General features: G+C 47.1%; 53 protein-coding genes (2 of these 53 only partly in view). 25 read left to right on the forward strand and 28 right to left on the reverse strand.

The window, feature by feature from the left end; translation table 11 throughout:
• Both ACT6NV_RS00630 and ACT6NV_RS00635 read left to right on the forward strand, forming a co-directional pair.
• Positions 1 to 380 carry the 3' portion of a superoxide dismutase family protein gene (locus tag ACT6NV_RS00630; protein ID WP_445385354.1) on the forward strand. It extends 208 nt beyond the left edge of the window, so 380 of the gene's 588 nt are visible here — the last part of the coding sequence; its start codon lies off the left edge, out of view; the stop codon is at positions 378 to 380.
• Positions 381 to 823: 443 nt separating this feature from the next.
• Positions 824 to 2,029, forward strand: coding sequence for an LETM1-related biofilm-associated protein (locus ACT6NV_RS00635; protein ID WP_445385355.1), 1,206 nt, complete (start codon positions 824 to 826; stop codon positions 2,027 to 2,029).
• Between the two features lie 52 nt (positions 2,030 to 2,081).
• Here the strand turns inward: ACT6NV_RS00635 and ACT6NV_RS00640 are convergent, their stop codons facing one another.
• From ACT6NV_RS00640 to ACT6NV_RS00665, 6 genes are all read right to left on the reverse strand, one after another.
• Positions 2,082 to 2,837, reverse strand: coding sequence for a LytR/AlgR family response regulator transcription factor (locus ACT6NV_RS00640; RefSeq protein ID WP_445385356.1), 756 nt, complete (start codon positions 2,835 to 2,837; stop codon positions 2,082 to 2,084).
• Between the two features lie 19 nt (positions 2,838 to 2,856).
• Positions 2,857 to 3,195, reverse strand: coding sequence for a 2TM domain-containing protein (locus ACT6NV_RS00645; RefSeq protein ID WP_445385357.1), 339 nt, complete (start codon positions 3,193 to 3,195; stop codon positions 2,857 to 2,859).
• Positions 3,195 to 3,500, reverse strand: a complete 306-nt coding sequence (locus ACT6NV_RS00650; RefSeq protein ID WP_445385358.1) for a 2TM domain-containing protein — start codon at positions 3,498 to 3,500, stop codon at positions 3,195 to 3,197. The genes ACT6NV_RS00645 and ACT6NV_RS00650 overlap by 1 nt, the downstream gene beginning before the upstream one ends.
• A gap of 40 nt (positions 3,501 to 3,540) precedes the next feature.
• Positions 3,541 to 3,846: a 2TM domain-containing protein gene (locus ACT6NV_RS00655; RefSeq protein WP_445385359.1), complete on the reverse strand. Its 306-nt coding sequence runs from the start codon at positions 3,844 to 3,846 to the stop codon at positions 3,541 to 3,543.
• A gap of 26 nt (positions 3,847 to 3,872) precedes the next feature.
• The gene (locus ACT6NV_RS00660) at positions 3,873 to 4,154 is read right to left on the reverse strand and encodes a 2TM domain-containing protein (protein WP_445385360.1); all 282 of its coding nucleotides are present in this window, start codon (positions 4,152 to 4,154) and stop codon (positions 3,873 to 3,875) included.
• A gap of 115 nt (positions 4,155 to 4,269) precedes the next feature.
• Positions 4,270 to 5,601 (reverse strand): 2TM domain-containing protein, encoded by a 1,332-nt coding sequence (locus ACT6NV_RS00665; protein WP_445385361.1) that lies wholly within the window; start codon positions 5,599 to 5,601, stop codon positions 4,270 to 4,272.
• A gap of 249 nt (positions 5,602 to 5,850) precedes the next feature.
• Here ACT6NV_RS00665 and ACT6NV_RS00670 point away from each other — a divergent pair, with 249 nt between their 5' ends.
• The 5 genes from ACT6NV_RS00670 to ACT6NV_RS00690 all read left to right on the forward strand — a co-directional run bounded on the left by ACT6NV_RS00670 (position 5,851) and on the right by ACT6NV_RS00690 (position 8,557).
• The gene (locus tag ACT6NV_RS00670) at positions 5,851 to 6,468 is read left to right on the forward strand and encodes an FMN-binding negative transcriptional regulator (protein ID WP_445385362.1); all 618 of its coding nucleotides are present in this window, start codon (positions 5,851 to 5,853) and stop codon (positions 6,466 to 6,468) included.
• A gap of 40 nt (positions 6,469 to 6,508) precedes the next feature.
• Positions 6,509 to 6,895, forward strand: coding sequence for a hypothetical protein (locus ACT6NV_RS00675; RefSeq protein ID WP_445385363.1), 387 nt, complete (start codon positions 6,509 to 6,511; stop codon positions 6,893 to 6,895).
• 13 nt (positions 6,896 to 6,908) lie between these two features.
• Positions 6,909 to 7,400 carry a GNAT family N-acetyltransferase gene (locus ACT6NV_RS00680; RefSeq protein WP_445385364.1) on the forward strand — a complete coding sequence of 164 codons (492 nt, stop codon included), beginning with the start codon at positions 6,909 to 6,911 and terminating at the stop codon, positions 7,398 to 7,400.
• Positions 7,401 to 7,544: 144 nt separating this feature from the next.
• Entirely contained in the window at positions 7,545 to 7,757 is a 213-nt protein-coding gene (locus ACT6NV_RS00685) for a hypothetical protein (protein ID WP_445385365.1), read from the forward strand.
• 44 nt (positions 7,758 to 7,801) lie between these two features.
• A complete protein-coding gene (locus ACT6NV_RS00690; RefSeq protein ID WP_445385366.1) occupies positions 7,802 to 8,557 on the forward strand; it encodes a DUF2268 domain-containing putative Zn-dependent protease in 756 nt (251 codons plus the stop codon).
• 147 nt (positions 8,558 to 8,704) lie between these two features.
• Here the strand turns inward: ACT6NV_RS00690 and ACT6NV_RS00695 are convergent, their stop codons facing one another.
• Positions 8,705 to 8,941, reverse strand: coding sequence for a hypothetical protein (locus tag ACT6NV_RS00695; protein ID WP_445385367.1), 237 nt, complete (start codon positions 8,939 to 8,941; stop codon positions 8,705 to 8,707).
• Between the two features lie 99 nt (positions 8,942 to 9,040).
• On the opposite strand from ACT6NV_RS00695, the gene ACT6NV_RS00700 reads away from it, so the two are divergent.
• A complete protein-coding gene (locus ACT6NV_RS00700) occupies positions 9,041 to 9,988 on the forward strand; it encodes a LysR substrate-binding domain-containing protein (RefSeq protein ID WP_445386650.1) in 948 nt (315 codons plus the stop codon).
• A 61-nt stretch (positions 9,989 to 10,049) separates the two neighbouring features.
• Here the strand turns inward: ACT6NV_RS00700 and ACT6NV_RS00705 are convergent, their stop codons facing one another.
• Positions 10,050 to 10,247, reverse strand: a complete 198-nt coding sequence (locus ACT6NV_RS00705) for a hypothetical protein (RefSeq protein WP_445385368.1) — start codon at positions 10,245 to 10,247, stop codon at positions 10,050 to 10,052.
• Between the two features lie 126 nt (positions 10,248 to 10,373).
• Here ACT6NV_RS00705 and ACT6NV_RS00710 point away from each other — a divergent pair, with 126 nt between their 5' ends.
• Positions 10,374 to 11,666, forward strand: coding sequence for a D-alanyl-D-alanine carboxypeptidase/D-alanyl-D-alanine-endopeptidase (locus tag ACT6NV_RS00710; protein ID WP_445385369.1), 1,293 nt, complete (start codon positions 10,374 to 10,376; stop codon positions 11,664 to 11,666).
• On the opposite strand, the gene ACT6NV_RS00715 is transcribed toward ACT6NV_RS00710, so the two are convergent.
• The 5 genes from ACT6NV_RS00715 to ACT6NV_RS00735 all read right to left on the reverse strand — a co-directional run bounded on the left by ACT6NV_RS00715 (position 11,663) and on the right by ACT6NV_RS00735 (position 14,991).
• Positions 11,663 to 12,268 (reverse strand): NUDIX domain-containing protein, encoded by a 606-nt coding sequence (locus ACT6NV_RS00715; RefSeq protein ID WP_445385370.1) that lies wholly within the window; start codon positions 12,266 to 12,268, stop codon positions 11,663 to 11,665. The genes ACT6NV_RS00710 and ACT6NV_RS00715 overlap by 4 nt on opposite strands.
• 19 nt (positions 12,269 to 12,287) lie before the next feature.
• Positions 12,288 to 12,947, reverse strand: coding sequence for a DUF2461 domain-containing protein (locus ACT6NV_RS00720; protein WP_445385371.1), 660 nt, complete (start codon positions 12,945 to 12,947; stop codon positions 12,288 to 12,290).
• 147 nt (positions 12,948 to 13,094) lie between these two features.
• A complete protein-coding gene (locus tag ACT6NV_RS00725) occupies positions 13,095 to 13,895 on the reverse strand; it encodes a TIGR00266 family protein (protein ID WP_445385372.1) in 801 nt (266 codons plus the stop codon).
• Between the two features lie 159 nt (positions 13,896 to 14,054).
• A complete protein-coding gene (locus tag ACT6NV_RS00730; RefSeq protein WP_445385373.1) occupies positions 14,055 to 14,432 on the reverse strand; it encodes a hypothetical protein in 378 nt (125 codons plus the stop codon).
• 106 nt (positions 14,433 to 14,538) lie between these two features.
• Positions 14,539 to 14,991: a DUF4442 domain-containing protein gene (locus ACT6NV_RS00735; protein ID WP_445385374.1), complete on the reverse strand. Its 453-nt coding sequence runs from the start codon at positions 14,989 to 14,991 to the stop codon at positions 14,539 to 14,541.
• 134 nt (positions 14,992 to 15,125) lie between these two features.
• On the opposite strand from ACT6NV_RS00735, the gene ACT6NV_RS00740 reads away from it, so the two are divergent.
• The 7 genes from ACT6NV_RS00740 (at position 15,126) to ACT6NV_RS00770 (ending at position 20,921) form a co-directional block, all read left to right on the forward strand.
• A complete protein-coding gene (locus ACT6NV_RS00740) occupies positions 15,126 to 15,608 on the forward strand; it encodes a DUF4870 domain-containing protein (RefSeq protein ID WP_445385375.1) in 483 nt (160 codons plus the stop codon).
• Complete coding sequence (locus ACT6NV_RS00745) at positions 15,605 to 16,057, forward strand: nuclear transport factor 2 family protein (RefSeq protein WP_445385376.1); 453 nt, start codon at positions 15,605 to 15,607, stop codon at positions 16,055 to 16,057. The genes ACT6NV_RS00740 and ACT6NV_RS00745 overlap by 4 nt, the downstream gene beginning before the upstream one ends.
• A 102-nt stretch (positions 16,058 to 16,159) precedes the next feature.
• Positions 16,160 to 16,495, forward strand: a complete 336-nt coding sequence (locus tag ACT6NV_RS00750; protein ID WP_445385377.1) for a PadR family transcriptional regulator — start codon at positions 16,160 to 16,162, stop codon at positions 16,493 to 16,495.
• A 1-nt stretch (position 16,496) separates the two neighbouring features.
• Positions 16,497 to 18,215 (forward strand): PspC domain-containing protein, encoded by a 1,719-nt coding sequence (locus ACT6NV_RS00755; RefSeq protein WP_445385378.1) that lies wholly within the window; start codon positions 16,497 to 16,499, stop codon positions 18,213 to 18,215.
• Positions 18,216 to 18,350: 135 nt separating this feature from the next.
• The gene (locus ACT6NV_RS00760; RefSeq protein ID WP_445385379.1) at positions 18,351 to 19,073 is read left to right on the forward strand and encodes a head GIN domain-containing protein; all 723 of its coding nucleotides are present in this window, start codon (positions 18,351 to 18,353) and stop codon (positions 19,071 to 19,073) included.
• A 125-nt stretch (positions 19,074 to 19,198) separates the two neighbouring features.
• Positions 19,199 to 20,212, forward strand: coding sequence for a dipeptide epimerase (locus ACT6NV_RS00765; protein WP_445385380.1), 1,014 nt, complete (start codon positions 19,199 to 19,201; stop codon positions 20,210 to 20,212).
• Between the two features lie 262 nt (positions 20,213 to 20,474).
• Positions 20,475 to 20,921, forward strand: a complete 447-nt coding sequence (locus ACT6NV_RS00770; protein ID WP_445385381.1) for a hypothetical protein — start codon at positions 20,475 to 20,477, stop codon at positions 20,919 to 20,921.
• Positions 20,922 to 21,001: 80 nt separating this feature from the next.
• Here ACT6NV_RS00770 and trxB read toward each other — a convergent pair whose 3' ends face one another.
• From trxB to ACT6NV_RS00840, 14 genes are all read right to left on the reverse strand, one after another.
• The gene (gene trxB, locus ACT6NV_RS00775) at positions 21,002 to 21,970 is read right to left on the reverse strand and encodes a thioredoxin-disulfide reductase (protein WP_445385382.1); all 969 of its coding nucleotides are present in this window, start codon (positions 21,968 to 21,970) and stop codon (positions 21,002 to 21,004) included.
• Positions 21,971 to 22,124: 154 nt separating this feature from the next.
• On the reverse strand, positions 22,125 to 23,894 hold the full coding sequence (locus ACT6NV_RS00780) for an efflux RND transporter periplasmic adaptor subunit (RefSeq protein WP_445385383.1): 1,770 nt from the start codon (positions 23,892 to 23,894) through the stop codon (positions 22,125 to 22,127).
• Positions 23,891 to 24,607, reverse strand: coding sequence for a PepSY domain-containing protein (locus ACT6NV_RS00785; protein ID WP_445385384.1), 717 nt, complete (start codon positions 24,605 to 24,607; stop codon positions 23,891 to 23,893). The genes ACT6NV_RS00780 and ACT6NV_RS00785 overlap by 4 nt, the downstream gene beginning before the upstream one ends.
• A 3-nt stretch (positions 24,608 to 24,610) precedes the next feature.
• Positions 24,611 to 25,189, reverse strand: a complete 579-nt coding sequence (locus ACT6NV_RS00790; RefSeq protein WP_445385385.1) for a DUF2911 domain-containing protein — start codon at positions 25,187 to 25,189, stop codon at positions 24,611 to 24,613.
• Between the two features lie 11 nt (positions 25,190 to 25,200).
• Positions 25,201 to 27,705: a heavy metal translocating P-type ATPase gene (locus ACT6NV_RS00795; RefSeq protein WP_445385386.1), complete on the reverse strand. Its 2,505-nt coding sequence runs from the start codon at positions 27,703 to 27,705 to the stop codon at positions 25,201 to 25,203.
• A 75-nt stretch (positions 27,706 to 27,780) separates the two neighbouring features.
• Positions 27,781 to 28,338: a helix-turn-helix domain-containing protein gene (locus tag ACT6NV_RS00800; protein WP_445385387.1), complete on the reverse strand. Its 558-nt coding sequence runs from the start codon at positions 28,336 to 28,338 to the stop codon at positions 27,781 to 27,783.
• A gap of 155 nt (positions 28,339 to 28,493) precedes the next feature.
• Positions 28,494 to 29,039: a DUF3347 domain-containing protein gene (locus tag ACT6NV_RS00805; protein ID WP_445385388.1), complete on the reverse strand. Its 546-nt coding sequence runs from the start codon at positions 29,037 to 29,039 to the stop codon at positions 28,494 to 28,496.
• A gap of 10 nt (positions 29,040 to 29,049) precedes the next feature.
• Positions 29,050 to 30,264, reverse strand: a complete 1,215-nt coding sequence (locus tag ACT6NV_RS00810) for a TolC family protein (protein WP_445385389.1) — start codon at positions 30,262 to 30,264, stop codon at positions 29,050 to 29,052.
• Positions 30,261 to 34,052: an efflux RND transporter permease subunit gene (locus tag ACT6NV_RS00815; RefSeq protein WP_445385390.1), complete on the reverse strand. Its 3,792-nt coding sequence runs from the start codon at positions 34,050 to 34,052 to the stop codon at positions 30,261 to 30,263. The genes ACT6NV_RS00810 and ACT6NV_RS00815 overlap by 4 nt, the downstream gene beginning before the upstream one ends.
• A 103-nt stretch (positions 34,053 to 34,155) precedes the next feature.
• Entirely contained in the window at positions 34,156 to 34,578 is a 423-nt protein-coding gene (locus ACT6NV_RS00820; RefSeq protein ID WP_445385391.1) for an HYC_CC_PP family protein, read from the reverse strand.
• Positions 34,579 to 34,658: 80 nt separating this feature from the next.
• Positions 34,659 to 35,666, reverse strand: coding sequence for a 4-hydroxyproline epimerase (locus ACT6NV_RS00825; protein ID WP_445385392.1), 1,008 nt, complete (start codon positions 35,664 to 35,666; stop codon positions 34,659 to 34,661).
• A 4-nt stretch (positions 35,667 to 35,670) separates the two neighbouring features.
• Complete coding sequence (locus tag ACT6NV_RS00830; protein ID WP_445385393.1) at positions 35,671 to 37,395, reverse strand: DUF885 domain-containing protein; 1,725 nt, start codon at positions 37,393 to 37,395, stop codon at positions 35,671 to 35,673.
• Positions 37,392 to 38,987 (reverse strand): aldehyde dehydrogenase (NADP(+)), encoded by a 1,596-nt coding sequence (locus ACT6NV_RS00835; protein ID WP_445385394.1) that lies wholly within the window; start codon positions 38,985 to 38,987, stop codon positions 37,392 to 37,394. Before ACT6NV_RS00835 ends, ACT6NV_RS00830 begins: the two co-directional genes overlap by 4 nt.
• Positions 38,988 to 39,058: 71 nt before the next feature.
• Positions 39,059 to 39,982 (reverse strand): dihydrodipicolinate synthase family protein, encoded by a 924-nt coding sequence (locus ACT6NV_RS00840; protein WP_445385395.1) that lies wholly within the window; start codon positions 39,980 to 39,982, stop codon positions 39,059 to 39,061.
• A gap of 140 nt (positions 39,983 to 40,122) precedes the next feature.
• Here ACT6NV_RS00840 and ACT6NV_RS00845 point away from each other — a divergent pair, with 140 nt between their 5' ends.
• The 9 genes from ACT6NV_RS00845 (at position 40,123) to ACT6NV_RS00885 (ending at position 57,219) form a co-directional block, all read left to right on the forward strand.
• On the forward strand, positions 40,123 to 41,367 hold the full coding sequence (locus tag ACT6NV_RS00845) for a cation:proton antiporter (protein WP_445385396.1): 1,245 nt from the start codon (positions 40,123 to 40,125) through the stop codon (positions 41,365 to 41,367).
• Between the two features lie 19 nt (positions 41,368 to 41,386).
• Positions 41,387 to 42,559 (forward strand): galactokinase, encoded by a 1,173-nt coding sequence (gene galK / locus ACT6NV_RS00850; RefSeq protein ID WP_445385397.1) that lies wholly within the window; start codon positions 41,387 to 41,389, stop codon positions 42,557 to 42,559.
• A 103-nt stretch (positions 42,560 to 42,662) separates the two neighbouring features.
• Entirely contained in the window at positions 42,663 to 43,157 is a 495-nt protein-coding gene (locus ACT6NV_RS00855; RefSeq protein ID WP_445385398.1) for a (2Fe-2S)-binding protein, read from the forward strand.
• A complete protein-coding gene (locus ACT6NV_RS00860; protein ID WP_445385399.1) occupies positions 43,158 to 45,311 on the forward strand; it encodes a molybdopterin cofactor-binding domain-containing protein in 2,154 nt (717 codons plus the stop codon).
• A 391-nt stretch (positions 45,312 to 45,702) separates the two neighbouring features.
• Positions 45,703 to 48,687, forward strand: coding sequence for a SusC/RagA family TonB-linked outer membrane protein (locus ACT6NV_RS00865; protein ID WP_445385400.1), 2,985 nt, complete (start codon positions 45,703 to 45,705; stop codon positions 48,685 to 48,687).
• A 10-nt stretch (positions 48,688 to 48,697) separates the two neighbouring features.
• Positions 48,698 to 50,041: a RagB/SusD family nutrient uptake outer membrane protein gene (locus tag ACT6NV_RS00870; RefSeq protein WP_445385401.1), complete on the forward strand. Its 1,344-nt coding sequence runs from the start codon at positions 48,698 to 48,700 to the stop codon at positions 50,039 to 50,041.
• 242 nt (positions 50,042 to 50,283) lie between these two features.
• Entirely contained in the window at positions 50,284 to 52,518 is a 2,235-nt protein-coding gene (locus tag ACT6NV_RS00875; RefSeq protein WP_445385402.1) for a tetratricopeptide repeat protein, read from the forward strand.
• Positions 52,519 to 52,729: 211 nt separating this feature from the next.
• A complete protein-coding gene (locus ACT6NV_RS00880; RefSeq protein ID WP_445385403.1) occupies positions 52,730 to 54,967 on the forward strand; it encodes a hypothetical protein in 2,238 nt (745 codons plus the stop codon).
• 179 nt (positions 54,968 to 55,146) lie between these two features.
• Positions 55,147 to 57,219 (forward strand): tetratricopeptide repeat protein, encoded by a 2,073-nt coding sequence (locus tag ACT6NV_RS00885; protein ID WP_445385404.1) that lies wholly within the window; start codon positions 55,147 to 55,149, stop codon positions 57,217 to 57,219.
• A 43-nt stretch (positions 57,220 to 57,262) separates the two neighbouring features.
• Here the strand turns inward: ACT6NV_RS00885 and ACT6NV_RS00890 are convergent, their stop codons facing one another.
• Positions 57,263 to 57,671, reverse strand: the final stretch of a protein-coding gene (locus ACT6NV_RS00890) for a pyruvate kinase (RefSeq protein WP_445385405.1). It continues 1,448 nt past the right edge of the window; 409 of the gene's 1,857 nt are visible here — the last part of the coding sequence; its start codon lies off the right edge, out of view — the gene reads right to left on this strand; its stop codon occupies positions 57,263 to 57,265.

Consider the following 57,671-nt stretch of genomic DNA (forward strand, 5'->3'; position numbering starts at 1 on the left):
ATGACGGGATGGTATCCATGTCTGCCACTTTCTCAGGCCTTACCCCAGGAGAACACGCCATCCATATACACGAAAAGGCAGATTGTTCTGCTGCGGACGGGACCTCAACCGGGGGGCACTGGAACCCGACTGCAGAGCCGCATGGCAAATGGGGAGATGAAGGCGGATACCATAAAGGAGATATCGGAAACTTTACGGCAGATGCAGATGGCAATGCCACTGTCAGTTTTGAAACGGATCAATGGTGTATAGGCTGTGAAGATCCAAATAAAAACATTGTGGGTAAGGCTGTAATTGTACACCAGGGTGTGGATGATTTCGTGTCACAACCAAGTGGTGCAGCCGGGGCTCGCATAAGCTGTACCGGAATTATTGAGTAGCTAAAATATATTTATTAAGTTCATTTTCTGAATAACAATACTGAATGGTTACAAACCCCCGGACGGAAACATATCGTTTTTGCCCGGGGTTCCTTTTTTTTTTGATCCCCCAGTTTAACCAAAATCAGGTCCTGTAATTCATTTTTTTAAAGACTGATGGGCTGCGTATACCTTAAGGGCAATTATTACCATTGCCGCCGCCCAGATGCAAAACAAAAATATTTCCATAACATATAGTTTAAGGTTTGGTTCAAGCTTTAACAGTACGGCTCTCCCGGTACAGTAAGCATTTGTGTTCTGTAGCGTTTCGATTTGGACCCATAAAGATAGTCTATTCGGTTTCTTACAGACTATTAATAATTAATAGCTTTTGAGAAGCTGCCCTCCTTAACACAGGGGTCATACCTTTTTTTAATTACTTTTGAATTTGAAAATTTACGGACATGAACCCGTCAGCATCCGGTTGGATCGATAAATTCGGTCACCTTACTGAAAAAACGATATCGCCCTATCCGGACCTCCCCTCGCTGGACAGGGATCTAAAATCCTGTGGCTTTACTTATGGGATCAATATCGGAATCCCTACCTATGTTGAGCCTACCCACCCTTTATCGCAGGACGAAAATGCCAAGGTCAACTTACTGGCCGGACTTTACTTCAGTTACAGGATTATCACCGGGGACAACAAGTACAAGGAGTTTTTAAGAAGTGTACTGTCCTTCTATAAAGGTCTGGAACTCGGTCAGCCCAATTTATTGCAAAAGATTTTCAGCGGAGGAAAACCTTCTTCCCAGTTGGAGAAATTACTGGATTCCAGGGTTTATTTGGGGGAATCCATTTTAAGCAGAACTTTTAATAGCTTGATTACCAATTCCCTGCTGGCGGTTGACCTGCTTACCTACCGGTCCTATTTAAAAGGCACCCATGATTTGAAATCCACTGCGCACCAGATGGAAGCTATGGTGATTAATCTGGTTTACCACTCCCTGGAATATCGCAAGCCGGGTAAAAGCACCCAAAAGCTAAGGGAGGTTTTTGAGGCATCACGCTCCTTTCTCGATGCCCAGAAACCATGTAATACAGAGGATTTTAAAAAGCTGCTTGCGGCTTACAGGAATACGGATGTGGCCCAGTATTTTCTGGACATCATTTGTTTGACCGTTTGGGAAGACGAATCTATTGAGTTGGTGGAACACAGCTTTGCAATTCGGCAGGGGAACATTCTTGGTTTTGAGGAATCGCAGGTGGTTTCTGCACTGAAAGATGTACAGACATTTTTTAAGTTGCATGCCAACCAGGCTTTTTACCTTAAACAGTCCAATACTGGCGGGCAACTTTATGAAAGCATGTCCAGACTGGTGGATAAACTGATCAGCAGGAATAGCAAGCGACTTAGAAAAGAATTACAACAAAGTGGTGAATTGATGCTATTGTTATCCAAATCGACCCTTCGGGAACTGAGCGCTGAGGAGAAAAAAAAGGTGCAGAATCAATTGCTGGATATCTTTAAAAGCATTCCTTCCCTGGCCATCTTTTTGTTGCCAGGAGGAGCCGTGCTACTTCCTATTTTTATAAAACTGATCCCAAAGCTCCTTCCCTCCTCTTTTGATGAAAATCGGGTTGAAAATAAAGAGAAAAATAAACTATAAGAAAATTCTATAGTAGCAATTAGTTTACTACAATCCAGTGTTTTAAACCTCTTTACTCTAACCAAAGCTTAAAATCTTTTACGCGTTCCCGACTTACAATGATTTCCTGTTCACTGTACCGATTTAATTTGATTTTTAGACGGGAATTGGAGTAAGAAATGATATCGCTGATATGATTGATATGGATGTAGAATTTTCGACTGACCCTGAAAAAGGTGTCCGGGGATAATTCGCTTTCGAGTTGCTCCAGGGTAGTGTCCAGCAGGTAATTTCTCCCGTCTGCGGTGGCCGCATAGGTTCCCTTGTTTTCACTGTAGAAACACTCAATATCCTCGGCGTTGATGATCTTAATATGCTGCCCTACTTTGGCTGTAAATCGTTTTTTAAACTCCCGCTCCAATGGATTTACCAACATGTTTCGAATATCCTCAAAGTCTATCTTCAGGCCTTCTTTTGAAGGAGTGTGTTTTCTGTATTGTTCAATGGCAGACTGAAGCTCTTCTTCATCTATTGGTTTTAGCAGATAATCAATACTATTAAGTTTGAATGCCTGCAGGGCGTATTCGTCATATGCGGTTGTGAAAATGATGGGACTCCGTATTTCCACTGCATCAAATATTTCAAAAGAAAGGCCGTCCGATAATTGAATATCCAGAAAGATCAGGTCGGGGTGCGAATGTGAATTAAACCAATTGATAGATTCTTCCACGGAATGCAACATATGCGAAACGCTAACCCCGCATACTTCCAGTAAACGTGCCAACCTCCTTGCTGCCGGCTTTTCGTCTTCAATAATCAATACTTCCATGGGCGAACACTCAAACGTATTATCGGTTTTTAAACTTTTCTGCCTCCCGCTTGTCCTCTTCTATAAATTTCTGGATCTGACGCTGCTCCCACTCCTTTCCAAAAAAAGGATTGAACCGAAATACCCGGATCCCATGTATGGCCAGGCCAATTCCCCAGAAAAAGCCCGTTCCGAGGTTGGGCCAGGTAAGTACGAAGCGGTCTTCGCCTCCCTGTACATATCCCAGAAGGACAATAATAAAGATATTGATTATAAGGTAAATGGTCAGGTGGATATAGAATCCCTTGATCTCCTCTACCCGCTTTTTGGCGCGCTGCAGTTTACTCTGCTGCTCAACCTGTGTGCCTTTGTATTCCATTATTTCCATTTTTTCTCATAGGAATCTTCTTCCCGCATTAGTTCTTGCATTTTACGAGCCTCCCAGCCGGGTCCCAGAAAGGGCAGGAGGTTAAAAACACGAAGGGCCTGGAAAACCAATACGATCCCCCAAATGGCTATTACGAATAATACCCACATCTCGCGCCACATATTATCGTAATAATTGATGACCAATAAAATACCATTTACAATAATGTAGGCAGCCAGGTTATTGTAGAACTTTTTTAATTCCTCCAGGCGCTCTTTTGCCCTGAGATATTTTTGGTGTTGTTGTGAATCTTCCATGATCTTTTTATTTATTGCTGGCAGCTTATGCCTTGTAACTTTATTCCCAGCGATTGGCAGGTTTATCATCTTCATTCAGGAATTCCTTGATCTTGCGCTCCTCCCATTCCTTTCCGAAAAAAGGATTGAGGTTAAAGGTCCTCAAGGCATGGAAAAACAAGCCGATACCCCATCCAAAAGCAGCCCAAAGGAACCACATGTAGCGCCATTCATTGGTAAGGTAATTTATGACGGCCAGCAAAATCATCACCATAATGTAAGAGGTGAGATTTCCGTAGAATTTCTTCAATTCTTCCACTCGCTCCTTGGCTCGTAAGTATTTGTTTTCTTTACTAAAATCTTCCATGGTTATGTTTTAATAATGATCAGTGTTTAAAAATCATCCTGGGACATCAATTCCCTTATTTTGCGTTGTTCCCAGTTCTTCCCCAGAAAAGGGCTGTATCCGTAGGCACACATCCCATTGATGATAAGACCCAGCCCCCAAGCGACGGCCGGAATTAGAGCCCAAAGAAAACTTGAGGTACGGGAGTTAAGCCAGAATAAAAAAGGGATGACAATCAGGTAGGCCAGTAAATTGGAGTAAAATCCCTTAATACAAGCTACTCTTTTTCTGGCCCTTTCGTATTTTTCCTGTTCTTCAAAAGTTTTCATGACTATTCGTTTATTGATTTGAATCAAAAGTCGGAACTGTTGTTTGCAAATTGAATTATTGTTTTCCGAATTGTCATAAAAGGGACCTGAATTGTAAAATCAGCACAGAGTGGGATCAGAAGTCTTCCCGGTCCATCAACTCCTGTATCTTGCGCTCCTCCCATCTCTTGCCCCAAAGCGGGTTGTATCCATAGGCCTTCATCCCATGCATTACCAGGCCAAAACCCCACCCCAGGGCCGGGAAAACTGCCCAGAGAAAGTCTGTAGTTCTGAAATTCAACCAGAATAAAAACGGGATAACAAGTAAATAGGATCCGAGATTGCTGTAAAATTCCTTAATGGCCTCTACCCGCTCCCTGGCTTTTTCATAGCGCTTGTCAGAAATATAATCTTCCTGTGTTTGCTGAACGCTTACCTGCCGCGTAAGCATAGGAATTGCAACACTAAAGGTATCTGCCGTTTTATGGATAAGGGGCTGCCGCTCGGACAAGAGGGAATAACGCTGCAGAATATTTTGCAGGCCCACCCCACTGGATTTACGGACCACCTGCTTTTCCTGTAAATTATTGGAAACTACAATAAAGCCATCGTCCTCCCTGACCACGATTCGCAAGGGATTACCAGCATTTACAACATTGTGTTTTACGGCATTTTCGAGCAATAATTGCAGGGACAAGGGTACTATTTTGGCCTGCGGATCCGAACATTGCTGGGGGATTTCAAAAACAATGCTGTCTTCAAAACGCATCTTGAGCAGTTTTATATACGTGTTCGCAAAGGCGTATTCCTCATCTACCGGAACCAATTCTTTGTTTTTTTGTTCCAGGACATATCGGTATACCTTGGATAGGGCCGTAGTAAACCGCTGAGCCTGCTCCGGGTCTTCCTCTATCAGGCTGGTGAGTACATTCAGGCTGTTAAAGAGGAAATGCGGATCGAGCTGGTTTTTTAAGGCATCAAACTGGGCCGAGGCTGTTCCGGCAATGATCTTTTGTTCCTTTACACGGTGTTCCTGCCGGTGTTTGTAGTAAAAAAAGGCATAAAAGATGCCGGCAATGATCAGTGCCAGAAATATAGAATTATAGTAATACTCCGGCACTTCCTGCGCAATGAATTCCTGGAATCCAATCCCGAGGCTCACAGATATAATTAAATACCGGGCAATAAAAACAGCAACCAGAGACACCAGGGTATGGATTGAAATGGCATAGGCCAGGCGTTTCCAATGGAACATGGCAGGGCCCCATTTGATAAACTGAAACCTGAAAACGTAGAAATTAGCCATGTAAATGATCCAGTTAAAGACCATATGCCTGGAGAAGTCCTTCCAGAGCTCAGCATCAAATGCAATCTGATATCCGTTAAAAAAACGTATTCCGGTGAAAAGCAGAAAGAGGATTACTCCTATAAGGGTAGCTCTTACAAATTCTTTAATGACGGTCTTCATGTAGTACGTGCCTTCTTTCTGTGGGCGGAATTGCACTGAAAGAACAATTGTCTTTCCGGTGCCCTGCCATAAAGTTATAAAAAATACGCCCAGCTCTTTGTTAGAAACCAGCCGGGCCCGGGTTTAAAGATAGCTCACCGGGGCGCGCTGCGCAGGATATTATTTACCGAATTGCCAAATATGGCGGACCAACTGTAACAGATGGGGTATAATATGTATTTTCGTTTAGGTCTGCGAAAATTAGTTAGTATGTACATCCCACCCGTTTATAAGAACACCAATGCGGAACAGGTAAGAACCTTTATCCGGGAAAATGCTTTTGGAATTTTGATATCCGCTGAAAAGGAAGGAGCCGCCCCCCTGGCAACTCATCTGCCGCTGGAACTGGAAAAAGAATCAGGCCCTGAATTGTACCTTTACGGGCATTTTGCACGGGCCAACCCGCATTGGAAAAACCTGAAGGAGGGTCAGGAGGTATTGTGCATCTTTAATGGTCCTCATTCCTACGTTTCCTCTTCCTGGTATCAGGATGAAGAAGTACCCACCTGGAATTATATTTCGGTTCAGGTGCGCGGGGTGTACCAACAACTCGATGAAGAAGCCCTTCTGGCTTCATTACACCGCATGGTTGACAAATACGAAAAAGGGTCTGCCGAACCTGTTTCCCTTCATGACATGTCTGAAAAGACCATGAGACAGATACGCGGTATTGTTGGGTTTCGAATCCGCATAACTCAAATTGAAGCAGCGTATAAGCTATCCCAGGGACGCGAAGCAGACCACCCGCGAATTGTGGAAGAACTGAACAAAAGGGGGTCAAATTCCCGGGCAATCGCCAGAGCAATGGGCAAAAAAAATCTTGATTGAATCCGTTAATATGGGTATCTTTATAAGAAAGACCTAACCCATGCTCAACAATAAATTCTGGCAGGGCTTTTTTGCCCTGGCCCCGCTAATAAGCGTATTCCTTTTACTCATTACCTATTTGTCCTTTATTTTTGAAATTATCCGGCGGGAAGGCGATTTTGGCCACTATTCATCCGAACCCCCTATGGCCATCCTCGGAGGCCTGGGTATCTTCTTTATCGTTATTTTCCTGGTTATCCTGATTTCACTGGGGTCCCTGGTTTTTTATATAGTACATGCAGCCAAAAACCCGGATTTGCAGCAAAACAACCTGTTATTAGTCTGGATATTGTTATTTGTTTTTGCCAACGGCATTGGGCAATTAATTTACTGGATTGTGGAAATTTTGGGCAAACCGGATAAATCAGTGCCTGCTAGCGGTAGCTGATATTCACGCAACCATGTCTGTATCTGCTGGCAAAGAACTTGTGCTTGAACCTTTCAGGGAGGAGCATGCCAGCGCCTTTCGCTCTTTAAATGAGGCCTGGATCCGCACCTATTTCAAAATGGAACAGCCCGATTACCTTTCTCTGGGCAATCCAAAAGGGTACATTCTGGATAAAGGGGGACATATCCTCGTAGGAGTGCTTGGCAAAGAAGTAGTGGCCGTTGGTGCGCTTTTGATAAGCCCCTACCCTCAATACTCTTATGAACTTGCAAAAATGGCCGTTGCTCCCGATTTCCAGGGAAAGGGCTTTGGACAACAACTACTCTCCGGACTTCTCGATTTGGCAAGGAAGAAAGGGGCTCAGCGAATTTATCTGGAAAGCAGTACGCTGTTGGTTCCTGCCCTGTCCCTGTATCGAAAATTAGGGTTCCGCGAAGTAAATTTACCCACTTCTCCCTACGAGCGCAGTGATATCCGAATGGAGTTTGACCTGCGGGAGCCCTAAGGGTTACCTATTAGGCCCTATCGCCGGTCCCCAGAAAGAAGCTCCCGACAATTCAGCAGCCTTTTTTACAGTTGGGTTGATCGGATTACGATTGGCAAAGAGGATCCCGCAACTTTGATCCGTATTAATCAAAAAACAACAACCATGAGATCATTATTGCTTATTAGTATTTACATTGTGATTTACATTGTGGGTATCTTTACTTCCAATGCACAGCAAAACACAGGTGCAACCATAAGAGTTGTACTTGAAAACCTCCTGAACGAAAAAGGGGAAATTAAATTATCCTACCAATCCTGGGAAGGACAATCTCTGAAGCCTGGTGTTTGTACTTTCCAAGGTCTTGTTTTGTTGTAACATTAGATTAATTACCTCGTCTTGTTTTCTAAAAGCAATAAGAGATGAAGAAATTACTCAGAAGCCTCCTTTTGATTATTCCGGTCTCATGGATTTTTTCCTGTAATCCTGATTCGAAGCACACCACTACAGCGAATGTGGAGGTTATTTTCCAGGAAGACTCCTTGAAATTTTCGACACAAAAAAAAGCATTTATCCAAAAGGCTGTATCCCATGCAGAAAAAGAAGTAAGAGAGCTGATACCAAACCTTCCGGACAGCATACGGGTTATAATTGAACAGGTAGACTGGAATTTGGACTTAGTGGATGGTGTTACCGGCAGGACGGAGCGCAACTCACCTCCCCTTGTGCTGATTCAAGTATCCAACAATTTCCAGGGAGGCATTGCTGATTCACTGGCAACCGGGTTGCGATCCACAATTTTCCACGAATTCCACCATTTATACCGCGGCTGGGCCATACAGGATAACAAGTTTGGACCGGGGATTCCCAACGCCATGGTCAATGAAGGATTGGCCGTTGTTTTTTCAGAGGTATACACAGGAGATATAAATACAGTAAATGCATACACCGATGAGACCGATACCTGGGTAAAGGAAATTTTGGATCTTCCACTTAATGCAAGTTACTCAGATTGGGTAATGGGGGAACACCCTGATGGTAGAACCTACATAGGATATCGGGCGGGGAATTACCTTATCAGGCGGGCTATGGAAAAGTCAGGAAAAAATGTCCTGGAGCTGAGTAAGCTAGCGCCAGGTGAAATACTTAACCTGGCTGGATACAAGGATCTCAGGTAGTTGACAAAAATCCGGTAGCAGCTCATTTAAACACAGAGGATCTGCCAGGGGTTTCGTAACTATTACAAAAAGTACGCTTCGATTCCTGATACAGGCTGTGATTCGAACAGAGGAAACACCAGCACCGGCGAGTAGTTTTAATTCCGGCTAAACTTTCTCGGCCAGCCGGGCCTTCAACACTCTGACGGTTTTTTCCGGTTTGGTGATATAATCACTCATCATGGCATTGGCACCTTCGTCATCTGCTTTTACAGAGGCCGGTAGATTCCAATGTATCCCCCTGAGGTTCTGATAATTGGTCTGAAAATTAGCCAGCCTCGTATTCAGATCTGCTGGAAGGGCCTTAGCCTGCCCAGTAGGTAACCATATACGGTTTATTTCCATAATGCTTAAGGCTTTGCATAAAAAAATTGAATATTGAATAGCTTAACAATCAGTTTTTTCAATACATTTTTTAATTTTAATGTAGAAAAGGATCCGTCTATGACCATCACCCAGCTTCAATACGTACTTGCGGTAGCCGAATACCGGAATTTTACGGTTGCAGCTGAGAAGAGCTTTGTAACCCAGCCTACCCTCAGCATGCAGGTCCAAAAATTAGAGGACGAACTGGATATACAAATTTTTGACCGCAGCAAGAAACCCATTTCCATAACCGAAGCCGGGCAGAAAATTGTGGATCAGGCACGTAACATTGTAAATGAGGCAGCCCGCATAAAGGATATCGTCGATCAGGAAAAAGGATTTATTGGCGGAACCTATACCCTGGGTATTATTCCAACAGTAATGCCTACACTACTGCCCATGTTCCTGAAAACATTTATCAATACCTATCCAAAGGTGCAGTTGATGATCAAAGAACAAAGCACGGAAAGCCTGATTAAAAATCTCAGAGAAGGGCACCTGGATGCGGCCATCGCAGCAACCCCTCTGGGAGTTGATGATTTGGTAGAGCGACCATTGTATTACGAACCCTTTGTGGCCTATGTTCCGGATTCACACAGGCTTTCGCAGTCGGGCAAATTAAAGCCGGAAGACCTGGATATTAACGATATCCTGCTGCTGGAAGACGGGCATTGCTTCCGGGACGGGGTGATCAATCTCTGTAAAGCGGGATTTAATCCCAGTCAGGACCATTTTCAACTGCAAAGCGGCAGTTTTGAAACCTTGCTGAACCTTGCTGATGAGCAAATGGGAATGACGCTACTCCCCTATTTGCACACTTTGGGGCTGGACGATAAGCGCAGGAACCGGCTGAAATATTTTCAGGAGCCGCCCCCCGCCCGGGAAGTTAGCCTGATTTATCATAAAAAAGAACTCAAGCAGCAAATAACCGCTGCAATCAGGGAAACCATTGCCGCTGTAGTCAGGGGGGCAATAGTCTTTCAGGACGTACGCATCATCAATCCGTCCAAAAAGATGAATACCTGAATTTTACCCGATCGGTTTCTCCAAAAAAGAAAAAGTCCCCACAGCTGAGGGGACCTTATTTTTAAACCGGTAGATAAACCAGGCTTTGCTGTAATTCTGGCTTATCTGTTGTAAACTGCAAAAGCCATTTTTTTAACTCTTCTAATTCTTTTGGTAAGAGCCGATCGATTGCTTTTTTCAGTTCTCTACTAAATAAGCGTGCATCAAAACTTACCTTCTGGAGTACCATTTTGGTATACTCCAACATCGCTTGAGCCATGTTTCAGAATGTTTAGTTAGACTGTTGTTACTTCAAAATTAACCAAAAAAATGATTTTATTATTGTTCGGCTCCCGTTAAAAATTAAATAATTTCTTGTTAATTTCGTTGAATAGCATCAAACCCCTTGCAAATTCACCCTCTCTCTAAAAACTTCTTTCTCCCGTTTTTACTGGGCCTTTCAATTGTTGTAAGCAGTTGTTCCACCAATCGGAAAATTAACCGTTTCGTAAGCAATCAGGTGGGTGATCAGGTAGTGGCCGATCAGTTTACCGGGCTCTTAATAATAGATGCCAGCAACCGGGATACCATTTACTCCCAAAACGCAAAAAGACTTTTCACTCCGGCCAGCAATCAGAAGCTATTTACCCTGTATGCTGCGCTCAAAACACTCCCCGAAAAGCTGCCGGCACTGAAATACCAATACGAAGGAGATTTGCTGTATATACTGGGAACCGGTTATCCTGCCACCCTTCATCCCTTCTTTCAGGACAGTACGGCAATACATTTTTTAAAGGAACAAAGCGGCACCATCCTGACCCGGCAAAACCTGGAGGAACCCTACTGGGCCCCGGGATGGGCCTGGGAGGACTTTGACCGTGGGTATATGCCCGAAAAAACCGCCTTACCCATTTATGGCAATGTGCTGCGGCTACAGCAAAGCAGTCAGGGGCTTGAGATCCTCCCCCGAATTTTCAAAGACAGCATCGTAGTAACTGAAGGCAAAAGACGCCGGGATTTGACCCGGAACCGTTTTTACATCAAGGGAAACATCCCCGATACCCTGCACGTCCCATTGCGACTGGACTTTGACCTGCAATTGAGCCTCTGGGGTGAAGCCACAGGGAAGGAATTGAATCAGGGGGCTGATCCCTCAGGCGAAGATTTCCTTGTGCTTGAGGGTATCCCTACCGATAGCCTTTTGCGGCGCATGATGCAGCAAAGCGATAACTTCCTGGCCGAACAGACTTTCCTTATGGTGTCTTCCACCCTTGGGGATGAACTGAGTTTTGAAATCGCCAGGGATTATATTTTGAAAGAGCATTTAGCCAGCTTACCTCAGAAAGGGCGCTGGGTGGATGCTTCCGGCCTCTCCCGCTATAACCTCACTTCCCCGGAATCCCTGGTTTACCTCTTAAACAGGATGTACCGGGAGGTACCACGGCAACGGCTGTTTGGTTTATTGGCACAGGGAGGAGCAGATGGCACACTGAAAGATTACTTCAGGGACGAAGCCGGCCCCTATATTTTTGGAAAAACAGGAACCCTCAGCAATAACCATAGCCTCAGCGGATATCTGCTCTGTAAATCCGGCAAGACTGTGATCTTCAGTTTTATGAACAACCACTACATCCAACCTACCCGTCTGATCCGTGATCGAATGCAGCGAGTACTGAATTGGGTACGGGAACACTACTAGAATTTTTCAAACGTCGCTTTTAGGGGGCCGTAGAGCGCTGCATATTGCAGTAGTAAGAGGGTTTTGGCATCCCTGATTTGGTTATTTTCCATTGCCTGTAATGCCTCTTTATAAGTCCACTCCAAAAGTTCAATGTCTTCTGATTCGGCAGCAAGCCCTCCCCCTTCGTTCTGTTTCATTGCTGCATTATACCGTGCAACAAAAAGGAACATCCTCTCCGTCACGGCTCCCGGGGAGGTATATACCTCCATCACTTGTTCCACACCCGCGACGCTGTATCCGGTTTCCTCAAGGATTTCCCTTTGAATACAAATCTCCGGTTCTGCCTGATCAAGTACCCCAGCGCAGGCCTCAGTAAGGAAACCCGTCGGATTCCCGTTAATATAAGTTGGCATCCGGAACTGTGAAGTTAGCAGGATGGTCTCCGCCTGCGGATTATACAATAATACGGCTGCCCCGTTTCCTCTGTCATAGGCTTCGCGCTGCTGTCGGTCCCAACTACCGTCGCTCCGCAAATAGTCAAAGGTATAACGGTACAGTTTGTACCAGGCATCCGATAAGATTTCCTTTTGAATGTTTCGCAGTCTCTGGTTTAAGGGCATCTGTGTTTTTCTTTGGTTTTTAGGTTGCCACAGACAGGGCTTTATTGAGATAACGTCTGAAAGGGAGCATTTCAAAATAGGTTTCAAAGATCTTTTTCTCAAAATCGGGACTAAATATCGCCTCTTCGGGCAAATTCCGCACCACTGCAAATGTTTTCTGTTTTAACAGGTCTGCCTGCGGATGATTGGCAGGATAGCCTTTGGGCATGCCCTGCAGCATTTCATCCTTATAGAGGCTTCCAAACATTTTATTAAAGGATGGCTTTTGCAAAATAGCTTGCAAGACTTCCCCGTCATAGTCGATTGCAGCCCTGACCCTGTTGAGTCGTTCAGGATCCGGGCGCCAGAGGCCACCCGCCAGAAAAGATCCTTTCAATCCTATTTCAATGTAGAAATCAGCAGTTTTTGGAGCCTTATCCAGACCGGCTCCGAAATGGTCCTTGTAAACAGGCTTGTTCGGGTGAAACATCAGGTTATTGTTTATCCTGTTGATCCCCCTTTTACCAGGTGTCGGGTAATAATCAGGATCCATTTGTGCCAGTTCAGAATCCAGCCCGTCCAGCCACCGGATAAATTCATGGCGCAAAGCCTTATAGCGGCTACGGTGGCGATCCATCCAATCCTTGGAATTGTTTTGGTTGAGTTCTTCTAAAAACGCAAGTAATGCTTTAAAATCCATAAATCTTTTCGGGAAAATGAAACATTGCGGGGACAGGGCCCTCCCCTCCCCGGTTTAAATATAAACAAAGCCCCTGAATTGAATTTTCAGGGGCTTTGCATCCCTTATTTCGATATCAGATGGCGTTTTTCTAATGCCATCGGGGAATTAAAACCGGTTATCCCCGTCAATAAGGTCTCCCAGTCCGCCCAGAATACTGCCTTCGCCTTTGTCCTTTCCCCCACCTTTGGGAGCCGCCGCCCAGATACGGTCGGCCAGTCTGCTGAAGGGAAGGGATTGGATATAGACCACACCCGGTCCCGTTAAGGTCGCAAAAAACAGGCCTTCTCCCCCGAAAAGGGTATTGCGGATCCCGCCTATAAATTCAATATCGTAATCCACTGTCTGGGAAAAACCTACCAGGCAACCGGTATCTACGCGAAGTTTCTCTCCGGGCTGCAACTCCCTTCGGGCCATGGTCCCCCCTGCATGTACAAAAGCCATTCCGTCACCTTCCAGTTTTTGCATGATAAAACCTTCCCCGCCAAAAAAACCACGCCCCAGGCGCTTTGAAAATTCTATCCCTACAGATACCCCTTTGGCGGCGCAGAGGAAAGCGTCTTTCTGGCAGATAAACTTTCCTCCTTTTTCTGAAAGGTCTATAGGAACAATTTTTCCCGGGTAAGGCGAAGCAAAACTAACAGACCTTTTGGCCTGCCCGTCGTTGTAAAAAGCCGTCATAAAAAGGCTCTCCCCTGTCAAAATCCGCTTTCCGGCAGAAAAGATTTTGCCCAGGACCCCCGTATCCTTCTTGGAGCCGTCCCCGAAAATGGTTTCCATCCGGATGTTGGGATCCATCATCATAAAGGATCCGGCCTCGGCGACTACAGCTTCCATAGGATCGAGTTCAACCGATACATACTGCATCTCTTCGCCGTGGATTTCAAAGTCTATTTCGTGTGCATTCATAGGTTTTTTGTCTTAAGGTTAGTTGTGTTTTTATGTTATCGATAGCTGTCTTCCGGATATATCCGTGAAACCAGCCTTTTAAAATTACAGCTATTTGGCGTTGCCAGCCATCTCGTGGCTGATCAGTAGCTTTAGTTTGGTTTTTGTTACACCTGTGCGTTAGCCCAGCAACCACTTGCGACCTTTGCGCGGGTTTTTGAACAACTTCATTTGATATCCCATGTTGTCCATAGCTGTTTGCGTAAACAGCATCTCAGCATACTGTTGGTCATTTTGGACTACTACAGCCAATCGATAGCCGGGATCCCATCCAAAGCCCGAAGCCTTTTTTACCAGGTTGAACTTGGTTTCTGCTCCGTAGAAGCCATCGAATTCCATAATGGCCAGGATCTTATCCAATTGGTGCTCCTTGCATAATTCGGATATTTTCGTCCATCGTGCTACGGCTTCTTTCAGTTCTTTTCCCTTCTCTATCTGTATTTGGATGACTACCTCAAGATGCTGTGGATTTACTTTAAATTCCATAGAGTAGCCCATACCCAAACTATTTGAATTTAAAATAACTAAAATTTCAGATTCCGGGAAATACTTGCAGAAATACCTCTGTTAACCGATGGCCCACCCTGAGTGCCCTATTCCAAATTCATTTCAACTTGAGGGTCCATTCAAAGGAAAAAGTACTCACTACCTGCCCGTCCCTGTCCGTGCCAACGGCTTCCAGCCAAACGGTCTGCCCCTCCCCTGTGGATAGGGTACGGGTAACGGCATCACTAACCTTGTCACCACCATTACAGACAAACTGAATCCGTCCGGTGGCCTTCTTGCTAAAGTTTGCTTTGTTATTTAAGACGAGCATGGAGACCGGCTTGCCACTTTTACGAATTTCCTGGATGACCAGGGCCCCAGTACTGAATTCAGCTGCCATCCCCTGTACCGCCCAGAACATGGACTTAAATGGGTTCTGGTTCACCCAGCGGTGTTTTACAGAAGTAATGGCCTTTTGAGTGTCGATTTCTTTTAACCGTACCCCACACCACCAGGCCGAGGGGAGTTTAAAAAACATAAAACGATTGAACTGAGCGGGTGAAAGGGCCATTAACAGATTTATTAGAACATAAATGTATCAAAAAAAGTGGATCACTAAATTGTTAATTATATGTTAAATTATAGTACTATGTTTTGCATAATACCTTCTTTAGTATATATATTTGCATAAGAAATAACTATGCCATGACAGAAACATTGTCAAAACACGAACGAAATCTGGCCGCGATCATTCACGGTTCCACCTTTAGCAGGTTCTTTATTCCCTTTGGAAACTTCCTGGTACCCCTGGTATTGTGGATGGCTAACCGCAAGCAATACGAATTTGTAGACTACCACGGGAAACAGGCACTTAATTTTCAAATCAGCCTGCTGCTTTACAGTGTTATCCTGGGAATGATTTCCATCCCGTTTTTTCTTGGCTTTCTCCCCAATATTTTTGACGGGGGCTTCCTGGAATGGAATGATTTTGATCACGCCTGGCCCTTCAGTTTCCATTTTGATGGTAACTTTTTTGATTTTCCAGGTTTGTGGGTTCCGGCAGGAATCGGCGGCATCCTGAGTCTGGGGATTTTTGTAGTCAATATCACCTACACCATTCTGGCTACTATCCGAACCAATGAAGGGGAATACTTCAGGTATCCCATTACCATAAAATTCATCAAATGAAAAAGCTGCTGAACTATTTGTCCGTAATCACTTTGCTCTGTGCCGGTACGCTGTCAGCCCAGCTTGAAAGGGATTCGGATCTATTCCAGACCATCCTGAAACAGGACCAGGTGTATTTCGATGCTTACAACGATTGTGATCTGGACACCCAGGCTGCCTTACTTAGCGATGACCTCGAGTTTTATCACGATCAGGGAGGGCTGAGCCTTTCAAAATCAGATATTCTCAGCAGTATTAAAACCAACATTTGTGGCAAGGTAAGGCGGGAACTGATTGCGGCAAGTGTTGAAGTCCATGAGATCAAAGGCTTTGGGGCCGTCGAAATCGGCCTGCATAAGTTTTATAACAGGGAAGAACCCGATGCCATATCCAAACCCAGTCGCTTTATTACCCTTTGGAAAAACGAGGGGGACAGCTGGAAGATGCATCGAATTGTCAGCCTGCATTGAAGTAGTTAAAGTTTATTCATCAATCATCATAATCATGAACCCACAAAAAACGAACAGTTAACAAGCTTCGGACCCCAGGCCCGAAGGAAAAGAAAACAAATTATGAACATCGAAAATACAAAAGCACAAATGCGAAAGGGCGTCCTGGAGTATTGCATTCTTTCGATCCTCAGTGGAGAGGACAAGTATGCGTCCGAGATCCTGGAGACCCTTAAAGATGCAAAAATGCTCGTAGTGGAGGGGACCATTTACCCACTGCTGACCCGGCTAAAAAATGCCGGCCTGCTCAATTACCGCTGGGAAGAATCCAGCTCTGGCCCCCCAAGGAAATATTACGCACTAACAGAGACCGGCAAGGTTTTTCTGAAGGAATTGAACACCACCTGGGATGAACTTCGCTCAGCCGTGAATGTAGTAACCAAGGTAAAAAACAAGTAAAATGAACAAGACTGTAAATATAAATCTAGCTAATATGCTTTTTCATATTGATGAAAATGCATACCAGAAGCTCCAGCGCTACCTTGAGGCCATTAAACGCTCCTTTGCCGGAACCACAGGAAGCGATGAGATCATAGCGGACATTGAAGCCCGGATCGCGGAGCTGTTCTTTGAAAAAATGGAAAATGAACGGCAGGTCATCACCCAGAAAGAAGTGGATGAGGTTATCACCATCATGGGGCAGCCGGAAGACTACCATATAGACGAAGAGATCTTTGAAGACCAGCCCTCCTCAGGTACTAGGAGGACTTCCTCCTCCCGCGCCAAAAAATTATACCGCGATATCGATCGCAAGTATATTGGAGGAGTTTGTGCCGGCCTGGAACATTACCTGGGCATAGATGCCCTGTGGATCAGGCTGATCTTTTTATTCCTGGCCATCTTTGCAGGAGGCTTTGGCTTTATAGCTTACCTGATCCTGTGGATACTGGTCCCGGAAGCGGCCACGACCTCTCAAAAGCTTGATATGACCGGGGAGCCGGTCAATATCAGCAATATTGAACGCAAGGTAAAAGAGGGGTTCGACGATGTGGCCGATAAAGTAAGAAGCGTTGATTATGAAAAAGTAGGTTCCAAGGTAAAGGAAACCGGGAAGACTTTTTTCGATACCCTGGGAGATATCATCATGTTTCTCTTTAAGGTAATCGGGAAGTTTATCGGGATCCTGCTGATCATCATAGGGGCCAGCACCCTCATTGGCCTGTTTGTTGGGCTCTTTACCGTGGGGATAGTAGATATAGTACACATCCCGGGAGTCGATTTTATAGGAATGGTCAATTCCACCGATGCGCCGGTCTGGGTGGTTTCCCTCTTATTGTTTTTTGCAGTGGGAATCCCATTTTTCTTCCTGATGTACCTCGGGATCCGCATCCTGGTTACTAACCTGAAGTCCATAGGGAATATTGCGAAATTCTCCCTGCTGGGGCTTTGGCTGATGTCGATTATTACTCTGGCAGTCCTGGGGATCAAACAAGCCTCGGCCCATGCCTTCACCGGTAGCGTAACCGAGCGGGACACCCTTGCCATACAGGAGCCCGACACCTTACGGATTCAGTTCCGGGAGGGGGACTTCTCCGATTATCGCACGGCAACTATTGGGGGCATGAAAATCAGGTATGATGACAATGACAACCCCATGCTTTATTCGGATGACCTGCTGGTGGATATCCGCAAGGCGGAAGATTCTGTTTCCTATATCAGGATAAGAAAGGATGCCGACGGGAACTCCTATGAAAATGCTCGGGAGCGGGCCGGTAATATCATCTATTCCTATGCCCTGTCGGGTAAAACCCTGATGCTGGACAATTACTTCAGCACGGAAGCGGAAAACAAGCTGCGGGACCAGGAAATGCGCATCGCGGTCTACGTCCCTGCGGGAACCATCCTGGAATTTGACTCCAATGCCCGGAATTATATCGGGCGCCGAACCCGCACCGACCGGGACCTGTACCGGAGGGAAATAGTGAAATACCAGTGGCAGATGGATGAAAACGGCGAGCTCGTTTGCCTGGACTGCCCCGATGAAGTTGAATACGAGAGGGGAAACGGCAGAATCATCCTGGATGAGAACGGCCTGGATGTAGACCTGAAAGACGAACAGGATTCCTTTAAGATGAAGATCGATGAGGATGGCATTCAGATAAAAGCGGAAGAAAACTAATAGAAATTGCAATTCAGTAGGCGAATTGCACAGTTCAGCAGGAATTACTGCCGCAAGGCAGCGCCAATTGAGATATTTGAAAATAAATTAAACAATTAGACAAGCGTAACACTGATCAATCAAAAAACGACGAAAATGGCAACACTAGCAAGATTTACAATCGCAATTATTTTAGCCCTGCTCAGCACTTCCTGCATGCTGGACGTAAACTGGGGCTCCGGAATAAAAGGAAACGGGGTGGTAGAAGAGGAAACCAGGGATATTACCGAAGATTTCTCAGCCATCAGCGCCTCAGAAGGCATAGATGTCTTTGTGACCCAGGGGTCCCGCCATAGCATTCGGGTTGAAGCCGATGAGAATGTAATCGAACTGATCGGCACGGATATTAGAGATGGTAAATTAAAGGTGCATGCCATTGAAAATATCGGAAGGGCAACCAAAAAAGTATATGTTACCCTGCCGGAAGTTAGCAGCCTTTCCGCCTCCAGCGGAGCAGATCTGGTGGTGAATGGCACCCTGGAAGCCGGGAAATTAAGACTGCATTCCAGCAGTGGGGCAGAACTGGAATTAGAGGTACTTGCCGATGAAATAGAGGCCGACGCCAGCAGCGGGGCGGACATTCGTCTTACAGGACGGGCAAACCTGTTCTACGCAGATGCCAGCAGTGGCTCTGATATCAAGGCCCGGGACCTGGAAGTTAAGGTTTGCCACGCCGACGCGAGCAGCGGAGCCGGTATCAAGATACAGGTATCCGAATCCCTGACCGCCGATGCAAGCAGTGGGGGGGACATTTCCTATAGCGGGAACCCCAATGTACAGAGCAACAAATCAGTGTCCGGAAGCGTACACAAGTATTGAAGCATTTCTTTGTTATTATCAGTCAAAAAAAGAAGCAGTCATCTAAACCAGCCCCCGGGAAGTTCCCGGGGGTTTTGTTTTATAAAAGCCTGAATTCCTTACTTTAGGGATGTAAAACTATAAACGTGGAGCTTCAAATACGCGCTTACGACCTGAAACTCAAACACTCTTTTGGTATTTCCCGTGAACGATATGACCATCAGGAATGTCTGATTGTTTCGCTCGCACAAGACGGCAAAACCGGTTATGGTGAAGCAGCCGCCAAACCTTATTACGGAATTACCATTGCCGGGATGAAAAGGGAAATCGAAGCTGTGCGCGCGCATATAAGCACTTATAAGCTACAGAGCCCGGAAGCATTTTACCAGTGGATGGACCAGCAGGAACTTTCGAATTTCAGCAAATGCGCCCTGGACCAGGCCGCCCATGACCTTTACGGGAAATTAATGGGCAAGCCGCTTTATGAAATATGGGGGACTGAGCCCTTAAATTACCCGGTCACCAATTACACTATTGGTTTGGATTCCATCGAAAAAATGCGATCTAAAATGCTGGAAAAACCCTGGCCGGTTTACAAAATTAAATTGGGGACCACAGAAGACGTTTCGATTATAAGAGAATTGCGAAACCATACAGATGCCGTTTTCAGGGTGGATGCAAATTGTGCCTGGACAGCCCGGGAAACAATCGAAAATGCCATCGCTCTTAAACCTCTGGGGGTGGAATTTATTGAACAACCCCTGGCCGCAGACAACTGGCAAGGGATGGAACAGGTGATTCATCAGAGTGTATTGCCTGTAATAGCGGACGAAAGTTGTATCCGGGAAGAAGATGTGGACAAATGTGCACTGCATTTTAACGGTATCAACATAAAACTCACCAAGTGCGGCGGGCTGATCCCCGCCCGCCGGATGATCTCCAGGGCCCGAGAACTGGGCCTGAAGGTGATGGTTGGCTGCATGACTGAATCTTCCGTTGGGATATCAGCCATTGCACAGCTGCTTCCCGAACTGGATTATGTGGATATGGATGGAGCCATGCTTTTAAGGGAAGATATTGCCAGGGGAGTTGAAATAGGGCAGGACGGAAAAGTCTTTTTCCCTGCAACTGGCGGAAGCGGCGTTTCCCTGCTCCTGTGAACAGGTGTTTAATTTCCAAGGAAACCGCTGCAACTTACTCGTGAGGATCCTGTCGTTTCCCTTGTTTTTTATTTTACAGCCTCCCGGAGGCTATCCAATCTGCACAGGGCAATGCACAACTACATACAGGGTAGTACCGTATTTCAGTATGTTTAAACGGACAGCTGTATTGCTGTAAATACGTCGTAATTTTAGGATATTATTTGTTGGAATACCAAATAATATTGTATCTTATTAACATAATTTTAATACAACACCTACCATGAAAAAAATTCTCGGACTAGTCGTATTGGCGCTCATTCTAATTACCGCAACAGCCCTTACCTCAGCGAGACCGGACAACATGCATTCCATTGAGGGCACCTGGGAACTTCAAAGCTTCTATAATTACAATGGACAGCAGGTGGTCGATACCACAGCTTTGGTTGAAGGATACCGGCAAATAAAAATGTTTTACAACGGGAAAGTGATGTGGTCCCGAACGGATCCCAATGATACCGTTGGCCGTTTTGGATATGGAAGTTATTATATCACCGACACTGAATTGGTGGAAACCATCGAATTCGGGGATTACCAAATGTTACAGGCCCTGGATACCATGCGGCAGTTCACATTTGAATTAATCATTGACGGTGATACCTACAGTCAGATTAATTTTGATGAAGACGGTAACCGCTCATTTTCAGAAAACTACAAAAAAATTAAGTAGTACATCTCCTTACATCAACGCAAAAAACCGCAAAGGCTACCCCTTGCGGTTTTTTATTTTTCATTTAGGTGCAGGTCCTTTCAGGTAGTGGTTTCTTCTGGCGTTTCAACCTCAGCCAGGTAGCGTTCCGCATCCAGGGCCGCCATACAGCCCGTACCCGCTGCCGTAACCGCCTGACGGTATTCCTTATCCTGAACATCCCCGCTGGCAAAGACTCCGGGCTTATTGGTTTTGGTGGATTTCCCCCTGGTAATAATATATCCGGTCTGGTCCATCTCCAGTTGTCCCTTAAAAATTTCTGTATTGGGCTTGTGCCCGATGGCTACAAAAAATCCGGTTATCTCAATTTCCTCCTTTTCGCCCGTCTGGTTATTCACCATCCGCAGGCCTTCCACCACCTGCTCTCCCAAAAGCTCATCCACTTCTGTATTAAAGCGGATGTCAAGGTTGGGTATGTTCATAATACGGTTTTGCATAGCCTTTGAGGCCCGAAGGTAATCCTTGCGGACCAGCATGGTAACCTTGTTGCATATCTTGGACAGATAGGATGCCTCTTCCGCAGCGGTATCCCCTCCTCCAACGATGGCTACGTCCTGGCCCTTGTAAAAGAAGCCGTCACAAACGGCACAGGCAGAAACACCACCTCCGCGCAGGCGCTGTTCACTGGGAATATTCAGATATTTTGCTGTGGCCCCGGTGGAGATGATCACAGACTCGGCTTCCACCACTTTATTATTGTCTATTGTAACCTCGTGGATACCCCCGGGCTCGTCTGAAAAATTAACGGCCGTTGCCATCCCGATGCGTACATCCGTTCCAAAACGCTCAGCCTGTTTTTGCAAATCCACCATCATGGCAGGTCCGTCAATGCCTTCCGGATAACCGGGAAAATTCTCCACTTCTGTAGTTGTAGTCAACTGGCCGCCGGGCTCCATCCCTGTATAGATTACAGGTTTCAGGTCTGCCCGTGCTGCATAAATAGCAGCTGTATATCCGGCCGGACCGGAACCCAGTATCAAAGTTTTTATTCTTTCTTTTGTTTCCGACATAATGCTCTCATTTAAAAAAATCCGATGTAAAAGTAGGATTTTAGTGCTTTTTCTTACACCGAAAGTTATTAAAAGTTATTGGACCTGTTAAAAAGCGATTCCCGGGAGCGATTGGTGGTACTTACACCCGGGAATCTACAAGAGGAGTACTGCCCTAACTGCCCAATTCTTCAAGGATTTCTCCACAACTCATCATTTTATCCCCGTAATAGGGATTCCTGATCTCTTTTTCTGTACTCAACCAAACCGCTCCCTTGTTATTATTAGCCATGGGACAACGCTGTACGTAAAGGGTATTTTCCAAGGAGCTAAGGCTTTCGGCCACAGCGACCATATGCTCATTAAGGGAAACAAAATGTTCCCGTTGTGCTTCCAAATTCTCCGTTGCCGATATTGCCTCGAGCTTTTCCCGAATTTGTGCAAGGTGAATTTTTCCCTTTTGCTGCTGCTCGCTGACATCCGCTTTATTCAGGGCTTCCATTGATGCTTTTGCATACTGCGCTGTCTGATTGGCATCGCTGGCCACCAAAGCATTTTTCATTCTGAGATAGGAGGCTATCACCGCGCCGAATTGCCTTTGAAAGGCTTCCGTAAATTCCATTTTCCCAGCCTGGCCCATGTCCTTGCTATCCGGTCCTGGTTCTGACCCCAAATGCCCTTCATGCCCGGTCATGGATGGTCCTCCCGAGCGGTTCATCATACTTTTCTTGCCCTGTAACTGGGCAGCGGCATCTACCGTAAAGGTGCCATGGGTAACAATTTCCTCCCCGGCCTTCAACCCGGAGACTATTTCAACCTCTTCCCCCTTTCGGGCACCCAGGACTACTTCCCGCATTTCAAAAACGGCTTCATCCGGTTTTACTTTAACGTAAACCAGGGAACGTTCGCCTGTCCACATTACGGCTGAGGAGGGAATCCAGAATGTTGAATCTGCTTCCCCTTCTGCATCCAGGGCTATGCTCCCGTTTATAAACATCCCGGGTTTAAACAGGCCGTCCGCATTGTTCAGGGTAGCCCGGACCGTGACGGTCCGGGTGGTCGTATTCAGAACAGGATCTATATAGGAAATAGTACCTTCAAATGTTTTGCCCGGGTAGGCGTTGGTGGTAATACGGACCACTTGTCCCCTTTTGAATAAGGCCAGCTGGCTCTCATAGGCATCAAACGCAGCCCAAACGGTATTCAAGTTGCTTACCTTTACAATAGGTTGCCCTTTTTTTACGTAATCCCCCTCCGCACTCATTACTTCTGAGACAGTACCGGAGACAGTGGCGTACACCGGGAAGTTTTCAGTGATTTCTCCGCTACTCTCAATTTTGTCAATCTGATTTTCAGAAAGCTTCCAGAGCTTCATTTTGTTCCGGACGGCCCCATACAGTTGCGGCTGTGACTCCTTGAGGGAAACAGCAGTCAGCAATTCCTGCTGGGCTGCCACCAGCTCGGGCGAATAGATAGTAGCCAGCATTTGCCCCTTCCGTACCTGCTGCCCTTCATAGTTAACATTTAACCGCTCTATTCTGCCATCGAAATAACTGGCCTGTACGGCAATGGATTCCTCATTAACGGCAATTTTTCCGGATACGGTTACATCAGAAACATCCCCTGCCCTACCGGACCCCGCCAGGGTTGTTTGCACATTAGCCAGTGCCAGGGCATTCTCGGTCATCGCGAACTGCTCGGGCGACAAGCCCTGCTCCCCGGACTCAGCCGGTATCAGGTCCATCCCACAAATAGGGCAATCCCCCGGCTCGGGTTGCATAATCTGAGGATGCATGGAACAGGTCCACATCTGGTTCTCAACAGCCGTGGAATGATCATGGGTGGTGTTATCCCCATTGCTGGTACCGGCATCCCCAAAGAGCAGGTAACCAATACCCAACCCGGCAATTGCTGCAATTGCGATATAAATAATGCGCTGTTTCATTTTTTTATGTTTAATCGTTTTTTCAGTTTAATGATGGATGGGGAGCTGATATACCAAAGCAGGAACCCACTTAAGACGGTTATCAATCCCATTAAAGAAAATGCCCGGAGTACCGTGGTATTAAAATCGTCCCGGCCCTCATAATCCATGGTATGCGTCATCCAGAGGAAATCAAAGATGCGCCAATCCCTGTGGCGTACCGTCTGGAATTTTCCGTCCACTGCAGAAACATAAGCCTTCAGATTATCCGCCCCCTCATAGGTAATAACAAAGGCGGGCAGGAGTTTCTCCCGATACTCATGGTGGGAGTCAGTTTTCTCAATAAGCCTTACGTCAGTTACTTCCAGCCCTTCCTTCATATACTGCCTGGCTACGTATAAGGCTTCGTCCTGGTTGATGGATTGTTTTGGTGTTCCATCGGTGGCGTTGTACAAATAGCTGTTATTTATCCAGTAATACGGGGCATTTGCGATATCCCTGATTTCAATGGAATGTATGCCACCGACTACATCCAGCTCCGAAGGAGCAATTAAGCCAACAAATTCAGGCGGTTGATATTCCATATTCCTAAAATGGTCCCCGTGGATTTCATCAATGTCAGTCCAGCTGAAGTAAATGCCGCTGAGGGTCCACATCAGGAACTGCAACCCCAGGAAAATCCCGAGGTACCGATGCGATTTTCGAATCCATTTTGCCGTACGCCTTTTTACCATATTTTACTGTTTAACTGTAAACGGAATCTCGATTTTTACCTGCTCCCATGACATTGAAATGATTCCTGAGGAAGGTCCGGTTTCCCGTACCTGGTAGGTCAATTGCTCGGTTATATTATCTGTTTTCTCAGGTAAAACATCTATTCTGATAACATCATCGGTTTCGGAATATTCATCCTTCCCATGCTGGTCCCAATTTTTATTGAATATCCATGTCCACTTTTCCCGGGAGGGAATGGCAAACATTCCGTACTTCCCAGCTTCAAGGGTTTCGCCTTTAATTATCAAATCTTTGTTGGTCTCTATCCAGGTAGCCATGTGTGCACCTGCCTGCCAGACCTCGTCATAGGCCAATAACCCACCAAATATTATTCGGTTGCGCACGCCGGGGGAAGAGTAATCGATATGCACATGTGCACCTCCCACCATGGCCATGGCAGAAGTATGCGGACTTAAAGCCTTAGCGCCGCCTGTTACCGGCTTCTCGCTAGTATGTTGGTGTTCTTCGGCGCTTTCTTTCTTTTCTTCCTTGCAGCCCGAGAATACGAGGAAAAAGATTAGTAAATAGGGTATTGGTCTCATATACGTAGCATTTAAATTTTAGAATTCCTTAAGCGGAGGGCATTGGCAATTACTGAAACCGAGCTAAAGCTCATGGCTGCAGCCGCAATCATAGGGGAGAGCAGGATACCGAAAAATGGATAGAGCACCCCCGCCGCGACCGGCACTCCCAACGTATTGTATATCAATGCGAAAAACAGGTTTTGCCTTATATTCCTCATTACTGATTCGCTCAGCTTCCGGGCCCTTACAATGCCCTGAAGGTCCCCTTTGACCAGGGTAATGGCAGCGCTCTCAATAGCCACGTCCGTGCCCGTACCCATGGCGATACCCACGTCGCTTTTGGCAAGTGCAGGAGCGTCATTGATGCCATCGCCGGCCATCGCTACAGCTTTCCCCTCAGATTTAAGCCGTTCAACTTCCTTTAGTTTGTCTTCCGGAAGCATTCCCGCCCTGAAATCGGCGAGGTTTAACTCATCTGCCACCGCCTGTGCTGTATCCTTGTTATCCCCGGTGAGCATCATTACCGATACCCCTTTGTTTTGTAAGGCTTTAATTGCACGGGCACTGCTTTCTTTGATTTTATCGCCTATAACAACATAGCCCGCAACCTGGCCATCAACCGTTAAATAGGAGACGGTTTTACCCTTTTTTTGAAATTCCTTTGCCGTGGTCTTGTGATGATCCAACAGCTTAGCCCCAGCATATTCCATCATTTTTGGGTTGCCCAGTGCCAGCTGCTTCCCGTTAAGGTTTCCCTCCACTCCTTTTCCGGTAACCGCATTGAAGTTTTCAGCCTTATCTGCCGATACTGATTGTTCTTTGGCATATTCGAGGGTAGCTTCTGCCAGCGGGTGCTCACTATGGGTATTCAAGGATACTATATATTCAAGGATTTGCTTTTGATCCAAACCATCGTCAAAAGAACCAACTTTTTCAACAGTTGGTTTTCCTTCCGTAAGGGTTCCCGTTTTATCGACAATTAGGATGTCTATCCCGGCCATCTTTTCAAGGGCCTCCGCATTTTTGATCAGCACCCCGCTTTGCGCCCCTTTTCCCACGCCCACCATTACGGACATGGGCGTTGCCAGCCCCAGGGCACAGGGGCAGGCGATAATCAGGACGGCAATGGCATTGACCAGGGCATAGACGTAGGCAGGTTCCGGACCCCACACAGCCCAAACAATGAACGTTATAATGGCTATAAACACCACTGCGGGAACGAAATAGGCCGAAACCGTATCGGCCAGGTTTTGAATGGGTGCGCGGCTGCGGCTGGCCTCATTGACCATGGTAATAATCTGTGAAAGCAAGGTATCGCTTCCCACTTTTTCGGCCTTCATCAGGAAGGATTGATTTCCATTGATGGTCCCGCTGCTCACCTTATCACCTTCTTTTTTATCCACGGGGATAGGCTCCCCGGTGATCATGGACTCATCTATAGCACTGTGTCCTTCTGTAATGATACCATCCACAGGAATTTTATCGCCTGGTTTTACCTTTAAGATATCCCCGATTTCGATTTCATCAATACGCACTTCCACTTCTTCTCCCCCTACCACTTTGATGGCCTTATTCGGGGCTAGTTTCAGCAGCTCTTTTACGGCGGAATTGGTTTTGCTGTGTGCCCGGGCTTCCAGGACCTGGCCTAACAAGACCAGGGTTAAAATAACGGTGGCAGCCTCGAAATAAACATGAACCGCTCCTGATTCAGTTTTGAACTGCTCAGGGAAGAAATCCGGAACCAGCAAGCCAAAAACACTGAATAGCCAGGCCACCCCGGCTCCAATCCCGATAAGGGTGAACATATTGAGGTTCCAGGTCTTTATACTGCGATACGCCCTTTCAAAGAACATCCAGGTAGCGTAAAAAACAACCGGAATGGAAAGTACAAATTGCACCCAGTTCCAATATTTCTGAGCCAACAGATCATACAGCGGGTTATTTGGTATCATCTCGCTCATGGCGATCAGGAAAATGGGCAGGGTAAAGGCCGCTGCAATCCACAGTTTTTTAAGTAATTTTTTATACGTCTTCGCCTCTGCCGATTCTTCGGGCTCCATAGGAACTAAATCCATCCCGCAAATGGGGCAGCTGCCCGGCTCATCCTTGACCACCTCAGGATGCATGGGGCAGGTCCATTGACCAGCCGAGGCAGCAGAAGCTGTGTTTTGCTCTTCTACCAGGTCCATCCCGCATACCGGGCAATCCCCGGGCTTATCATACGTCTTGTCTCCCTCACAATGCATCGGGCAATAAAAGGTTCCGCTACCTTTTCCTTTCGCTTTCCGCGGCTCCGCTTTTTTGGATGGATGCGGATGATCCCCGGGTGAATGGATACTATAATGGCCTCCAGCTTGTTCCAGGGCCTTTTGAAATGTCTTTAGTTCAATGTGATGCTCCATTTCAATAACGGCTTCCTCCTTTTCCAAACTGACCGAGGCACTATTCACTCCATCGACCGAATTGAGCACTTCTTCAACATGCTTTTTGCATCCGGTGCAGGTCATCCCGTGTATGTGGTAGGTGTGTTTCATTTTTTTGCCTTTTATGGTTTTATAGCAAAATTAGGCAGCGTAAATCCCTTCGGCTTTAAAAATTGTGGTTCAGGCTTATAAAATTTTGTCGTAATTCTTCCGGTTCCATTGCTGTAATTTTTTATACTCCGTCATAGACATGCCTGTAATACTTTTAAATTGTTTCGCAAGATGGCTGCCTGCGCTGAATCCCAAAGTGTAAGCGATTTCAGAAAAGCTCTGGCGGTCCATTTGCAATAATTCTTTGGCTTTTTCAACCTTCAAACGAAGGAGGTACTTCTCTATGGTCATGCCCGTTGAAAGGCTGAAGGATTTACTAATTATCGAATAATCCGTATGGAGCTCGCCGGAAAGGTATTCAGAGATCTTTTCCTTATTTAGATCCTGGTCTTCTACCTTCCTTATTAAAAGTGACTTTACTTTTTCAACTAATATTGTGGTTTGGTCATCTATGATTTCAAAGCCATTTCGTTCAATAATTTCTCTAATGATTCCTGCATCAGCAGAGACCTCATCCGGGACAACCAATTCGCCTAATTCCAGGGATATCACTTTTATTCCGGCCCGCTGCAATTCCTGGTACAGGACTTTTCGGCATCGCTCGCATACCATATTTTTAATCTTAACCTTCACCCTATAGTTCTATTATAATTATTCTATTTACAAGCTGTCATACCCAATTGTACATAAAATTGATCCATTGTTTGAGATTTAGGCTCCCATAGATCAGTGGCCCGGATACAACTAGATCCCTAAGGTGTATCCCGGCCAAAGACCTTGCAACCTACTTATTTTGAAATCTCTTCTGCAACCTTCCCGCACTTCAGCATTTTATCTCCGAAATACGGATTGCGGATTTCCCCGGCATCGCTTAGCCAATAACCGCCTTCATTGTTGAATGCCATGGGACAAAATTGTTTGTATATGGTCCCTCCACTCAGGTTTTCCCTAAGTAATGTTTCTACCTGCTCACCCAGGGCAGAAAACAATTGTCGTTGTTTTTCGATGTCAGTGGCCCGTGAAATTTCCGTCGCCATTTCATTAATAGTCTTGTTCCCTTCTGCCGTGCTCCCGGCCAGTTTATCGGCGGCTGCCTGAGCTTCATTTACATTGCTGTTCACCAGTGCAGTTTTCAGCTCGAGGTAGTTACTCCATACAGATTCAGTTGCTTCATCCATAAAGGAAGCCATGGCCATCTCACTGTTATTAGCTTCTTCCTGCTTTTCTAATTTAACCTCAGGCGCCGGGACTTCCTCCGCTTTCTTGTTTTCCTTGCAGCCAACAACGAATAATATTCCAATGGCTGCGATTACGGTTTTCATGTTTCTGTTCATAGTCTTGATTTTAATTAATTAAATAGTTGATAATTGCTGCTTGTTCATAATATAGCTGGACGGCCTGGATAGAATTTAATTGAAATTTTAACTGCAGTTCCTGTATGTCCAGTACATCATTGAAGTCTATAGTTCCCGTTTCATAGCTTTTTACCAGGATTTCCGATGCTTCTTCCGCCTGTTTTAAGTTCCTGGTCTGGGTATTAAAAGCTATTCGGGCTTCGTTACGCCTGGACAGGGCATTTGAGAATGCCGTTTCCAGTATATTTAACCGCTCCTGCTTTTGAAAGTTTATTTCCTGTTTGCGCAGTTCGTTTTGCCGGGTCCTTGAATTGTATTGCGAATTGAAAATTGGGATAGAAAGGGAAACCATGGGCATCACTATATCTTTCCCGTTATCGTCAAAACTCATGTTGGGCCGTTCGGCTACCGGAATATAATCCAGCCCGACCCCGAACATGGGGGCGCTTTCTTTTTGGTTGAGCAACTCGGCCTGTACCACGGACTCGTACATTTTATCGAAGCGTATGAGTTCTGGGTTCAGCCTGATGCTATCAGCCGGAACCGGATCTGCCTCGGGCAATGGTATTTCCCCAGGAAGTTTGATGGCTATTCCCGGGTCACGGTTCAACAATGCATTGAATGTTGCCTGTTCTGCCCGGAATTGCTGCTGCAGTATTTCCTTTTGTTGCTGCAGATCATTCTGGCGTATCTGCAGTTTCAGTACATCAACGGCACTTGCCTTTCCCACCTCCACTGATGTAAGTGCCAGTTCTTCATAGGTTCTGAGCAATTCCAGGTTTTCCTCCAAAACTGCCTCCCTTGCCTGTAGCGCATTCAGGCGGTAATAGGATTGGGCCACCGAAAGGGTCAGTTTTCGCGTGGCAACCAGATAATCCAAATAGTCCGTTTCCGCCATGGCAGAGGCATAGCCCTCCCGGGTAGAAACCGTTCCGAACCAGGGGAGCATCTGCCGGGCTGAAAACCTTGCTTTCTGGGCTCCGGTACGTGTTTCTGGCTCACTTACAAAATAACCCGCACTAATTTCTGTGCCGGGAAACCAATTTGCTTCATTTATCTTTTCCTCCGATATGTTGTACCGCAATTTATAGGCCTGCACGCCGGGGTTATTCTCAAGTGCCTGTTGTATATAAGATTGCAGCTCCTGGGCTCTGGGAACAGCGGAAACAAATACTATTAGCAGTAAAAGCAGTCTATTTTTCATTTATGTACTCTTTTGAGTTGATATTCTTCACGCCAGCAATACAAAACCGGCAAGAGAAAATAAGAGGTAACATCGATAAGCATCCCACCAATAATCGGTATTGCCATAGGAACCATAATATCGCTTCCTTTTCCTGTGGAGGTTAGAACGGGCAGCAATGCCAATACCGTGGTTACCGTTGTCATCAGGCAGGGGCGGATCCGCTTTCCGGCCGCTTCACGGGTAGCCTGACGTACACCGATCTTATCAGCCGGGCGATCCTTTTCAAAGGTCTGGCCCAGATATGTGGCCATGACCACCCCGTCATCTGTGGCGATTCCAAAAAGGGCTATAAAACCAACCCAGACCGCTACACTGAGATTGATTGTTTTCATGTTAAACAAGTCTCGCAGGTTTTCACCAAAGAGATTGAAGTTTAAAAACCAATCCTGGCCGTAGAGCCAGATCATTACAAAGCCTCCGGAAAAAGCAATAGCGATTCCTGTAAATACCATTAATGAGGTAGATACGGACTTAAACTGGAAATACAGGATCAGGAAAATAATGAACAGGCATAAAGGAACCACTATAGACAAAGTTTTCTCTGCGCGTAACTGGTTCTCATAGGTGCCCGTAAACCGATAACTGATCCCCTCGGGTACGATCAACTCTCCACTTTCAATTCTTTCTTTGATGAGCGCCTGGGCATTTTCAACTACATCCACCTCTGCGAAACCATCGCGTTTATCAAAGAGGACGTAGCCCACTAAAAAGGTATCCTCGCTTTTGATAACCTGCGGTCCCTGTTCATATCGGATATCGACCAGTTCCCCCAGAGGAACAGGTTTGCCCTTCTCCACCGGCACATAGATGTTTTTAAGGTCCGAAGGGTTCTCCCGAAGTTCACGGGGGTAGCGAACGCGCACGGCATAGCGCTCCCGGCCCTCAACCGTTTGGGTTAAAGGCATACCTCCAACGGCAACGGATAGTACTTGCTGCACATCTGCTATGGTAATTCCGTAACGGACAAGGCGATCGCGTTTAATATCGATCAGCAGATAGGGTTTCCCTACAATCCGGTCTGCAAATACGGCCTGCTCTTTAACTCCTTCTGTCTGCCTGAGAATTTCTTCCAGCCGCAATCCGAAGGCTTCAATTTCCTTCAGGTCCGGGCCTTTTACCTTGATGCCCATAGGCGCCCGCATGCCTGTTTGCAGCATTACCAGACGGGTCTCTATCGGTTGTAACTTGGGTGCCGATGTGACCCCGGGCAGTTTGGTAACCCGTACTATTTCATTCCAGATATCATCAGGCGATTGTATTTCCGGCCGCCAGTTCCGGAAATATTCCCCGTCAGTATCTTCAATTAGCAGGTTTCGGTCAAAGCGGAAAGGATTTGAAAGTACACCACCACTTGTATTGGTAGCTTTCCCGGCATCTGTATTTGGGTTGGCCAGCAACTGGCCGTTTTTCAGTTCGAAGAATCCGTCTGTATTGACCCGGTAGCGCTGGCGCTTGCCTTCAGCATTGGTCTGGTATTCAGCCCTGTATTGGATTACGTTCTCATACATGGACAAAGGTGCCGGATCCAATGCAGATTCCGTTCGGCCTGCCTTGCCAACTACCGTTTCTACTTCAGGTATACTGGCTACGGCCATATCCAGCTGTTGCAGTACCCGCTTGTTTTCTTCCACGCCCGCATGCGGTAAAGAGGTAGGCATCAGCAGAAAAGAACCTTCGTTCAGCGCGGGCATAAATTCCTTGCCGGTATTGCGCATAATTACAATTCCGAGAAGGAGTAAGGTGGCTGGGATGGACAAAAACAATACTCTGTTCTCAAGAGCCCAGCGTAAAATACGATCGTAATAACGCTTGAGTAATGAAAACAAGCCCAGTACCCCAAAGCAAGTGATAAGAACAAAAAGCAGGTTCATCAGCAAGCTCCTGTCAAACCCCAGGGGTCGCCAGTACTCGGCCAGCAGAAAAACGATTGTAACCACCGTAATGATCAGGTTAACCAATGCCGTGGATAGGACATAGTGGTATGAGGCAAAAGAGAGTTGATATTCCTTCTTACCGAAATAAGTGCTAACCAGCCCATTTATAGCAAATGCAAGCAATACGAGCCCCAGCCAATATCCGAAAGCAATGGCGACAAGGCCAAAAAGCAGCAGCATTGCATTCAGACCCAGGGCCGTCTGCTTGCGCAAATTCCTGTTTTTAAAGATCTGAGCTGCTAAAGGAGGGATAATGAATAATGCTATGACCAGAGATGCGGCCAGCGCCATCGTTTTTGTAAAAGCCAGGGGACGAAACAACTTCCCCTCTGCTCCAATCATCGTAAAGACTGGTAAAAAACTGATAATCGTAGTGAGTACTGCGGTAAGGATGGCGCCAGAAACTTCAGCAGTTGCATTGTATATCAATTCGTTTACCGAATAGGGCGTTCCGTCTTCACGAAACCGCAATTGCTCATCTTCCAGGTGTCGGATCATGTTTTCAGCCAGGATGACCCCCACATCCACCATCGTACCTATGGCAATGGCTATTCCTGATAGTGCCACAATGTTTGCATCTACATTGAACAGTTTCATGGTTATAAAAACCATCAAAACCGCCACTGGCAATAGTCCTGTAATCAAAATGGAGGCCCTCAGGTTGAATACCATTACCACAATTACCAGGATGGTTATCAATATTTCCAGGGTCAGGGCCTCGTTAAGGGTCCCCAGGGTTTCCTGAATCAATTCGGTACGGTCGTAAAAGGGCACTATGGTCAGCTGGGAACTCCGGCCATCTGCCAACACTTTTGAAGGTAAACCGGCACTTAATTCTGCAATTTGTTCTTTTACATTATTGATGACCTGCAGGGGGTTGGCGCCATAACGGGCAACCACAACACCTCCAACAACCTCAGCACCTTCCTTGTCCAGGATCCCACGCCGTACAGCAGGCCCCAAATGCACCCGGCCCACGTCTTTGACACGGATAGCCGTATAGTTTTCAGAAGAAACGACGGCGTTTTCAATATCCGCAACGGATTTTACAAAGCCCAGGCCGCGAACCAGGTACTCGGCCTTATTCAATTCCAGCGTTTGTGCACCAATTTCCTGATTGCTTTCCTTAACCGCTTTTACAATATCGGCCAGGCTTATATTGTATTGCCGCATCTTTTCCGGATCAACATCAACCTGGTATTCCTGAACGTAGCCCCCGATAGAGGCTACTTCCGATACCCCACTGGCAGCGGAAAGCCCATACCTTACGTAATAATCCTGAATGCTGCGGAGCTCCTGCAGATCCCATCCACCCGTTACATTTCCATCCTTGTCGCGTCCTTCCAGGGTATACCAGAAAATTTGTCCAAGAGCTGTGGCATCCGGTCCCAGGGTTGGGCTTACCCCATCCGGCAACAGGCCCGAGGGAAGGGAATTCAGTTTTTCAAGAATACGGCTGCGCGACCAGTAGAATTCGATATCCTCTTCAAAAATGATGTAGATACTTGAGAACCCGAACATAGAGGAGCTGCGTATAGTCTTTACCCCGGGGATCCCTAAAAGTGAAGAGGTAAGCGGATAGCTGATTTGGTCCTCAATATCCTGCGGACTGCGTCCAGGCCATTTGGTAAAGACGATCTGCTGATTTTCCCCAATATCCGGGATGGCATCAACCGCCACGGGATCGCTTGGCAAAAAGCCAGTATCCCATTTGAAGGGGGCATGAACAATACCCCAGCCTACAAAGAGGATCAGCAGCAATATGGCCACCAATTTATTTTCGATAAGGTATTTTATGACTTTATTTAGCATAAAACTTTGATTATTAGCAAACTAAATTATGTTTAAGAAAAGGGTATAAACAACTTCTGCCCATTACAGCAAACTGCAGGGCAAATTTGTATTCGCTAATAAATCAAATCAGGAAAGTCTCGTTGAGCAGATAGAGGTCTTCAACGAGTTTGGGAGGTGGATGCCTGAGCGCATCTATGGGCTGTTCTTTTGAAAGCTCCGGTTGCAACACAAATGTGTAAGCAAATGAAATCAGGAAAACCTGTTGCTGGAGGCTAAGCGACTCAAAGGAGGCATTCAGGTCCTCCTGCCCTTCAACGACCAGTTGTATTTCCGAGCAGCAGTCCATCATCTCTTCTTCTGTTGAAGAGATGCCATCCACATGCGGCATGTTATCCTGCATCATACAGGTGCTGGCTTTTCGAAAAATACCAAGGTCTACGAGATGATCCCCGCAATAATGCATTTCCACCGCAAAGGACAGGGTGGAAAATAGCAGCAAAAGGGCAAGTGAAACGGCCCCTGTTTTTTGTTTAACGGATCTCATTTGTTTACCAAAACTACAAATTATTCCTGTTTATTGTACTCTTTAAGAGAATATTAGCAGACAAAACAGCTATGAAGCAATCAGATTACCTGAAACCCTTCGAAATACGGGCTATCTGTATCCAGGGTAATGGAATTATGCCCGAAGACCCAGGCAGACCCCTTTATTTCGGGGATTATGGTGTTGAGCGTACCGTATTGGCCATGGCCTACAATCCGGCCTTCGAACAGGGATCCGATAAAACTTTCATGAATGAATACCTCCCTATCCGACAACAACCCTTTGGCATGCCATTGTGCCATGCGGGCAGATGTACCCGTACCGCATGGCGACCGGTCTATGGCTTTGTCCCCGTAAAAAACCGCATTCCGTGCCGTGGCCTCTGGAGCAAGGGTTTTGCCCGTCCAGAGCAGGTGGGACACATCCCGGATATTGGGGTCTAACGGATGTATAAAAGAATCCGGATATGCCCTGTTGATTCTCGGGCGCAGGTCCTGACTGAATCGGATCAGGTCCGAGGCATTATAGTGTTCGAGACCCTTAAAATTCTCCTGAGGATCTACAATGGCGTAGTAATTGCCCCCAAAGGCTACATCTATTTTCAGGGTTCCCAGGAACTCACTTTCGACTTTCAGCCCTTCTGCAGCCAGGAAGGAAGGAACATTGGTAATGGCAACCCACTCCACTTTGGGCCCTTGCTGTTTATACCGAACCAGGACCAGCCCGGCCGGGGTTTCCAGGCGTACTTGCCCCGGAACCTTGGGCTGAATGATGCCTTCTTCTATGCCTATAGTGATGCTGCCAATGGTTCCGTGCCCGCACATGGGGAGGCAACCACTGGTTTCAATAAAGAGGATCCCCAGGTCATTTTCGGGATTTGCCGGAGGATACAGGATACTCCCGCTCATCATATCGTGTCCCCGGGGCTCAAACATCAGCCCTTTACGGATCCAGTCAAACTCCCTCAGAAAATGCAGCCGCTTCTCCGCCATGGTATTCCCTTGCAGATCCGGACCGCCGCTGGCTACCAAACGAACCGGATTCCCGGCCGTATGCCCGTCAATACATCTAAAAACGTGTTTCCCCATAGGATTAATCAGCTGGTTGGTTTTCAGAAATATACTGTTCCACCCTCCTTTTCAGGATAGGCAGGGTTACTGTACCCTCCCCGAGGATACACTCGTGGAAACTCCGGATATCAAATGCTTCTCCAAGCGCTTTCTCGGCCGTTCCACGCAATTCCCGGATCGCGATTTCCCCCATCTTATAGGAGAGGGCCTGGCCGGGCCAGGCAATATAGCGGTCTGTTTCCGTATTGATTTCGTGCAGGGAAAGGGCCGTATTGTCGCGCATAAAGGCGACTGCCTCGTCACGCGTCCATCCCTTGGCATGAATGCCGGTATCCACCACCAGGCGGCAGGCGCGCCACATTTCATAGGTAAGTTGCCCGAATTTTTCATAAGGGGTACGGTAGATGCCCATTTCAGCCGCCAGGTATTCCGAGTACAGGCCCCAGCCCTCACCAAAAGCCGACAGGTATAACCTGCGCCTGAAAGCTGGGATTTCCTCTGAGAGTTCACGGTTCAGGGAACCCTGAAGGTGGTGGCCGGGTACCGCTTCATGGGCCGTAAGGGCCGGCAGGGTATACAGGGGGCGACTATCCAGTTTATAGGTATTGACCAGATAGGTGCCGGAGGTTGTCTCCCCCCGGGGTCCGGAATAACGACCCCCTGTATACTTGGGGGCAATCGCATCCGGCACGGGTTCTACCCCATAGGGCCTTCGCGGCAGGATTTTGAAAAATCGTGGCAGTTCCCCATCTATGCGCTTGGCAATATCCCTGGCATGCATCAGCAGGGCATCAGGGGTATCCACATAAAATTGGGGGTCGGTCCTTAAAAAATCCAGGAATGCCTTAAAATCCCCCTTAAAACCCAGGTTTTCGATAATTTCCTGCATTTCCCCTCGGATACGGGCCACTTCTTCCAGGCCTATCTGATGGATTTTATCTGCCGTATAGGCTTTTGAAGTGGTGAAGTAATCAATTCGGTTCTGATAAAATTCAGGTCCGTTGGATATATTTGAAACCCCTATGGCGTTTCGGGTAGCCGGCAGGTATTCCTGCTCAAAGAACGCTTTGATTTTCTCAAAGCTGGGAACGACACTTTGCTGAATAGCCTGGCGGGCAGCCTCCAAAACGGAGTCCTTCTGTGGTTGTGGGATACCATCCTGCAGCTCCTTGAAAGGCCCGTAAAAAGCGCTTTCCGTATAATCTTCGACAATATGGTCGTTGTAGGTGGCTTCATAGCCTTTAAAAATCACCTTGGGTTGGGAGATGCCCAGTTCAAGGCCTTCCCGCATCAGCGCTAAATGCTGGTCCACAAAGGCGGGGATGGCCTTTAGCACCTGCAGGTACCTCCGGGCATCTGCGTAATTCCGGATAGGCCGGATACGGTAATTCAGATTCAGATGAAAGCCCTGATCCGCCTGAATGGGGTTCAGATACGTTTTAAAACGCAGGCGGTCTATGGGCTCCTGCAAGGTAAACTTTAGCAGTTCCCAGGAAATCTGGTCCCTTTCCGACAGGTTTTGGGGCTGAATCTGTGCAAGGGCCTTTAGTTGCTCCCGGGCAAAACGGGCCTCCTCTTCGTATCGCGATTTTGTATACAGCCCAAGCGGATACTGATCCCGGTCTACGGGTTCAAAATCATCGAGTCGCTGCATCAGCTGTTGCAGGAGGAGCGAATCGCTTTTCTGCTCCTGGGCGATCACCCCACCCGAGAGGGTAATCAATAACAGGAATACGATTTTTTTCATGAGCTGATCTTTTTACGGGAATACTCCCCATCCACAAACCTGAGGATCCCGCGGGGGTTTCCGTTTTTCAATTCCTCCGGGAGCAGCGCCTCCGGACAGTCCTGAAAGGCCAGCGGGCGTACCCAGCGCCGAATGGCGTCCAGGCCAACCGATGTAAAACGGCTGTCTGTGGTAGCCGGAAACGGGCCGCCATGCTGCATGGCCCCACATACCTCAACCCCGGTCGGGACCCCATTGAAGAGGATGCGGCCTGCCTTTTCGCGCAATTGCCCGATAGCTGAGGCAGCCTTTACCATTTCTGCTTCCGAGCCCAATACCGTGGCGGTGAGTTGCCCCTCCAGGCAGGCGATGACCTTTTCTACCATTTCGATGTCCCGGCAGCTTACCAGGAGGGTAAAAGGCCCGAATACTTCTTCCTGAAGGGATTTATCCTTTATAAAATCTTCCCCGCTCACAGCTGCTACGGTTGCATTTACTTGTGTACCCTCTACTTCCCCAAGATCGCCAGAGCGTTTTGAAACAGCTGGTTTAGCCAGGAGGACGTCCCTTTGTTTGCGAAAATTCTTTGAAAGATTGGAATGAAGCATACAGGCATTCTGGCTTTTGTCCATCTCCTGGACCAACACCTCTGTGAAAGTCTCCCAGTCGGTTCCCGTTACCCCAATCAAAATCCCCGGATTGGTGCAAAACTGACCCACTCCGAGAGTAACAGATGCCGCATAGGCCTGTGCCCAGGTTTCGGCTTTTTTAAGGGCAGAAGGAAGTAGTAATACAGGATTAACACTACCCATCTCCGCAAAAATTGGGATGGGTTCTTCCCGTTTACTATTCAATGCTGAAAGGGCGGTGCCCCCATTACGGCTGCCCGTAAATCCTACAGCCTTTGTCCCGGGGTGCAGTACCAGGGCCTCCCCTACTTCATGCGCTTCCCCCTGTAAGTGTGAAAATATTCCTTCCGGCATCTCAGTTAGTAGTGCTGCCTTTTGGATCAGCCGGGCCACCAGTTCCCCGGTGCCTGCGTGCAAGGGATGACCCTTGACCACAACCGGGCAGCCTGCCGCAAAAGCAGAAGCCGTATCCCCTCCCGCCGTGGAAAACGCAAAGGGAAAATTACTGGCACCAAAAACCACTACCGGACCCAGTGGTACTAAACATTTTCGTATATCTGGTTTTGGTACAGGTTTTCTTTCCGGTTGGGCAGTATCAATGCGTGCCTCTACCCAATCCCCCCTGGTGATCAGTTCTGCAAAAAGTCTTAATTGATTGGTTGTGCGACCCAATTCTCCCTGGGCGCGCCCTTCCGGCAAGCCTGATTCCAATTGATAAACTTCTGTCAGGCTTGCTTTTTCAGCTTCCAGGGCATCCGCAATGGCAGAAAGGAAAGTGGCCCTGCGGGATGCCGGCAGTTTTTTCAATGCCATAAAAGCCCTTGAGGCCTTGTCCATAGCCTGGTTGATTTCCTCAGAAGTTGCCGTCTTAAAGGACCAGGGCGTGGGATTCCCGCTTTTGGGATCATAACTCTTAAAGTGTATGTCTCCCGCTCCGCTTTCCGAGTTTCCGATAAGTTGGTTTCCTGTGATGGTTTGTTGCATGGAGTCGTCTTAAATTTTAACCGGGGTGGGGAGGGGTACTCCCTACCCTATCATCATCCTTCAAATTAAATTCAATCGAGTAGATCTTTGTATGGGGGTACCTCAGGCCTTTCCCTCAAACCCCTCTCAATAATACCGAGCACCCGTTTTCGTTCTGCTCCCTCCAGGGGTAACCTTGGGGGCCGAACCGCTTCGGATCCCAGCCCGGTTGCGACCTCGGCCAGTTTGATATTTTGCACCAGCTGTGGGTTTATATCCAGTTCCAGCAGGGGCAGGAACCAGCGATAAAGTTCAACGGCCTCAGCAACTTTCCCGGCCCTGGCCAAAGCGTAAATCGCAACCGTTTCCACAGGGAAGGCGCAAACCAGCCCGGCCACCCAGCCATCTGCGCCCATCAGCAGGCTCTCCAGTGCAAGGGTGTCTACACCGGTCAGTATTTTCAAACGGTCCCCAAAACGGTTTTTTATCCGTGTTACATTAGAGATGTCCCGGGTAGATTCCTTAACGGCACCAATATTGGGACAGCTTTTCAGCAGTTCCTCAAACATATCCAGGGTTACTTCGATCCCGTAATCGACAGGGTTGTTATAAATGAGGATGGGCAGATCTGTAGCGGCAGCAACTGCCTTGAAGTAGGCTACCGTTTCACGGGAGGTAGCCTTGTACCGCATCGGGGGCAGTAACATTAGCCCGCTGGCCCCCGATTGCTTTGCTGTCCTGGCAGCTGTTACAGCTCCTTTGGTACTTTGTTCCGCAATATTCATGATTACCGGAACCTTGCCCTCTGCACAGGTAGTGGCAGTTTTGATCAGCGTAATTTTTTCGTCATTGGTTAGCGTACTGGCCTCGCCAAGGGTTCCACCCAGGATTAACCCACTGACTCCGGCTTGTAATTGGGCCGCAATATTTTTTTCGAAATACTCGAGATCAAGGGTATCATCTCCCTTAAATTTTGTGGTAAGTGCTGGCATCACGCCCTGCCATTTGAATTCCATGCGTTTGATTTTTAAGAATTAAAGATAACGAACCCATTTGAATCCTGATTCGTTTTCAAATTCGGGTTTCTGAAATTTTCATATTTGGGTATATCGGACGGAAAAATGTAATTTTCAGCTTCCTAAAACTGACGCTACCTATGGATTACTTCCTGATCACTTCAATCCTGGTCTTTATCTCAGCCATTTTTGGCTATGTGAACGTAAAATATATCCGCCTTCCCAATACGATCGGGCTAATGGTTATCAGCATCGTCTTTACCCTGGGGGCCTTTGCCCTGAGCTATGTAGACGATTCCCTCCTGCAGGCAGAACGCTATATTATCTCCCAGATCGATTTTAAAACCGTATTGCTGGACCTGATGCTCGGATTTCTGCTGTTTGCGGGTGCCCTTCATACAGACCTCGACAAAATCAGGGAACAGCGCTGGCCCATTCTGGCCTTTGCGACCTTCGGGGTACTGGTCTCCACCTTCCTGATCGGAACGGCCACCTATTTCCTGCTTCCACTTGCAGGCCAGAGTGTGGACTTTGTCTATTGTCTCTTATTCGGGGCCCTTATTTCCCCAACGGATCCTATAGCAGTCCTGGGGATTCTCAAAAAAGTGGGTGCCCCTAAAAAGCTGGAAACCAAAATCGTGGGAGAATCCCTGTTCAATGATGGCGTTGGAGTTGTGGTCTTCCTGACCATTTTTGGTCTGGCCAGCGGAGGCGGAACGGATTTCTCCTTGTGGGAAGTGGTGAAGTTATTTGTCCATGAAGTGGGCGGAGGCCTTATTTTGGGTATTTTGCTCGGTTGGATCAGTTTCAGGATGATGCGGGGAATAAACGATTACTCCATTGAGGTGATCATAACCCTGGCCGTTGTCATGATCGGGATTACCTCGGCCCAATACCTGCATGTTTCCGGACCACTAGCCATGGTTGCGGCAGGATTGATGATAGGGGGGCCGGAGGTGCGCAATGCCGCCATGTCTGAAACCACAGAGGTTTATGTGGATAAATTCTGGGAACTTATAGACATCCTCCTGAACACCATCTTATTTGTCCTGATCGGGATGGAGATGCTGGTGCTGGACCTGGAAACCGAATTTATACTGGCCGGCCTCATTATCATCCCGGTTACCTTGCTGTGTCGTTACCTGTCCCTCCTGATACCTGTAAATTTCTTCGCAAAACGGCTGGATTTTGTCCCCAACACCAACCTGATCATGACCTGGGGAGGCCTCAGGGGAGCCATCTCCATTGCACTGGCCCTGGGCCTTTCCGAGGAAATGTCCCGGGAACTCTTTCTGGTGATCACCTATGTAGTGGTCATTTTTTCCATAGTGGTGCAGGGGCTGACGGTAGATAAATTGATCGCCGGGCTTAAAAAACGCTGGTAAGACAGGTCTGAAAATGCCTATGGACCCAAACCTCATTAACAATATCGAAAGCCGGTTCAGGAGTGCATTCAATTTGGAACCGGTCATAATCGGCTCCCCGGGCCGGATAAATCTGATCGGGGAACATGTGGATTACAATGAAGGTTTGGTCCTGCCTGCAGCCATTGATAAAGGTGTTGTTGTAGCGCTGCAGCGAGCAGTGAACAACCCTGTAGGCCTTAGCAAAGTGATCGCTTCGGATCCGGGGGAATCCTTCGAATTTGACCTCAATCACGCGCTTTATCCCCTTGAAAAAGGAGGTTGGCGTAACTATGTAATCGGAGTAGTTGCGGAAATGCAAAAGCTGGGCTGCCCCCTTGGCCCGTTCAATCTCGTTTTTGGCGGTAACCTGCCACAGGGCGCCGGCCTTTCTTCTTCTGCGGCGCTGGAGAACGGAATTGTTTTTGGTCTGAATGAATTATTCTGTTGTAACCTCAGCAAGGAAGAAATGATTCTGGTTTCCCAGCGGGCGGAACAAAACTATGCCGGGGTACAATGTGGGATTATGGACCAATTCGCCAGCATGTTCGGGAAGGCGGAACATTTTCTATTTCTGGATTGCAGGAGCATGGAATACACCGCGGTTAACGGAACCCTGAATGGGTATCACTGGGTACTGCTCAATTCAAAAGTTAGCCATGCCCTGGCGGATTCTGCCTATAATCAGCGGCGCGCGCTTTGTGAAAAAACAGCTGCCTTATTAGGGAAAAAATCCCTGCGAGACTGCAGCCTGCATGAACTGCAAGGCCTTAAAAAGAAAGGGACATTATCTGAGGATGCTTTTCAGAAAGCATCTTATGTCGTAAAAGAGATCGAACGGGTAAGGAGGGCCTATGAAGCCCTGAAAAACAAGGATGCCCAATCTTTAGGTGATTATCTTTTTGAAACCCACCAGGGCCTATCACAGGCATATCAGGTAAGCTGCCCGGAGCTGAATTTTCTGGTGGCGGTTGCACAGGCACATACCGGGGTTCTCGGCGCCAGGATGATCGGAGGCGGATTTGGCGGCTGCACCCTGAATCTGGTAAAAGAAGAGCTTGTAACCGATTTTACGGAACAAAGCCTGGAGGCCTACCATCGGGAATTCGGTATTAAATGTGAGGTAATCCCCATCCACTTATCCGAGGGTACACATTTAATTGGCAGGGCCTGATTTCAACTGTATTTTCCATAACCATGGGCCCGGAAATCAGCCGGATTTTTCGTACTTTCATAACTCATAGCGCACGATTATTTTAGATCCCGATCAGCAAGACATGGAACTTAAACTTAATGTAAATAGTACGGTTCAGACCTTTACAATATCTGATGAAAACAGCCCGCTTTTATGGGTCTTACGGGATATCCTGGACCTGAAGGGAACCAAGTTTGGCTGCGGGAAGGCAGCTTGTGGTGCCTGTACGGTACTTATCGATGGCGAGGCCCTCCGGTCTTGCGTGTATCCTGCCCGGCTGGCTGTTGATAAAGAAATAACCACCATTGAAGGCCTGGGGACTGAAACCGAACCCCATCCGGTACAACAGGCCTGGAGTGAGGAAATTGTACCCCAGTGCGGGTATTGCCAGCCCGGCTTTATGATGGCCACGGCCGGCCTGCTAAACCAAAACCCCGAACCCAGCGACGCAGACATTGACCGTGCTATTACCAATATCTGTCGCTGCGGCACCTATTACCGCATGCGAAAGGCGATTCACCGGGCTGTAGCCATACAGGCTGAAAACAAGCCCCAACAAGCCACTGAAAATTCCTAGATGGCTGAGAAAAAAAACATATCGAGGCGAAAATTCATTATCCGCGGCGGCCTGGGGACCATTGGGGTGGTAGCTGTCGGGTCCTATATCTTTCGAAACCCGATCAGGCGATCAATTCTGGAAATGGCCAACTCCATGGAGATGGCCTATGTGGGCCCTACTGACGACCCCATGATCTGGTTTGAAATCGATCAGAACAACCATATTATTTTGCATTCCCCCAAGGTTGAAATGGGCCAGGGCACCTTTACGGGCATGGTACAACTGGCTTCCGAAGAACTGGAAATAAATCCGGAAGAACTCCGGGTAGTGCATGCGGCCAGTGCTACTGGTAATGTGGATGGTATAAGCACAGGCGGAAGTACATCCATTGCCAGCATGTGGGTTCCGCTTCGCGAACTCGCGGCCACCTTCCGCGAAATGCTGAAAGGGGTGGCAGCCCAAAAGCTGGATACTTCTAAGGAACAGATCCAAATCCGGGGTGGGCAGATAGGCTTTGATAAGAACTGGTTGCCCCTCTCAGAGGTTGCGAGTGCACTGCAGGATACAGATATCCCGGAAGCCCCTTCTCTTAAGCCAATCGGGGAACACCGGGTGATTGGCAAGGACATCCCCAGGGTAGACCTGCACCCCAAAATTTTCGGGCATCCCATTTTCGGAATGGATGCCGCCTTACCCGATATGCTCTACGGAGCAGTGGTGCGGCCCACTAAAATTGGAGCACGCTTTGTAAGTGCCGACTACGCAGCAGCCGAAAAGATGCTGGGGGTAGTTAAAATCGTCCGTGAAGAAGACTTTATAGGTGTAGTAGCGGAGACCTATACACAGGCCGAAAACGCCAAGAACGCCGTCTCAGTTACCTGGGAGGCCCCGGCTGATCTGAATACGGCCGACATCCTTGAACAAATTCAGGTCGGGAACGGAAAAAGTTCCATCATCCAAAAGGAAGGCAGGGCCCTGGCCGAAGAGGATGAGCCGGTTGAAATGGAGTTCCGGAGCCCCCTTGGGGCGCATGCCCAACTGGAACCCAATGGGGTCGTCGCCTCAGTGGAAGGAGACAAAGTAACCCTCATGATTTCAACCCAGGTGGTGGCCCTGACCCGGAAGGAAGTAGCCGCCCGCCTGGACTTCGATGAGGAAAATGTAAACGTGATCCCTACTTACCTGGGGGGAGGTTTCGGACGCAGGCTGCATACCCCACATGCCATACAGGCCGCTTTGATGTCCAGGGCAGTGGGGCGGCCCGTAAAATATTTCTTTAGCCGGAAAGAAGAATTCCAGCACGACATGTTCCGACCCCCTACCCATCATGTGATGAAGGGCAGCCTGAATGCGGATGGCAAACTCATGCACCTCGAACATCATTTTGTAAGCGGGGCCGTAGGCAATAATTCGCCTTTGATGCCGGCTGGGCTGCCAACCATCCTTGGGGCAGACATTGGTGCCATCAGGGGCGGCTTTCTGCAGTACACTGCCGTTCCAAACCTGCGCAGCACCTACTGGCATGTAGAACTGCCCTTTGCCACCAGCTGGTGGCGCAGCCTGGGGCTGCTGGCGAACACCTTTGCCATTGAAAGTTTTATGGATGTGATGGCCCAAAAAAGCGGGATGAATGCAGCCGAATTCCGCCTGGCACATATCCCGGAAGATGCGGCTGGTATTCGTTTAAAAAATGTCATCCGGGCAGCGGTTGAGACCTCAGGCTACACTGAAGAATTAAAGGAAGGCCGGGCCATGGGCTTTGCGGCCTCTACAGACGCCGGCACCCCCTGCGCCCAGGTGGCGGAGGTATCGGTTGAAAACAATGAGATTAGGGTGCATAAATTTACTGTAGCCATGGACCCCGGTATAGCCGTAAACCCGGACCAGGTACGGGCGCAATGCGAGGGTTCTGTCATTATGGGTATGAGCGCCGCCATGTTTGAGGAAATGACCATAGAAAACGGGGAGTTACAACCCGAAATATACGGGCCCTACAAGATGGCCCTGATGAAACACGCCCCCAAAGAAATCGAGGTGGTCCTGCTACAGGGTATCGACCGGCCCGGCCCGGTAGGGGAACCGCCTCTGGGACCAGTTGCGGCGGCCATTGCCAATGCAGTCTTCCGACTTACAGGACAACGACTAACGGAGATGCCCTTCAGGCTCGGTTAATTATTAAAATGGTTTAGCTCCTCCAGAAGTAAATCCACACGAATTTTGGCATACCAGCCAGGCATAATTGATCCCGGTATAAATCAGCACCTGATCCCTTATTTTTAAGCCTTTACATTTATATTAAAGATATTGCTTCTTTAATGAGTTATTATTAAATAAATAAGTCATTCTTGACTTTTTAAAAGCTTTATCTGTTAAAATAAAATTTATTTGATAAATTTAATTTACATACCAGTTATTGAACAATTAACTTCTTGAATCGTTTACTCCCCCTAAAACGTACTTCAAGAAGGGGGAATACGTAATCAACCTAACCAATACGACCTTCCGGGCTTCGGAGCCGTATTTTCAATTTTACTGCATTATGCCAACTGCTCCCAGGATAATTTTGGCAATACTCCTATTGCTTACCAATTGGTCCCTGTCTGCCCAGCAGAAAACCATCAACGGAACAGTAAGGGATAACTTTAACGAACCCCTGCTGGGAGCCAACGTGTTGGTTGAGGGTACCCAGCGAGGGACTATCACCGGCCCGGACGGGACCTACCAGATCCAGGCCGCTGAAGGGGAAACCATCCTTTTTTCTTATGTGGGCTATATCACGGGGAGCGTTATAGTGGATAATCGGAATACCTACAACATTAATCTGATGCCCGGCAATGACCTGCAGGAGGTGGTTGTGGTCGGGTACGGAACCACCAGCCGCAAAAACCTGACAGATAACATTGCCTCCATCAGTAGCGAACAGATTGAGGAAATACCTGTCCCCTCCCTGCAGGGTGCCCTGGTGGGCAAGGCTGCCGGGGTACAGATCAGCCAGGTGGGCGGCCGGGCAGAAGGAGGCTTTAAGATTCGCGTCCGGGGTGTGGCAACCATTACAGGAAACCAGGAACCCCTCTATGTTATAGATGGGGTTCCCCTCTATAAAAATGATTTCAGCACCAATGGGTCCCCTATTAATGACCTGATTGCCCTGAACCCGGCTGACATTGAATCCATAGAAATCCTGAAGGACGCCTCTGCAGCAGCTATTTATGGCTCCCGGGGGACCAATGGGGTGGTCCTGATCAATACCAAAAAAGGGCGTCAGGGGAGAACCCGTTTCTCCTTTAACTCTTCCTATGGCTGGAGTGAACCCTCCAATACCAGGGAATGGCTTAATACGGAAGAATACGTAGAACTGTATACGGAGGCAGCCCTCAATTCCGGCTTTACGGAAGAAGACGCCGCCTTCTTTTTTAACCTCTTTGCAGAGGAAGAAGCCGACTGGCGCGAAGGGGCTGTAGATACAGACTGGCAATCCCTGGGCCTGGGCTCCGGCTCGGTACAGGATATCAGCTTCAGTGCCAGCGGGGGAAGCGAGAAAACGACCTTTTTCCTGTCTACAGGCTATAATAAAACAGAGGCCATCCTCAGAGGGAACGTTCTGGAGCGCTATTCCCTGCGTGCCAATATCGAGCATCAGGCCAATGACTGGCTAACCATAGGGCTTAACTCCAACCTGAGTAAATCCCAACTGGCCCGGATTGCCAATGACGGGCAGTTTGCAAACCCCATACAGGCCATTGCCCAGATCCCTTTTTCGCGGCCGTATTTGGAAGACGGGATTACCCCGAACACCAATACGCTCTATTACAACTTCCTGATGAATGAATTCAACGCAGAACACGAAACCAATATCTGGAGGGCTTTTGCAAAATTTTACGGACAAATCGATTTTACGGATAATCTCTACCTGCGGTCCGAATTTGGATACGATATTACGGACCAGCTGGAAGAACGCTTTTTTGGCAGCCTTACTGAATCTGCCTCCACCAATGGCTATGCAGATGCCTATGATGATAAAGAAGAGAAATTCGTCATCAACAATTACCTGCAATACCAGCTAAATAAAGAGAGGCTGCAACTGGAAGCCACCCTGGGGATGTCTTATGAAGATTTACTCATTAAGGGATTACGCATTGAAGGCCAGGATTTCCCTTCGGACCAACTCCGAAAACTGGGGAGTGCGGGGGAAATTACCGGGGGTACCTCCTATGAATGGCGCTCCACCCTGGTCTCTTACTTTGCACGGGCCAGCGCCACCCTCTTTGACAGTTGGCTTTTAAAAGCGAGTATGCGGGTAGACGGTTCCTCTGTTTTCGGGGCCAATTCCCAGTATGGTACTTTCCCGGCAGCATCGGTTGGCTGGCTGGCCTCCAATGAACCCTTCCTGCAAAACAGCAATACCATTTCAAACCTGAAACTGCGGGCCAGCTGGGGCATTACCGGGAACTCCAATACCAACCCCTTTGCCAGCCGGACCCAATTCAACACCAATACCTATAATTTAAGGCCGGGTTTTTTTCTGCAGCGCCTCGGGGACTCGGATTTAAGCTGGGAAGAAACGGAACAATACAATATTGGCATGGATCTCGGGTTTTTTAGCGACCGGGTAAACACTTCCATTGACTATTACGACAAGTATACCAAAGGCCTCCTTTTTGCTGTGCCAATCCCCGCCACCAATGGGATTCGAACAGTACAACAAAACCTGGGGGAAATTCAGAACAAAGGCCTGGAGTGGGTGCTGGATACCAAAAACGTCGTAACTGAAAATTTTAGCTGGGGTACCAACCTGAACCTGGCCTGGAATAAAAATGAGGTCAAAGCCCTTCGGAACGGGGACGATGTTTCAGGCGGGACAACTATTGTGAGGGAAGGAGAAGCCGTTACCTCTTTTTACCTTGTAGAATATGCCGGGGTAGACCCGGCCAACGGGGACGCCCTCTATTACCTGAATACAGATCTGCCGGACGGCAGCCTGGACCGGAGTACCACCAACAATTATAATGAAGCCAGCCGGAAGATCCTGGGCAACCCATTTCCTGACGTTATTGCAGGAATGACACATAATTTGCGCTACAAGGGCATTGATTTCTCTTTTACCTTCCAGGGACAATGGGGGGCGCAGCTTTATAATGGCGGTGGTATTTACCAGTCTTCCAATGCCGATTTTTTCGACAACCAGACTCGCGACCAGCTGGGTCGGTGGCAGCAACCCGGGGATATTACCAATATACCCCAGGCACGGCTCTTTGGGGGAAACGGTTCCCAGGTTTCTTCTCGTTACCTGGAAGACGCAGATTTTATCCGCCTCAGAAACCTGACCCTGGGATACACCCTGCCGGTTGACATTACCCAAAACCTGGGCATGGACCGGATCCGTTTCTATTTTACCGGGGTCAATCTGCTAACCATAACGGATTATACGGGCTGGGACCCTGAATCCATTGCAGACTTCGCTTCCGGGATTTCTGCAAATTCCGGCTTCGTATTCTATTCACCGCCCCAGGCGCGTACGCTCACCTTTGGGATCAATGTAGATTTTTAAAAAGCCTATCATGAAAAATAAACATATCATCCTTAGTCTTCTATTTTTGTTGTTTTTGGGTTGCGATAACAACCTGGACACCCAGCCTACAGATAGCCTGACGCCTGAACAGCTCCTGGAAAATCCGGAGAACCTGGATAAAACCCTATTGGGCGCTTATGCCACTTCTCTAATGTATGCCGGGAATTACCAGACCGCAACGGAGCTTCTGGTCAATGAAGGGCAACTGGCCTACCGGGGCACTTTCCCGGATTTCTTCGAATTTGACCGCAAACAAGTAACGACTTCTGGCAATTTTTATATCAATTTTACCTGGTTCAATTCCTACAGTAGCATTAACCTTTGCAACCTGGTGCTTGACAATTTGGAATTGCAGGAGGATGATGAAATCCGTTCCCGCCTGGAAGGAGAAGCCAAATTCCTTCGGGCCTTACATTATTTTGAACTGGTACGCTTTTACGCCCTGCCCTTTGAAACAGGTGAATCCAATGGACAATTGGGCGTCCCGCTGGTATTCGAGGCCGTTACCAACCTGAGCCAGGTTACCTACCCGTCGCGCAGTTCCGTAGGGGAGGTATATGCCCAGATCCTTTCAGATTTACAGGATGCCTATACCCTGCTACCACCAGACAATGCCGAACGGGCAGACCGCTTTGCCGCCCGTGCGCTCCAGGCCCGGGTGTACCTGCAACAGGGAAATTACGCAGCCGCCCGGGACGCGGCCCATGATGTGCTAGTCAATAGCGGTCACAGCCTGGCACCAACCCTGGCCGCTGCCTTTAATAATGAAGCAGATGGCATTGAAGATATTTTTGCCTGGCAGGTAACCACTCAGGATGGATTTAATGACTTCAACAACTACTGGGCCACCCTGCAGTTCGGGGGACGTTCCCAAACAGCCGATGTTACTATTGAGCCTCCTTTTTTTAACCTCTTTACCGGACCGGATGACCGCTCTGATTTTTTCTATAGTGGCAATGGGACCACAGTTACGGGGAAATGGCAGGGCCAGTTTGCCAATGTACCCTATATGCGCATTGCGGAAATGCATCTGATCCGGGCCGAATCCAATTTCCGGGAAGGTAGCAGCCTCGGGCTGACCCCTGAACAGGAGATTAACGCCCTGCGAGGACGTTCCAATGCCGGCCCGCTATCAGGGATAGGCTTACAGGACATTCTGGAAGAACGGCAGCGCGAACTGGCTTTTGAAGGGTTCCGCCTGCATGATGCCAAAAGGCTGCAGCAAACCATTGACGGCCTTCCATATAATGCAGCTGTTTTGGTAATGCCTCTGCCCCAACGTGAAATTGACGTAAACCCCAACCTGGTTCAGAACCCCGGTTATGAGAATTGAGGGTGATGGAAAGTTGGCAGTGGGCAGTGGCAGTTTTCAGTAGGCAGTGGCAGTTAGCAGTGGCAGTTTTCAGTAGGCAGTGGCAGTTAGCAGTTAGCAGTTTTCGGTTCAAGGTTCAAGGTTCAAGGTTTAAAAACCCGCTTACTGCAACTGCATACTGCGAACTTAGATACAGTTGAATTAGAAGTTAAATGATGCAAACAACCCAAAAAGACCATTAATTAACATTAGTATTTAGTATCATGAGCAACTTCTTCAACGAACTCAAAAACCGCAACGTCTACAAAGTAGCTACCGCCTATGTAGTGACCAGCTGGCTGATATTGCAGGCCGTGGAAACCCTGGGGAACAACCTGGGATGGCCTTCCGCCATTGCATACTGGACTACCCTGTTGCTTATTGTGGGCTTTCCCATCGCACTGGTGTTGACCTGGCTCTATGAGTTTACTCCTCAGGGCCTGAAACGTACAGGTACGGTCCAGCAAGACACAGCAGATAACCGCAAAGCGGGCAGGCGCTTAAACCATATTATCATTGGGGTGCTGGCCGTGGCCCTTTGCTTTATGCTGGTGGAGCGGGTCTTTTTTGCGGGGAATACGAGTATCAATAAAAAACAGGAGGCAAGTATTGCGGTGTTGCCTTTTGAGAATATAAGCGTACTGGAAAACAGCGAAAATTTTGCCAAAGGCCTGACGGAACAAATTTTAAACGATTTGGCCCTATTAAGTGGTTTAAAAGTAATTGCCCCGAACTCTTCATTCTATTTGCAAGATAAAAACATGGACGACCTGGAAATTGCCAAACAACTAGACGTGAACTATTTACTTAAAGGCAGTTTACAATATGATGAAAGTAGTAATCGGATAAAAGTAATAACCAGACTGGTTAATGCCAACAATGGGTACTATTTATGGTCGGATGCCTATGAGGCTGATTTCATTGAAATCTTTGATATACAGGAAGATGTGAGCAGGAATGTTGCTTCTCAACTACGGGTACAACTACAACCACAGGAAGACAAGGCACTGGGAGCTAAACTAACTGAAAATTCTAAAGCTTTAAAACTTTACCTCGAGTCAAAAAATTATACGAAGAAAAGAACAGATCGAGATCTTAGAGAAGCCATTGACCTTTTAAATCAGGCCGTTAAATTAGAGCCTGATTTTGCAGAGGCACATGCTGAATTAAGCTGGTTGTATAGCCTGTTATATGCGTATGGAAGTCTTACAAAAGAGGAAAGGAATAAAGCCAAGAAAATTCACTTATCCAGAGCATTGGAATTAGCTCCAGAAAAACCTGAAGTACTTCATGCCAAGGCCGAGTACAATATGGTTATACTAGGAGAGGATTCTACACAGGTTATAGCAGATTTGAGAAAAGCTATTGAATTGAAACCCAATTATGCAGATGCCTATTATTCACTGAATCGAGCGTTGGGATGGGCAGGCAATCCTGAAATAGCCATTAAGTATTTAGAAAAAGCCTTAGAACTAGATCCTTATAACGAATTCTTTGCCAGTATGCTCGCAGGTCGATATTTCTATGTGAAAAATGATCACACACGCGCTTTCGATATCTTAGATAAAATAATAGAATCTGATTCTTCACTGACTGCGGCCAGAACAAAAGGAGTAATGGTACTTGGCGAACCCTATGGTGATCTTGTTCAGGCGTATAAACTATTTCATACTGCAGGTAAAAGTTATCCAAATGAACAGTGGAATCTTAACTATCATCTGCATTTATCAAACAATCTTGATCTTATACCTGTGGCCAAAGAATATGGCCGAAGGTCCCAAATGCGGTATCCCGATGCGATGTATATGTTTAATTCCTTATGTACACTGTATGCGCTAACAGAAGAATACGACAAATGGCTTGAACTGGTTGATTTCTGGGTTGCCGACAAAGGCATTGACAAGGAAATTGAAGCTTTAAACAGGGCAGCATTGCAGAAAGGTCTTGGAAATTATGACAAAGCAAAGGTTTTACTTGAAGAAACCTTTCCATACCTAACTAAAACGATTAGTGGTGACGAAATCGCCAACCTTCAACCGTTCAGTGCATTTTATGATTCCTTTAGTCCTTTGTTACTTTATATAGAAGTCTTGCGGCTACAAAATGATGCATCATTAGCTGATTCATTTGCCGCTGCATTTTGCGAATTCGCAGATTTAGAATTAAAAGAAGACCCTTCCCAACATCAATTATTGATTTCTTGCCTCTATGCTTCAAACGACACCTTAAGCTTTGTCAAGAAATTGGGTGAAAAGTACTTTGTTAAAAACGATCGAGGGAACATGTTTACAGATATAAAAATGGGTTCCTACAGACGCTTTGAGAAGAATCGGAAAGTTCGTGATCTTTTTAATCGCATAACCGAAGATACCCACCGCATGCGAGCCGAAGTCATTGCATACCTGAAGGAGGAAGGGGACTGGGACCCGGCCTGGGATAAGGAACTGGGACTGGAGTAGGCAGTTGGCAGTGGCAGTGGGCAGTGGCAGTTTTCAGTTGGCAGTGGCAGTGGGCAGCTGGTAGTGGCAGCTGGTAGTGGCAGTGAGCGGTAGGCAGTTATCGGTTCAAGGACTTGCATACTGCAACTGAATACTGCCTACTAAGAAACTTTTAAATTAGAAGACAAATGATGAAAACAATTCGTAAAGCCCAATAAGGAACATTAGCACCATGACCAACTTCTTCAACGAACTCAAAAACAGGAACGTCTACAAGGTAGCTACCGCCTATGTGGTCACCAGCTGGTTGATTTTGCAGGCCGTGGAAACCCTGGGAAACAACCTGGGATGGCCGCCCGCCATCGCCTACTGGACTACCCTGTTGCTTATAGTGGGCTTCCCCATCGCCCTGGTTTTAACCTGGCTCTATGAATTTACCCCGCAAGGGCTGAAACGAACAGGCAGCGTACAGCAAGACACGGCAGACAACAGAAAGGCGGGCCGGCGCCTGAACCATATTATTATTGGAGTGCTTGCCGTGGCCCTTTGCTTTCTGCTGGTGGAGCGGGTCTTTTTTGCAGGGGCAACCGGTATCAATAAAAAGCAGGAGGCAAGTATTGCGGTGTTGCCTTTTGACTTCCAAAGTACAGATAAAAGTCTGGCTTTTATGTCTGACGCATTTAGCGGAGCCATAAGCGACAGGCTTGGACAGGTAGCCGGTTTAACTGTTACCTCCAAAACATCAAGTTCCCAGTTTAAGGAAAATGGGAGTGATCCTCGGGAAATAGGAAGGAACCTCAATGTAAATTACCTTATTGAAGGCGACCTTCAATTTGAAAACAATCGAATTCGATTAAGGGCCAGGCTCATTAATGCCTCCAATGGATATGTACGATGGAATATACAGTACGATGAGGAGTTTAGCTCAATAATGGACATCGAAGAGGATCTGGCCAAGAAGGTGGTAAACGAACTGCGTATAGAAGTATTTCCAAACGAATCCCTGCAACTATCTAAAAAAATCAGTGAAAGTTCCGAAGCCTATAAATTATATCTGAGGGCTTTGGAACTTGGGAAGCAACGCACAGATGAGACAATGGGTAAAGCTATTGACCTGATTCAGGAAGCATTGATATTAGAACCCAATTTTGCCAAAGCACATGCAGAATTGGTAACATTATATTTGAATCGCCACGCTTACGGTGAAATGCCAGAAGATGAGATGCTGGAGAAAATGAAGTATCACTTTCAAAAGGCAAAAGACATAGATTCTGAACTTCCTGAAGTTTATTACGCTGAATCCAGGGTAGCAGAGATCATTCAAAAAGATACGAGTAAAGCTATATCCAGTGTGCGTAAAGCTGTTGAACTTAAGCCAAGTTATTCCGAAGCCTACTACGCACTATCCCGATGGATGTGGAGTATTGATAAGGAAGCAGGGATGAATTTGAGGATCAAGGCGTATGAGTTGGATCCTTACAATGAGTTCCTTGCGGCGATGATAGCGCAGAATTATAAGGGTTTGAGGAAGGATGAGAAAAAAGCTATGGAGATTTTAAATAAAGTCCTGGAAAAAGATCCATCCGCAAATTGGTGCTCCAGAATCAAAAGTGCTTTTTTGGCAGCAGCACCAAATGGTGATTTTAGCAGTGCCTTTATAACGCTTCATAAAGCGATGAAGGATGATCAATACGAGGCTGTTCACTTGGGATGGGCAATTGATTATTGCATAGAATTGGATTTGAAACCCCTAGCAGAGAAATACCTAAATCTTCGCGATTTAAAATATCCCAATAATCGAAATTCCTTTTACAAAAGATACTATTTTAATTCGTTCAGGAAAGATTATCAGTCCAATGTTGATTTGATTAATATATGGTCTTCGGAAAGGGGTTTACCCGAGAGCGAACGGGTCCTTTATCTGTCCTTTACATACTTTGATTTAGGACAATTGGAACGTGCAAAGAAAATATTAGAAGAAGGGCATCCCCAATTAGCACGACAAATTGCAAATTTGAAACCCACTGATAGCCTGCCTTTCAGAGAATTTGAAGATGAAATCGCATTTTACATAGATATCTATAGAGCTTTGGGAAATGATATAATTGCCGATATACTAGCAGATAAATCATGCGAATACTACGATAAATTGATCGTCGAAAGATCAATAGTTGATGACTATCCAAAAGATAATTTTAAAATGTTTTGTTACTACAACAAAAATGATGTAGACGGCGTCATAACTCTTTTAAACAAGATTTACTTTACGGATAAGGCGAGGCTTCCAGCTTTTGTTTTTAGTCAGATTCAGCAGAATTATTTTAAACCTTTCGAAGAAGACCAAAGATTTAAACTATTCGCTGAAAAAGTAACTGAGGAAACCCACCGTATGCGGGCTGAGGTAATTGAATATCTAAAGTCAGCAGGCGACTGGAACCCGGTCTGGGATGAAGAACTTGGTTTGGAGTAGATAGTTGGCAGTGGCGGTTTTCAGTAGGCAGTGACAGTGGGCATTGGGCAGTTATCGGTTCAAGGTTCAAGGTTTAAAAACCCGCTTACTGCAACTGCATACTGCCTACTAAGAAATAGTTGAATTAGAAGTCAAATGATGCAAACGATTCGAAAAGCCCATTAAGTAAAAACAGTACCATGAACAACTTCTGGGACGAACTCAAACGCCGCAACGTGATCCGGGAAACCCTGGGGTACCTGGCTGTGGCCTGGGTTTTGCTGCAGGTGGCGGACATTGTGCTGGAGGCCTTCGATGCCCCGGACTGGATCTCCCAGACCCTTATCATTATTCTGGCGGCAGGGCTACCCATCTGGGTGCTGGTTTCCTGGGCCTACAAGATTACGCTCAAGGGGTTCGAAAAAGTCTCTGCCTCCGGCGAAGATACCCCATCACGGGCTTCCCGAAGAAACCTGCTGATCATGTTTGCCTTTGCGGTGGTGGCTGCAGTAGTGCTGGTCTTTGCCTTTAAGGGGATTGGGTTCAACTTACGGAAAAATGCTGTTTACAGAGTCGCCGTACTACCGCTTCGGGACATCAGCCAGGAAAAGGACAATGCTACTTTCTGTTACGGCCTGTCTAGCAGCATCCACAGTAAGATCTCCGGAGTTAAAAACCTGGAGACTTTAGCTTTCAATTCCTCCAACCACTTCATGGATTCAAACAAAAGAACCCGGGAAATAGCGGAAGAACTCAAGGCAGATTACGTTCTGGAAGGGGAGGTCATACGGTTTGAAGACAACCCGAATCTTATGCTGATTTCTGTAAATCTCGTAGATGAGGACGAAAGGGTTATCTGGTCTGAGCGCTATGAAGAGACGGCTGAAAATCATGGGAAAATAACAGAAACCGTCTCCAAAGAAGTTGTCGAGCAATTAGATGTCCGAATCTCCAAAGAGGAAACAGGCTATATTGAAAAGACGGGTACCGATAATCTAAAGGCGTGGGAAGAGTTCATCAAGGGAAAAAGAATCGTTGAAGAGGATCATTGGCTACCTGCTTATCAACAAGCAGCTGATCATTTTAAGGAAGCTATTCGGTTAGATCCTTTTTACGCAGAGGCTTATGCGTATCTGGCCTATTGCCAGGAATATGAATACGTACATACCTGGGAAAATAAAGAACTCCTTGACCAGGCCTATAAAAATGGAGAAAAAGCCTTACGCCTGGACTCCACCTCGGTCCGGGCCCACAATTTCTTTGGGAATTATTATCATTTCCCTGGAAAAAATCAAGCGATTAAAAAATCTGAATACCATTACCAGAAAGCATTATCTATTGAGCCAAATGACTTGTTGACGAACTGGGACTATGCATGGACTTTGTCCGCAAGTTGGCCACAGGATCTTAACAAAGCTTTGAAATTAATAAACCAAGCCAGGGAAATAGCGCCCTACTCAAATAAGGTACAATGGCTGCGGCCACGAATTTTATTTCGGTTTAAAGATCCCGACCTGATCGAGGAGCTAACAAAAGAAGAAATACTTCTCGGGGCGGATACTACGGGTTTATGGTATTTACATCGGAAAGGGGATATTGAAGCATTCAGGAGAGGAAACATGCGCAGAAAATTGGAAATGTTCCTTAAGGCCTCGGAAATTGATACATTAAACAATTGGCTCTATTCGAGTATTGCGATAATGTATGACGAGTTTTATAATGATGACCAAAAGATGGTGGAGTATCTGGAAAAAGCTTATAAAATTGATAAAGGGCATTTATTCCATTTGCTGAGTGCTCTAAATGAAGCGGGGCTGTTCAAGAGGTCCTTAGAGCTGATGCAAACTCCGGAATTCCGCTACGGAAGAAACCGCTTTCATCGTTCTCTTAGATGGTTCTTTTACCATTACTACCAAAATTCGTATGAAACTGCACTGAATATTGTTCAGGATAGCATAGGAAATACAGCTGAAGGCAGGTATATGAAGTGCCTGGCGCTGGCCGGCTTGGGAAGGGTAGATGAAGTGCATGATATTCTGGATAATTTTTGGGGAGAGGGGGAATTGATACGAATTCCTGAATTGGTTACCATGTATGCGGTGCTTGGACAGCGGGATTCCATGTACCATTACCTGAACCATCCCGAAGCCTATTTGAGATTAAACAGTCGTTCCATGCTCGATCCCTACCGCACCGAGCCCCGCTACCGGGAATGGCTGCGCAAAAATTACCTGCCGCAACCCGAAGAAACCCCTCCTGTATTGAATAATTGAGGGGTTGGATTTTAATTGACTCCTCGGAATAATATAATAGGGATCAGACTGTTGAAGCCACCGCTTCTTCCTGGTCAGCTTCTGCACTATGCAATTTGGGAAGCATCACTTCCTTCTTATCATGATATGCTTCCATATCTGAAAGGATCATATGTAACAACCGAATGGCAGACAGGATGTAAGGGCCTTTGTTGAGCATCACGCACTCGGCCTGCATGGCGGCAACTGCATCCGTGATTTCCGACCGGGATGGCAACCCTTTCTTGGCCAGGTTTTCCAGGACCTGGGTAGCCCAGACCACGGGAATATGTGCAGCTCCACACAGGGTGAGGATCTCCTGTTGTACCCTTCCTATGGAATCCCATCCGGTCTCCACGGCCAGATCTCCCCGGGCGATCATCACCCCTATGGGCTTGGACTTCATGGCGGCCAGCAATATCTCCCTGAGGTGC

This window comes from Robiginitalea insularis (genome assembly GCF_052497835.1).

Coding starts and splice junctions, on each gene's coding strand:
- ACT6NV_RS00745 (WP_445385376.1), top strand. CDS start 15,605: ATGAAAAAGCTGCTGAACTATTTGTCCGTAATCACTTTGCTCTGTGCC.
- ACT6NV_RS00740 (WP_445385375.1), top strand. CDS start 15,126: ATGACAGAAACATTGTCAAAACACGAACGAAATCTGGCCGCGATCATT.
- ACT6NV_RS00720 (WP_445385371.1), bottom strand. CDS start 12,947: ATGGATTTTAAAGCATTACTTGCGTTTTTAGAAGAACTCAACCAAAAC.
- ACT6NV_RS00825 (WP_445385392.1), bottom strand. CDS start 35,666: ATGGGGAAACACGTTTTTAGATGTATTGACGGGCATACGGCCGGGAAT.
- trxB (WP_445385382.1), bottom strand. CDS start 21,970: ATGTCGGAAACAAAAGAAAGAATAAAAACTTTGATACTGGGTTCCGGT.
- ACT6NV_RS00685 (WP_445385365.1), top strand. CDS start 7,545: ATGAGATCATTATTGCTTATTAGTATTTACATTGTGATTTACATTGTG.
- ACT6NV_RS00690 (WP_445385366.1), top strand. CDS start 7,802: ATGAAGAAATTACTCAGAAGCCTCCTTTTGATTATTCCGGTCTCATGG.
- ACT6NV_RS00700 (WP_445386650.1), top strand. CDS start 9,041: ATGACCATCACCCAGCTTCAATACGTACTTGCGGTAGCCGAATACCGG.
- ACT6NV_RS00885 (WP_445385404.1), top strand. CDS start 55,147: ATGAACAACTTCTGGGACGAACTCAAACGCCGCAACGTGATCCGGGAA.
- ACT6NV_RS00640 (WP_445385356.1), bottom strand. CDS start 2,837: ATGGAAGTATTGATTATTGAAGACGAAAAGCCGGCAGCAAGGAGGTTG.
- ACT6NV_RS00705 (WP_445385368.1), bottom strand. CDS start 10,247: ATGGCTCAAGCGATGTTGGAGTATACCAAAATGGTACTCCAGAAGGTA.
- ACT6NV_RS00805 (WP_445385388.1), bottom strand. CDS start 29,039: ATGAACAGAAACATGAAAACCGTAATCGCAGCCATTGGAATATTATTC.
- ACT6NV_RS00845 (WP_445385396.1), top strand. CDS start 40,123: ATGGATTACTTCCTGATCACTTCAATCCTGGTCTTTATCTCAGCCATT.
- ACT6NV_RS00760 (WP_445385379.1), top strand. CDS start 18,351: ATGGCAACACTAGCAAGATTTACAATCGCAATTATTTTAGCCCTGCTC.
- ACT6NV_RS00665 (WP_445385361.1), bottom strand. CDS start 5,601: ATGAAGACCGTCATTAAAGAATTTGTAAGAGCTACCCTTATAGGAGTA.
- ACT6NV_RS00680 (WP_445385364.1), top strand. CDS start 6,909: ATGTCTGTATCTGCTGGCAAAGAACTTGTGCTTGAACCTTTCAGGGAG.
- ACT6NV_RS00715 (WP_445385370.1), bottom strand. CDS start 12,268: ATGCCCTTAAACCAGAGACTGCGAAACATTCAAAAGGAAATCTTATCG.
- ACT6NV_RS00795 (WP_445385386.1), bottom strand. CDS start 27,705: ATGAAACACACCTACCACATACACGGGATGACCTGCACCGGATGCAAA.
- ACT6NV_RS00695 (WP_445385367.1), bottom strand. CDS start 8,941: ATGGAAATAAACCGTATATGGTTACCTACTGGGCAGGCTAAGGCCCTT.
- ACT6NV_RS00755 (WP_445385378.1), top strand. CDS start 16,497: ATGAACAAGACTGTAAATATAAATCTAGCTAATATGCTTTTTCATATT.
- galK (WP_445385397.1), top strand. CDS start 41,387: ATGGACCCAAACCTCATTAACAATATCGAAAGCCGGTTCAGGAGTGCA.
- ACT6NV_RS00670 (WP_445385362.1), top strand. CDS start 5,851: ATGTACATCCCACCCGTTTATAAGAACACCAATGCGGAACAGGTAAGA.
- ACT6NV_RS00770 (WP_445385381.1), top strand. CDS start 20,475: ATGAAAAAAATTCTCGGACTAGTCGTATTGGCGCTCATTCTAATTACC.
- ACT6NV_RS00790 (WP_445385385.1), bottom strand. CDS start 25,189: ATGAGACCAATACCCTATTTACTAATCTTTTTCCTCGTATTCTCGGGC.
- ACT6NV_RS00730 (WP_445385373.1), bottom strand. CDS start 14,432: ATGGGCTACTCTATGGAATTTAAAGTAAATCCACAGCATCTTGAGGTA.
- ACT6NV_RS00830 (WP_445385393.1), bottom strand. CDS start 37,395: ATGAAAAAAATCGTATTCCTGTTATTGATTACCCTCTCGGGTGGGGTG.
- ACT6NV_RS00880 (WP_445385403.1), top strand. CDS start 52,730: ATGACCAACTTCTTCAACGAACTCAAAAACAGGAACGTCTACAAGGTA.
- ACT6NV_RS00835 (WP_445385394.1), bottom strand. CDS start 38,987: ATGCAACAAACCATCACAGGAAACCAACTTATCGGAAACTCGGAAAGC.
- ACT6NV_RS00875 (WP_445385402.1), top strand. CDS start 50,284: ATGAGCAACTTCTTCAACGAACTCAAAAACCGCAACGTCTACAAAGTA.
- ACT6NV_RS00785 (WP_445385384.1), bottom strand. CDS start 24,607: ATGGTAAAAAGGCGTACGGCAAAATGGATTCGAAAATCGCATCGGTAC.
- ACT6NV_RS00635 (WP_445385355.1), top strand. CDS start 824: ATGAACCCGTCAGCATCCGGTTGGATCGATAAATTCGGTCACCTTACT.
- ACT6NV_RS00650 (WP_445385358.1), bottom strand. CDS start 3,500: ATGGAAGATTCACAACAACACCAAAAATATCTCAGGGCAAAAGAGCGC.
- ACT6NV_RS00860 (WP_445385399.1), top strand. CDS start 43,158: ATGGCTGAGAAAAAAAACATATCGAGGCGAAAATTCATTATCCGCGGC.
- ACT6NV_RS00660 (WP_445385360.1), bottom strand. CDS start 4,154: ATGAAAACTTTTGAAGAACAGGAAAAATACGAAAGGGCCAGAAAAAGA.
- ACT6NV_RS00870 (WP_445385401.1), top strand. CDS start 48,698: ATGAAAAATAAACATATCATCCTTAGTCTTCTATTTTTGTTGTTTTTG.
- ACT6NV_RS00645 (WP_445385357.1), bottom strand. CDS start 3,195: ATGGAATACAAAGGCACACAGGTTGAGCAGCAGAGTAAACTGCAGCGC.
- ACT6NV_RS00855 (WP_445385398.1), top strand. CDS start 42,663: ATGGAACTTAAACTTAATGTAAATAGTACGGTTCAGACCTTTACAATA.
- ACT6NV_RS00840 (WP_445385395.1), bottom strand. CDS start 39,982: ATGGAATTCAAATGGCAGGGCGTGATGCCAGCACTTACCACAAAATTT.
- ACT6NV_RS00780 (WP_445385383.1), bottom strand. CDS start 23,894: ATGAAACAGCGCATTATTTATATCGCAATTGCAGCAATTGCCGGGTTG.
- ACT6NV_RS00750 (WP_445385377.1), top strand. CDS start 16,160: ATGAACATCGAAAATACAAAAGCACAAATGCGAAAGGGCGTCCTGGAG.
- ACT6NV_RS00725 (WP_445385372.1), bottom strand. CDS start 13,895: ATGAATGCACACGAAATAGACTTTGAAATCCACGGCGAAGAGATGCAG.
- ACT6NV_RS00735 (WP_445385374.1), bottom strand. CDS start 14,991: ATGGCCCTTTCACCCGCTCAGTTCAATCGTTTTATGTTTTTTAAACTC.
- ACT6NV_RS00820 (WP_445385391.1), bottom strand. CDS start 34,578: ATGAGATCCGTTAAACAAAAAACAGGGGCCGTTTCACTTGCCCTTTTG.
- ACT6NV_RS00655 (WP_445385359.1), bottom strand. CDS start 3,846: ATGGAAGATTTTAGTAAAGAAAACAAATACTTACGAGCCAAGGAGCGA.
- ACT6NV_RS00815 (WP_445385390.1), bottom strand. CDS start 34,052: ATGCTAAATAAAGTCATAAAATACCTTATCGAAAATAAATTGGTGGCC.
- ACT6NV_RS00810 (WP_445385389.1), bottom strand. CDS start 30,264: ATGAAAAATAGACTGCTTTTACTGCTAATAGTATTTGTTTCCGCTGTT.
- ACT6NV_RS00675 (WP_445385363.1), top strand. CDS start 6,509: ATGCTCAACAATAAATTCTGGCAGGGCTTTTTTGCCCTGGCCCCGCTA.